The organism is Limosilactobacillus sp. (genome assembly GCF_051873075.1).
Lineage (GTDB): Bacteria > Bacillota > Bacilli > Lactobacillales > Lactobacillaceae > Limosilactobacillus.
The window spans coordinates 2,855-58,960 of the sequence record NZ_JBJEEM010000007.1; the positions used below are offsets into that span (position 1 = coordinate 2,855).

The window sequence follows — 56,106 nt, forward strand, 5'->3', positions numbered from 1 at the left end:
TTGTTCGTCGTGATTCACAAGTAAAAACCTCTTTTCGCAAATTAAGTAATGTGAAAAATATAGTACTATTTAATATCTTTGCCAAATAATTTAACAAAAATCACGGATTAAATGATAATACGCTGTGACACCATTGTCAAATAATTTGACAAGATAAACGAATTAAATGATAATATGTACTGTAAACTATGGAGGAAAGTATATGGATGCACTAGGAAAACAGTTTCGGGAAATCTTTAAGAGCAATGACATCAAGATCGGCATGACGGAGCTTGCCAAGGTAACCGGGGTATCGCCAAGCCAGCTCCGGTATTGGGAACGCAAGGGTTACATTCATTCCCAGCAGGACCAGCAGAACAAAAACCACCACTTTAGCCTGCTGACAGCTTACCAGGTTCGTACCATCAAGTTTTACCTTGATGAGGGCTACACCCTGCAGGTCGCCGTCCAAAAGGAACAACAACGGCGGGCATTGGGAAAGACCTTTCGCCGTTTTATTGAGGAACGGATTGAATCGATTGAACAAGACGACCAAGGGGATGGCCTGGTGCTGCTCGGCCAGCTCGATGATGACCCGACTAAGGAGGTCTACGCCCGAGTCGACCAGGACGGCAAGGCCACCCTTCACCTGCGCGACCGCACCACAGACTAGTTAACCTCAGCGGATTATTGTGGTATGGTGTAATTGAGTTTTTATCTTAATTATGAAAGGGACGAGTTTCGTGAGTGAAGAAGGATTACATTATTCTGACCTGAGTGCTGAAGCCAAGGAGCACGCTTTGAAGTCGTTTATCAACTACTACATCAAGCAGTACCGGCGCGACAGCCTCGAAATCCTGAGTGCCAAGGTTTCTAATGGTGCCATGGGGACGATTAATGAAATACTTAACCTGAATAAGTTTATGGATCACAGTGCGTTAGTTGCCGAAAGCTACCGCCTGTCCAAGAATTCCTATGTTGAAATCATGGAACAGCTCAACGACGTGCTCTACCACGAAGATGGTGAACCGGTCGTGGACTGGGACGTTGCTTGGGAAGACCAGGAAGAGCAATTGCCAAGCGAAGATTAACACTGAAATTTCAAAGACCGCGAAGTTGCTTCGCGGTCTTTTTTACTATACTTGCTTTTGGGACTTGTGGTAAAATAAAAATAGTTTTACGTACGAATAAAATTAACCCAAAATAAGATAACTGAATAGCAATTAGCCGTCCTTGCCAATTCGCAAGCGGTTCTTTTGGTTTACTTATTTTCCGTTAGTATAGTCACGCTAATAAAATAAAAAGGAAAGAAAGGTATTATGGCAAAGTTAAAAATCAAGAATAACGAAGTTGCCTTTTACGCCATGGGGGGCCTTGGCGAAATTGGTAAAAATATGTACTGTGTCCAGTTCCAAGATGAGATCATCATCATCGATTGTGGGGTACTCTTCCCTGAAGATGAGCTGCTGGGGGTTGATTACGTCATCCAGAACTACGACTACCTGATTGAAAACAAGGATAAGATCAAGGGAATCTTCATCACCCACGGGCACGAAGACCACATTGGGGGATTGCCGTTCTTCCTTCAGAAGGTGAACGTTCCGATCTACGCGACCCCATTTGCAATGTCACTGATCAAGGGCAAGCTGGATGAGAAGCACCTCTTGCGCAATGCCGAACTGCACGAGATCGATGAATTTGATGAAGTTCATTTTAAGAAGCTCTGGGTCAGCTTCTTCAGGACGACTCACTCCATCCCTGACACAATTGGGGTAGCGGTTCATACGCCGCAGGGGACGATTGTCCAGACGGGGGACTTCAAGTTTGACCTGACCCCGGTCGGCAACCTTCCCGGCCCGAACCTGCAACAGATGGCTAAGCTGGGGTCTGACGGAGTCTTATTGCTGACCTCCGATAGTACCAATGCCGAGCGGCCACAATTTACCAAGTCTGAGCGCTGGGTTGATATTCACATTCGGCGGATCTTCGAACGGATCAAGGGACGGATCATCTTTGCTTCCTTTGCTTCGAACGTCTACCGGTTGCGGGAAGCCTCCGATGCGGCCATTGCGCAGGGGCGGAAGATTGCGGTCTTCGGTCGGAGCATGGAAAATGCGATTGCCGCGGGACAGGAACTGGGCTACTTGAATATCCCGGAGGATTCGTTGATTGACCAGAATGAGATTAACAATTATCCACCGGAGAAGGTCCTGATCATGTGTACTGGGTCCCAAGGTGAACCGATGGCGGCCTTGAGCCGGATTGCCAACGGTACCCACCGGCAGATCTCAATTCAGCCTGGTGACACGGTGGTCTTCTCTAGTAACCCGATTCCAGGAAACACGACCAGCGTGAACGCGTTGATCAACAAGTTGGAAGAAGACGGAGCCGCGGTTATCCACGGTTACGTCAACAACATCCACACCTCTGGACACGGTGGTCAGATCGACCAGGAATTCATGCTGCGGCTGATGAAGCCAAAGTTCTTCGCGCCGGTTCACGGTGAATACCGGATGCAGAAGATTCATACCAAGCTGGCTCAAATGACGGGCGTGAAGAAGGAAAATTGCTTCATCCTCGAAAACGGGGATGTCCTGGCCCTGACCAAGGATTCTTGCCGGCTGGCAGACCACATCGATAGTGTATCTGACGTCTACATCGATGGTCGTGACGCCGGTGACACGGTCGGCAACCCCGAGATCCGCGAGCGGCGCCTCCTGTCTGAAGAAGGGGTCGTTACTGCCATTGCTGTGGTTGACCTTAAGGACTACCAGATCGTGGCGGGACCAGACATCGTTTCCCGCGGCTTCGTCTACATGCACGAATCTCAGGAACTGATTAAGGCCGCTAACCACGAAGTCTTCTGGGCAATCTTGAACACCTTCAAGAACCATAAGGTAGTCGACCAGCGGGCCTTAAACCGGACGATTGTCAGCCGGTTGCAGAAACTGCTCTTTGACCGGACAGGTCGGAAGCCCGTGATTATTCCGATGATTACCATCTTGAACGGCGATAATCGGGCGGAAAATCATCACTACCGTCATTCCAACCACAAGAACGGGCAGCAAGAAGGCGCAAAGAGTCGTCAGACAAATAACAATGGCGGCAACAAGCAACACCGTTCGAATAACAAGCGCCATCACAGCAAGAAAAATGAAAAAGCACCGGTTGCTAGCAAGTAGCCGATAGCAAAGGGTTTGTGAATGCTAATTTAGCAATCACAAGCCTTTTTTCGTCTTTTCAATTAAATAACCGCCGCTTTTCTGGTATCATCGATGTAGCAATTATTTTGTAACTCAATTTAGAGAGGAAGGAACTCCAGATGTCTGGAAGTGATTACCTAAAAATCTGGTACCGGGTACAGATCGGTGCCACCTTACTAATTCTTGCGATGATGACGATTCGAAACTATGAGTTTGATCGTCATCGGATTGCGGCATTCCTGCTGGTAGCGGTGATTATTCTTACAATTGCCCTGGTGGTTGAACTGTGGGAGCAGCTTCCCCCGATCATCAAACGGCTCAACGCCTGGCTTCAGACCTTGACCCAACCCCTGATCCTGATTCTGGCGTGGGACGTTATTACCCGGGAAATAATTGTGCTTCTGCACCTCCCATCCCGGGGAGTGATAACCTTGATGATCGCCTACTACTTCATCATGTTTGCTCCATTTGCTAGTGTGATTGGTGCTCAACTGACCTTCAGCATTGAGCGATTCATCTTTGCCTTTTGGACCGTGCCGGTGGTCTTTTTACCGCTGATGGCGCTGCCGACTAACTTGATCGACAACCACTTTCTGCTGTTGACCCTGTCGACTGGTGCGGTCGGCACGGTCGCCTACTTTGTCTTGATGACGACGGCCATGCGGGCGTGGAAGCTATCCTGGCCCGGCCTGCGTCCCCACTGGAGCGGCGACTTCAACTGGTGGATTCTGTTGGGGTTGGTGGTAGTTGATCTCGTATTCACCGGGGTCAATATCGGCCAGTGGCCAAATGTGCATTTAATCAGCTGGCAACTGACGATGTCGGCCTTCGAGGCGGGAGTGATGGAGGAAACCCTCTTCCGCTTTGCGATTCTGGGGATTCTCTTCTACGCCTGGCGAAATGTCAAACAGCGCCTGCCGCTGGCAATTGTCACCAGTGCCCTCTTGTTCGGCCTGGCCCACCTGTCAAATGCCATGCTCCAGCACTGGGATATGACGATTCTGCAAGCAATCAGCGCCTTTGCCCTCGGTCTCTTCTTTGCCGTGGTTTATGTTTATACGGGTCAGCTTTGGTTGACCATGGCAATGCACGGCCTCTTAGACTGGACGAGCTTTGTTGTGACCGGTTCCAGCTTAATGAAGGGGACCACTAACTGGACGGACTGGGTTAGTGTGCTCATCGAGCTGGCAGTCTTTGGCGGCATTACCATCTGGATGATGTTTGGCCAGCGCCGCAAGGTAATGGAACGGCACGTTGCCCGGCTCACCGGTGAGGACCAGCACTTTGGCTTTATGATTCAATATTAATAAAAATGCTCCTGATACCGTTCAATTTGAACGGTATCAGGAGCATTTTTTAGTTGGGCTTTAAGCGAGGTGACGGTGCAGGTAGTCTGCCAATAATGATAAGGAGTAGCAGACGATGAAGTAGAGAACCGCCAGAGCAACGAACATCGGGATGATGTAGTTGGTGTTCTGCCCGTAGATGATTTGGGCATGGTACATCAATTCCGGCAGGACGATGATGGTGGCCAGTGAGGTATCCTTGACTAGTGAGATGAATTGACTGACCAAGGCTGGCGTCATGTTCTTAATTGCTTGCGGCAGGACTACGATTCGGAGGGCTTGCCACCGGGTCAGTCCATTGGCCAGCGCGCCCTCAGTTTGTCCCTTATCGATCGAGTTAAGCCCGGAACGGACGATTTCGGCAACCATAGCTGATTCAAAGATTGACATTGCCATGATGGCTGCGGGGATGATCTCCGGCTTGATCCCAATGTTAGGCAGGCCAAAGTAGGTGAAGAAGATGATCAACAAAAGGGGCAGGTTACGGATGATATCGATGATGAAGCCGACAATTGCGGAGAAATACTTGATTTGTTCGTAACGGATGACCCCCAACAGGGTACCAATAATGAAGCTAATTACGATCGAGGCCACGGAGATCTCGATGGTGATCCACAGCCCCTGCAGGAGGAAGCGGATGTTGATCCAGGAATAGGCATCAATAAAGTTTTGCATTAAGGTTCACCTCCTAAGCCAGTTTCTTTTCCAGGTGCCGCATGTAGTAGCTGAGCGGCAGCGTGATGATCAGGTACATGATGCCGACAATGAAATAGGTCGGAATCGTCTGCAGGGTATCGTTGGCAATCAAGTTTCCTTGATACATCAGGTCAAAGCCGGCTACAAAGGCGAGCACGGACGAGTTCTTGACCAAGTTGATGAACTGGTTGCCCAATGGCGGAATGACGACTCGAAAGGCCTGGGGAAGAATAATGTAGCGCATTGCCTGATGGTAGGTCATCCCGTTGGAGAGGGCTCCCTCCAGCTGGCCGCCTTCAACCGAGTTGATTCCGGCCCGGACCGTTTCCGCAATGAAGGCGGAGGTGTAGAGGGTCAATCCGATGGTTCCGGCGGTGAAACCATTGATTTTAGCGATGTACATGGGAACGATCAGAAAGAAGCCCATCGTGATGACCAGCAGGGGAATGTTTCTGAAAACTTCGACGTAGACCCGCCCGATGATCCGCAGGGCGCGGGTCTCAGAGATCTCAAGGAGCGCAAAAAATGTTCCGATGATCAGACTGCCGATGAGGGCGATGATGCTGCAGAGGAGGGTGTTGAGCAGTCCTGTCAACAGCGGGTGCCATTGTGTTGCAATTAGATTAGCCATTAGCGTTTCATCTCCTGATAATTAAAGCCTTTGACGTTACCGAACCACTTGAGAAGGAGGCGGTTATAAGTACCGTCTTTTTCAACTTCCTTTAGGGCCCAGTTAAGTTTCTTGCGGAAGCGGTCCTGGTTTTTGTTGACGGCGATTCCGTAGGGCTCCTTGGTAAAGTTGCCCCCGACAACCTCATAGCCGGGATTTTCGGCGGCCATCCCGTACAGGATCCCGTTATCCGTGGTCAGGGCGTCTCCCTGCTTAGACTTTAGAGCGGTCATCGCTTGAGCGTAATCGGATAGCTGGAGAACCCGGGCTTTAGGAGCGTACTTAGCCACGTTTTTTACCGAGTTGGAACCCGAAACCCCGAGGACGACCTTGCCGGAGTGGTTTAGGTCGTTGATGTTTTTGATCGGGCTGCCCTTCTTGACCAGGAGTGACTGGCCGGCGTCAAAGTAAGAGTGGGTGAAGTCGACCTGTTTTTCCCGCTCCGGGGTGATGGTCATGGTGGCCATGATGGCATCGATGTTACCATTCTTCAAGAGGGGGACCCGGGTCCCGCTGGTCACGGGTACGAAAACACACTTGCCATCTGGCCCGAGGATCTTCTTGGTCATTGCCTTGGCCAGGTCGATCTCAAAGCCCTCCAGGCGGCCGGTCCGGATGTTTTCTAGGCCGAACAGGCGGGTGTCAGACTTAACCCCCCAGGTGATCTGCTTGCTCTGTTCATCTTGTTTCAAGACATCCTGCTTGGCCACGGATTGGCCACAGCCGGAGAGGGTCAGCAGGGTTACTGTCAGTAAGGCGCCTAGTCCCAAAACGTGCCATAATCTTTTCATAATGCGGCCCCCTTACATGATGTGTCCGCTAATCTTACTCATGAACTCCTGCGCCCGCTTAGTGCTGGGGTGGTCACCGAAGAACTTGGCGGTGGTATCGTCTTCTAGGATTTGGCCGTCTGCCATAAAGATAACCCGGTCGGCCACGGCACGGGCAAAGCTCATTTCGTGAGTGACCACCAGCATTGTCATGTTAGAGTTCTCCGCGATGTCCTTCATGACGTCAAGGACATCGTCGATCATCTCGGGATCCAGCGCACTGGTTGGCTCGTCAAAGAGCAGGCACTTCGGCTTCATCGCCAGACTGCGGGCAATGGCGATCCGTTGCTTTTGACCCCCGGACAGCTGGGCGGGCATGTTATCCGCCTTGTTAGCCAGTCCCACCTTTTCCAGTAACTTCATTGCCAATTCCCGATTTTCATCCTCAGGACGCTTAAGGACGATCCGTGGGGCCAGCATGATGTTTTCAAGAACGGACTTGTTGTTGTAGAGGTTAAAGTGTTGGAAGACCATGCCGACTTCCCGCCGGATCTTGTTGATGTTGGTCTTCTTATCCGACAGATCGTAGCCGTTAACGATCAGCTGGCCGGACTGAATCGGGTCCAATCCGTTGATGGTTCGAATCAAGGTACTCTTCCCAGAACCAGATGGCCCAATCAAGACAACGGTTTCCCCGCTGTCAATTGTCAGATTGATATTTTTTAGTGCGTGAAATTTGCCATAATATTTTTCCACATTATGGAATTCGATCATTGACATAGGTATATACTCCCCAATCCACATAAACTTAATTATGACCTTGTAATCGGCACAATCCCCTCAATTATAGTTCGCGTCTTAAAGAGCGTCAAAAGGCAATTTAGCATTCTACTATGGAAAAGTATGATTAATACGACTTTTGTTTTAGGATAGCCAAAATAATTATTTACAAACAGCAGATAAGTAGTAACATAAAGGGTGTAATTTAACGAAGACGAGCGACAAATGCTTTCATCGTTAAATGAGAACATAGAGAGGGGTATACTAATGTTCGAAATTAAACCAAAGAAGTTCAAGCGAATCCTCGTTGGGGTTGATGACGCTCCGGATGCCCGGGCCGCCTTTTCCTATGCGGTTGATAAAGCTAAGCGTGACGGTTCTGAAATCGGGATCGTTTCCATCCTTGAAACGGGACACGTCAGCGTTTACCAAATTTTAGATAAGGACTATGTCCACAGCAGTGAAGATGAACTGCGTAAGCGGATCAACGAATATGTCCAAGCGGCGATTGATTACGGCGTTGATCCAAAGAAGATCACGGCAATCGTTGATCATGGTGAACGGCCGGCTGAACGGATCTGCAACCACGTCATTCCGGCCTTTCAGCCTGATCTGCTGGTTGTCGGTTCAATTGGTAAGTGGGGCAACCGGAAGGCCGTTGGTTCGCAGGCTTCCTACATGACCCGTCATGCGGGAACCTCCGTCTTTGTTATTCGGACGACGGCGGTGCAAACTTACGAATAAAAGCTGGTCCTGATTGGCGCAATGCAAAAGAGGTTGAGTTAGTTCTCAGCCTCTTTTTCCATACAACAATAATTTTGAACATTTCTAAACTGGCTGTATATTTTCAATTGAAATGGTTGTAACTAGCATTTTTAATGTTATAATGATTCTAAACTAGAAAAGAGAAGGCGAGATTATGCCAAAGAAAAAGATGTCATTGGCCCAGAAGGTCAACGTCCTGCGTGCGAGCGTGATGGGGGCCAATGACGGGATTATCTCCGTTGCCGGAATTGTCATTGGGGTGGCTGCGGCAACCAGTAATCCTTATTCAATTTTGATTTCCGGTCTGTCGGGGAGCTTGGCCGGAACGATTTCCATGTGCATGGGTGAATACGTGTCGGTTTCTACCCAGAAGGACTCGCAGAAGATGGCTTTAATTAGTGAGCGTCAGCGCTTGGAAGATCAGTATCAGCAGGAATTTAATTACGTGCAGAAGCAGTACGAGAAACAGGATATCGATCCGAAACTGGCCAAGCAGGCCACGAAGGAATTGATGGATAAAGATGCCCTGTCGACCGTGGTTCAGGAACGCTACGGCTTTAATCCTAAAGAATTTACCAGTCCCTATGCGGCGGCGATTGCCTCTTTCATTTCCTTCCCAACGGGTTCAATCTTACCGATGCTGGCAGTGACGATGGCGCCGGAAAATATCCGGATCTTTGCCACCATGATTGCGGTCCTGATCGCCCTGTTGATTACTGGTTACTTCGCGGCCGTACTGAGCAAGGCTAACCGGGTTAAGTCAATGCTGCGGAACGCTACGGCCGGCCTTTTGACGATGTGCGTGACCTACCTGATTGGTCAATTGTTTGCCCGCTAAAGGAGATGAGTGTTCATGGCTAAAATTAAACGACAGAAACAAACGATGGAAGAAAAGCTGAACACGCTCCGGGCCGGGGTCCTCGGTTCTAACGACGGGATCCTGACGGTTGTCGGGGTGCTGGTCTCCGTGGCGGCGGCTACGTCCAACCGGTTTACGATCTTTATCGCCGGCTTGTCGGACCTGCTGGCCTGTGCCTTTTCGATGGCATGCGGGGAGTACGCCTCCGTTTCTACCCAGCGGGATACCGAGGAGTCCGCGGTCAACACCGAGGAGCGTTTGCTAAAGACGGATTTTGAAGGCGAGCTGGCGACGGTCAAGCAGTACTACGTCAACAAGGGCGTTACCCCGGAGACCTCGTTGGCAATTGCCAAGGACCTCCTGGGCAAGAAACCCCTTGAGACGATGGTCCGGGTCAAGTACGACATTGAGCTGGGCCACTTCCTGAGCCCGTGGGACGCGGCTTTCTCATCCCTCTTCAGTGCAGCCGCTGGTGGGATATTCCCACTGATGGCGATGACCTTTGCGCCGGAAGCCTACAAGTGGTACGCAGTGATTCTGGCGGTCATCCTGACTAGTGCCCTGACCGGGTACATCAGTTCCAAGCTGGGGAACGGCCTGGTCAAGATCGCTGTTATCCGGAATATCATTATTGGACTGATCACGATCACGATCCACTATGGAGTCGGGAAACTGTTCTAGTCTATATATAAATAAGGACCGCGACGGGCAGTAGCCATGTCGCGGTCCTTTTTTAATTTCTGTTGTCAATCTTGGGCTTAGTGCTGGTGCTTCTTGTAGCCGCCATCCTTGATAACCCGTTCTGCATCGACGGGGGTGTTGAAGAGTTCCTCGTCGCGTCCCCGGGAGCATTCCGCTTGCAGTGTGATGTGGCAGATGCCGTACTTTTGGTGGAGAATGTCCTCAACTTGGGAATAGATACCCTCCACCTTGCTGAGGGGCAGGTCCTGACAATTGAGGTGGGCAGAGAAAATGATACGGTGCTCATCGATCATCCAGGCATGGACGTGGTGGACATCCTCGACCCCCTTAACCTGTTTGATGTCCTTGGCAATGCTCTCGTAGTCCAGGTCGGGTGATTCCTGCATCAGGATCTTGATGGTCTGGACAATGATTGGCCAGGATTCGTAGGCAATGTAGAGGGCGACCGCGATGGTCAGTGCCGGGTCGAGCCAGGGAACATTGACGAAGGTCAGAATGAGCCCGCCGATGATCACGGCGACTGAGGAGAGGGCGTCGCTTAGGACGTGGAGGTAGGTGGCCTTCACGTTAAGGCTGTCGTGACTGCCGGAATGCAGCAGCAGGGCTGACGCCAGGTTGGCGACCAACCCGACGATGGCGACAGTCAGCATGATCCCACCGTTGATGTGCTGGGGATGGTCCAGCCGCTGGATCGCCTCCCCAATCAGGAAGATGGCGATAATAATCAGCAGGAGACTGTTGGTGAGGGCCGAGAGAATCTCCGCCCGCCGATAGCCATAGGTTCGCTGCCGGGTTTCCGGCCGGCCGCCGATGTGCTGGGCAAAGTAGCCGAGGACGATCGAGAACGAATCGCCCATGTTGTGGAAGGCGTCGGACAAAAGGGCCAGACTGCCGGAAACCAATCCCCCAATGATTTCAACAATGGTAATTAAAACGTTCAACAGGGTAACCGCTAAGAAACGCTTACCGGTGATTTTTTCTTCCATATTAATGGTCGCTCCTTTAATAGTATATGCGTTGCAATTTTTAATCCCATAGCATTATAATGGCTAAATGTAACTAACCAAAAAGTTAGGGTTTCCAAACTACCCTTTCATGATATGCTATAATATTATTATGTTCAATATTGGATGAGGAGTATATTTTCGTGACCGTTCGAAGGCCGAAATTTTTTCTAGAGGTGAATTGATATTGACTCCAATGAAGGAAGACTACTTAAAAATTATTTTTGAGCTTGGCGGCAGTCACAAAAAGGTATCGAACAAAGAAATTTCATTGGGCCTCGGCATTGCGGCCGGGTCCGTTACCGAGATGATTTCCAAACTGGCGGATGAGGGCCTGGTTGTTCACGAACCGTATGCCGGCATCGCACTGACGGCCAAGGGCCAGCGCTATGCGGCCGAATTGGTCCGTAAGCACCGCCTTTGGGAAACCTTCCTGGTGGACAAACTACACTATAACTTCGCGGATGTTCACCCGGAAGCCGAAGTCCTCGAACACCAGACCAGTGATCGCTTGGCCACGGCCCTCGATGACTTCCTCGGCCATCCGCAAAACTGTCCCCATGGCGGGGTGATTCCCGCTGCCAATGGCCACTTCCCGGACGTCAGTCATCGCTTGCTGGCGGATGCCGAGGATGGTGAAGAAGTTGAGCTGGAGCGGTTCCTAGATAATCATGAGCTGCTGACCTACCTGGAGGAACTCAAGCTGCGGCCGCAGGACAAGGTGAAGGTGGTCCGCCACGAACCATTTGAGGGCCCAATCGTGATTACTAAGGACGGCGATTCCCAGCCAATCAGCGTTTCCTACAAGGCGGCCCACAATATTTTTATCAAGTAGTAGCCACTTCCCGGTTGTGAAGATCTGAAAAGTACTGCTGACAATGTGAATTGTTAGTGGTACTTTTTTATTATAGATCTAACTTTAAAGGAAGTGGGCACATGCTAACGAAGAAACGGCGGCGGTTGGCACTGCGAACATGTTCGCTGGCCGGACGGATCCTGATTGAAAACGGATCAAACATGGAACGGGTCAACGATACCCTGCACCGGATGGCCAAAACGGCGGGTCTCCAAGACTTTCAGGCCTTCACGACGGTGACCGGCATCGTTCTCGGTGCCAATAACCTCCCCAACGCGCTGGTGATGAACATTCGGCGGCGGAAAAACGACCTGAGTAAGGTGACCGCCGTGAACGAAATTTCCCGGGAAATGTCCCGAGGGCTGATCACCCTGCCCGAGGCGTATGCCCAGTTGAAGTGGGTGGATAACCAGGGCCCGTACCGTTACCAGAACCTGGTGGAGGCCCTGGCGGCCGCTGTCTTAAGTATGGCCCTAATGATTGTCTTTACCGGTGATTACCGTGATTCCTGGGCGGGCTTTATTGCTGGCGGGATTGGTTATGCCGTCTTCTCATACGTGATTCGCAAGTTCAAGATCCAGTACCTCGGGGAGTTCTGCTCGTCTTTGGTGATTGGCTTCCTCGCCGTCCTGATGGTCAAACTTGGCTGGGCCCACAACGTCAACGACATCATCATTGGGGCCGTGATGCCGCTGGTTCCGGGAATTCCTCTGACCAACGCCGCCCGTGATCTGGTATCGGGGAACCTGATCAGTGGCCCAACCCGGGGGATTGAGGCGGTCCTGACGGCGGTCTCAATCGGCAGTGCGATCGTGATTGTCTTGCACTTTGCTTAGGGGGTGGGAAAATGCATTATTGGATGAACCTGCTGCTCGAATTTTTCCTCTCCTACATCTCGACGGTCTGCTTCGGGATCCTGCTCCATATCCCGGTGCGAGCCTATAACGTTGCTGGGATCATCGGCGGTGGCGTCTGGGTGATCTACTGGGTGATGTATTATCAGGACGCGGTTGGGCTGGCCTTCAGCAATCTGACGGCGGCCATCCTGATTGCCTTGTGCAGTCGTTGGGCTGCTCAGCACAAGAAGATGCCGACAATCGTCTTTGAAGTTCCGGCCCTGGTGCCCTTTGTTCCCGGCGGGCAGGCCTATAAGATGGTGCGTAACTTCGCCATCGGGAATTACCACCTGGTGACGGTCTACTTCTACCAGGTGGTGGTGATCGTGGGGGCAATTACCTTGGGCTTTGGGCTCGGAGAGTTATTAAACCGGATCATTCACTACCACCACTGGAAAATTGTGAAAAAGGACCGTTGATACTTGGGCAGTGTGGTATACTCAGTTAATGTTAAATAAAAAATAGGAGATTCAATATGTTTATCGAACGTGATCAGCACCGGTGGTGGCGGTTTGCCATTAGTGGCGGTGCTTTTATCATTTTAATGCTGCTTATTAAGTTTAATTCAGCGGTCGCGACCATGATTGATGCCGTCCTGCAGTCGCTGTTTACCGGGCAGCGGATTGAAAGCGTGGGCTGGTTCCACGCCCTGATGACCCTGCTGTCATTCTTGGCGAGCCCCAAGATGGACCTGCTCTGGGTAGTTATCATTGCAGTCGTGTTATGGATCAAACACTATCAGATTCCGGCACTATGGGCGCTTGGAACAATCATCGGCGGTGATGTTCTTGGTGAAATTTTCAAGCACTTTGTTAAGCGGGCCCGGCCGGCACAGCACCTTGCTGCCGACGACGGTTATAGTTTTCCAAGTGGCCATACTCTGGGAATCTTCCTGGTGGCCGCCATTCTGTTGCTGATTGTGATCCCGCTGATCAGGAAGCACTCTACCCGGACGATTTGCCAGTTGCTGATCGTCTTTGCGGTCTTCTTCCTGGCGGTTTCCCGGGTCTACTTATACGCCCACTGGCCATTTGATACGATCAGTGCCATGCTTTTGGCCTATGCCTGGCTTCAGGTAGCGGAGTGGCTCTACGTGGCCTGGGCACCACGGCTACGAGAGATTTCGTTCCTATCAACTTCTGAAATATAACGATTATTGAGACCGGCGAAGAACATGGCTTCCTTACCGGTCTTATTTTATTTAGGGAGGGGATAACAATGACGGAAATTAAAATTAACGTGGCTGTTCCTGAGGACAGTGCGGCCATCGCTCAAATCCTGGCCGACCCGCTCGTCCAGCGCCGGGCCCACCTGATGGTTGTTCCCGACCCCACGGCCGTTGCCATGCTGATGAAGAGTGTCTACCTGCTGACGATCCGTCGTGACCAGCAGGTGGTCGGGGTAATAACCCTTGAACCGGTCGCTGACGAATGCTGGGAGATTGGCTACCTTCTTCGCCACGCCGACTGGGGCCAGGGCATCATGACGGCGGCGGTGGGCCTCCTCTGTGACTGGCTGCATCCCGGGGCGACGCTGCTGGCGACGGTGGATGATGACAACATCGGTTCGCAGCGGGTCCTGATCAAAAATGGCTTCACTAAGGAGACCGATGATGGCGAGCAGGGAAAATGGCTTTTCAAAAAGTCCTTGCACTGATCAAATATTAGAGTATAATTAGAAAACAATGAAGAGGTTGCATCTCTTATCAGTAGTCCGCAACAGGTGAGTAAGCACCGGACGGCGGCTGAAAGGAAGGGATGCCGAAACAGCGGCCGGCTTATTCCGGCATGCTGTTGGGCCATGATTGAAGAAGTCATGGACTGTCGCTTAAAATGCGGGGCGCTTCCAAAAAAGAACTACCGTGGTTATTACCAGGTCTTCTGATGGGTGTCCCGTTGGAAGACTTTTTTATTTACTATTTGGAGGAATGAGTTATATGGCAGAAACAAGTCAAAGTGACCACTCCACCGGCCACATTAAGCGGTCGCTGAAGACGCGTCACCTCTCAATGATCGCCCTCGGGGGGACGATTGGGACCGGACTCTTTATCACCAGTGGTGAAGCGATCTCAACCGCCGGACCTGGTGGGGCCCTCGTTGCCTATATTGTGATGGGGATGATGGTTTACTTCTTGATGACCAGCCTCGGGGAAATGGCGACCTACATGCCGCTGACCGGGTCCTTCTCCGCTTATGCTACTAAGTTTATCGATCCGGCCCTCGGCTTTGCCATGGGGTGGAACTACTGGCTGAACTGGGCCGTTACCATCCCGGTGGAGGCGACGACCGCCGGAATCATTATGAATTACTGGCTGCCGTCGGTTCCCCAGTGGATTTTCAGTGTCACCGTGTTGGCGCTGATCTTCTTGATCAACTACCTCTCCGTTCGTTCATATGGTGAAACGGAGTACTGGCTGGCCCTGGTCAAGATCGTAACCGTGATTGTTTTCCTGGTTGTCGGGGTGGCGATCATCTTTGGAATCATGGGTGGTCATGCCGTGGGAGTCAGCAACTTCCACTACAAGAAGGCACCGTTTGTCGGTGGGATTCCAGCCATCATTAGCGTCTTCCTGATCGCCGGTTTCAGTTTCCAGGGGACAGAATTGGTTGGGATCACTGCTGGTGAAGCGGCTACTCCAGAAGTTTCGGTTTCCAAGGCTATTCACTCAACCTTCTGGCGGATCCTGATCTTCTATATCTGCACGATCTTTGTGATTGCATGTATCTTACCGTACACGGATAAGAACTTGCTGAACCAGAACGTCTCTAACATTACGATGAGTCCGTTCACGATTGTCTTCAAGCGGGCTGGGCTGGCCGTTGCCGCAAGTGTCATGAACGCGGTTATCCTGACGGCGGTGGTTTCCTCTGCCAATTCCGGGCTCTACGCCTCAACACGGATGCTCTTCTCCCAGGCTCGTGAAGGGTACGCATGGCGCTTCTTTGGCTACGTCAACAAGCGGGGGATTCCGATTTACGCCCTGCTCGGGACGATGCTGGTTTCGACTTTGATTTACCTGACCCAATTTATTGGTCCTCAGGCCTACAACTACCTGATCAACGCCTCTGGATTGTGTGGATTTATTGCCTGGTTGGGAATTGCCTCCTCGCACTGGCGGTTCCGCCGGGCCTACCTTGCCCAGGGCCGCGACCTGAACGACCTGAAGTACCGGTCATCCTTCTTCCCATTTGGGCCAATCTTCGCCTTCGTCCTCTGCTTCATTGTGATTTGTGGACAAAACGTGGATGCCTTCATCAAGTTGGACTGGCAAAACATTGCTATTTCATACATGAGTGTGCCGATCTTCTTGATCCTGTTCATCTACTACAAGGTTCGTTACCGGACCCACATCATTCCATTGGATGAGGTGGACCTGTCACGGAGCACCAAGGGTGAAAAGTACGTAGCACCAGATGATGAGGATAAATAATTATTAACCACAAAATATGGTCACTTTCGGGTGGCCATTTTCTTTTTTAGTGTTAAAATTGTATTCGTGTGTTTTTAAAGACTCTAACTATGAAGGGGAAAATGATTAATGATTGCTTTAGCCGGAACAATTGGTGCTGGGAAGACCAGCTTGACGCAACTCTTAGCTAACCATCTGCACAGCCAGGCATTTTACGAATCCGTTGAGGGAAACAAGATCCTGCCGCTTTTCTACAAGGACCCGAAGAAGTACGGCTTTTTGCTACAGATCTACTTTTTGAACAAGCGCCTAGACGAGATCAAGTCTTCATACAGTAACGACTTAAACGTCTTGGACCGGTCGATCTTCGAGGATGCACTCCTGTTTAAGCTGAACGCTGACATGGGCCGGGCCACGGAGACTGAGTCCGATATCTACTCATCATTGTTGGACAACATGATGGAGGAGTTGCCGGATCAAGTTCACCAGAAGGCACCGAACCTTTTGATTACCATCCAGGTTTCGTTTGACACCATGTTGAAGCGGATTAAGAAGCGCGGCCGTTCATATGAACAGATTGCTAACGATCCGTCGCTGTACAACTACTACAAGAACCTGAACGAACGTTACGTTGACTGGTACAAACAGTACGACGAGAGTCCAAAGATGCTGATCGACGGCGATAAGTATGACTTTGTCGAAGATCCGCAGGCGGCTAAGCAGGTTTTGGCAATGATTGATCAAAAATTGGAAGAATTAAATCTTAAATAGTGGTTGACGGGAAATCAAAATAATGCTATATTAATTAAGCTGATTTGTTTCAGTTTAATTAATTCTTTCGGAGGATTAGCTCAGTTGGGAGAGCATCTGCCTTACAAGCAGAGGGTCACAGGTTCGAGCCCTGTATCCTCCATATGCGGATGTGGCGGAATTGGCAGACGCGCAAGATTTAGGATCTTGTATCTTTTGATGTAAGGGTTCAAGTCCCTTCATCCGCATTCAGCTTTTGAAATTAATCAAAAAAAGCTGTTGACAAATTTCGCTTGATCGTGTATCATTTATAACTGTTGATACGAAATGTGTCAAGAACCTAATATGCGGAAGTAGTTCAGTGGTAGAACATCACCTTGCCATGGTGGGGGTCGCGGGTTCGAATCCCGTCTTCCGCTCTTATGCACCCATAGCGCAATTGGATAGAGTGTCTGACTACGAATCAGAAGGTTGAAGGTTCGACTCCTTCTGGGTGCATCATTAAAGCGTGACAGTTATCTCGTTGAGATGGGTGTGGCGCTTATTTTTTTCGGAAATTAGCTCAGCTTGGTAGAGCGCTGCGTTCGGGACGCAGAGGTCGCAAGTTCGAATCTTGTATTTCCGATACTATTAAGCCGTTTTGACAGCACTGGTTGTTGTCAAAACGGCTTTTTGTGTTGTTGCTATGCTTTGTGAAATTTATAAATATAAAAAATTTTTTCACAAAGAAACTAATACTTTCCAAGCTTTGATACATGTGTATGATTGAACGTTGATATAAAACACTTGTGAAATTGCGGGAAACGCTTACAATGTGAAATAAGATATACTAGCAAGGAAATAGGAAAGGTGATTGTAAAATGGCTTATAAGACAGTTAATCCGTATACGAATGAAATTGAACACGAATATCCGCAAACGACAAATGAAGAGGTGGAAAAGACCCTCGCAGCGGCCTATGAGCTCTACCTGCGCTGGCGCAACGGCGATGAACTGGAAGCACGCAAACAGATCATCACTCGGCTGGGAGAATTGCTGCGGGCAAAGAAGCATGAGATGGGGGCTTTGATCACCCACGACATGGGGAAGCTGATCGGCGAGGCGGAAGGTGAAGTCGAACTCTGTGCCTCGTTTTGTGACTATTACGTCCAAAGGGCAGACGAGTTCTTAGCACCGACCCCGATCTATACTGCGTCCGGGAATGCCTATGTTTTGCACCAGGCGACCGGGGTCCTGATGGCTGTTGAACCGTGGAACTTCCCATTCTACCAAATTGCCCGGGTCTTCATCCCGAACTTCTTAGCGGGAAATCCGATGGTGCTAAAGGATGCCTCCAACTGTCCAACATCGGCGCAGACATTTGCTGATTTGGTGAGTGAGGCTGGCGCCCCCACAGGTAGTTTAACCAACCTGTTTGTGGATTATGATCAGGTCGGGCAGATTATTGCCGACAAGCGGGTCCAAGGGGTTTGCCTTACCGGATCCGAACGTGGTGGCCGGTCAGTGGCGACGGAGGCCGCTAAGAGCCTGAAGAAGAGCACGATGGAACTGGGTGGCAACGATGCCTTTATCGTCCTGCCTGATGCAGACATTGACCAATTGACGGATGTTATTTTTGCGGCCCGGCTGTACAATGCCGGTCAGGTATGCACCTCATCGAAACGCTTCATCATTCCGGACAACCTCTATGATGAATTCTTGAAGCGGGCTAAGGAAATCTTTAGCAACGTAAAGATGGGGGACCCGATGGATCCAAGCACCACCCTGGCACCAATGAACTCTAAGAAGGCCAAGGAAAAGCTGCAAAAGCAGGTTGACCTGGCGATTGAAAATGGGGCGACGGTCGTTTACGGTAATCAGCCGGTGAAGGGGCTGGCTGGCCAGTTCTTCATGCCGACCATTCTAACGGATATTGACCGGGACAACCCGATTTTTGACCAGGAGATGTTTGGCCCTGTAATGGCCGTTTACAAGTACCATGATGTAAAAGAGGCGATTGCGCTGGCCAACGATTCGAGCTACGGCTTAGGAAGCACGGTCTTTGGTACCGACATTGCCCGTGCCCGGCAGGTTGCCGCCCAAATTGACACCGGGATGACCTGGATCAATTCCGGCTGGGCATCGCTTCCTGAGTTGCCGTTTGGCGGGGTCAAGCATTCCGGATACGGTCGTGAGCTGGCTGAACAGGGCTTCAAGTCATTCGTTAACGACCACCTGGTATACGAGCCGGAATAATGATCATTACTGACAATGTATCATGTCACGTTAAATAAAAAAGGCCATCCAGAATTAGCCGAAGTTCTGGATGGCCTTTTGAGCTTGTAAGTAATAATTTGAATGGTGAACTAACCCCGGACGGACTGTCCGCCGTCGACGATCAGTTCGGCTCCGTTGACGTACTTGGCCTCATCACTGGCTAAGAAGAGAACCGGGTAGGCGACGTCCTCGGGATCGCCGAGGTGGCCGAGCGGAATTCCAGCAATCAGCGAGTCGAGAAGAGCCTTGTTGAGTGTGAAGGCTTGCATCATCGGGGTCACGATCCAGCCGGGCAGGACAGAGTTAACCCGGATGTTGTACTTGCCGAGGTCCCGCGCGGCTCCCTTGGTGAACGCCCGTGAGGCCCCCTTGGAGGCGGTGTAAGGTGATGCCCCGGCGATCCCTTGGACACTAGCCAAGGATGAGATATTGATGATTGAACCGCCGCCAATCTTCTTCATTTCAGGAACAACGTGCTTCATTCCCAAGAAATGACCCATGGCATTGGTATCCATGAAGAGGTGCCAGTCCTCAACCGTTGAGTCGGTGAGTCCGGAAGTGTTATCGGTGATTCCAATCCCGGCGTTGTTCACCAGGATGTCGATCTTCTTAAACTTCTTGAGTCCCTGGGCAACGGCCTCAACCCAGTCTTCTTCTTTTTTAACATCCAGCTTTAGTGGCAGGACGACATCGCCGTATTCCTTAGTTAAGTCAGCGACGTGTTGGTTGAGGAGTTTGGTGTTGACATCGGTGGCAATCACCTTGGCTCCTTCCTTAACAAAGAGGGCCAGTTCAGCTGCACCCTGACCGCTCGCCGCACCGGTGATCAGTGCTACTTTATCATTAAGACGCTTTGACATAGGTTGAATCTCCCTTTTGTTATATTTGTATAAAGAATGTTGTTTCTATAATATCAATAAAGGCTGCATTAGAGCAATTAAAATTAAGTTACCGAAAGATTAAAAAATGTTACAACGAGTTTGGTCAGCCATAATTGTTGATCACAGGCTCGAAATGGCTCATCATTGGTGGCAACTACATAGTAGAGAAGGGGAAATCGTGAAACGTCTTTTATTGCTGTTCAGCATTGCGATAGTCAGTTTAGGGATGGGGATACCGGTGCATGCCGACCAACCTTCTCCAATCGGCCAGCCATCAGCCTTCAGTGCGGATACCCAGTCAACGGGGGACAACTCTGCCCAAACGCTTCGTGCGGGTGAAAGGACGCTCCGCATTCCGTCCAGCACCCCGCTCCCGATCGAAGGTTACCGCTGGCCGACGAGAAAGTTGAAAATTTACATGAAAACTCAGGACAAGGCGCTGCAAATCGCCTTCAGGAATGCAGTGAAGGCTTGGAACAAAACCGGAGCGGTGCACATTAGCTGGTGCCAAGACGAAGAACAAGCGGACATCATTGCTCAGGATGGTTCATTGACTGCTTCGGCCCCGACGGCCACGGTGGGTTATGTGTCATCCCAGCTTGGGTCGACCAGTACCGAATATAATCCAGATACCCATGCAATGATCCGGGCACGCTCAACCCTGGATGCGGGGCAGCTGGACTACACCAGCCGGACCTTTAGAACAGAGGTGGCTGAACACGAGCTGGGACATGCCCTTGGTTTGGCTCATGCTCCAGAATACGTGCACAGTGTGATGATTCCCCGCAATATCAAGACTGGAATCACCAAAAACGACCGAGCGACGGTCCGTATCTTGTACGGTTTGCCCCAATAATTATTGTGATTGCTTCACAATCTTATTACTTTTAGTTAGTGAGATAATTTAATCTTTATAATTGGTTTGTATTGGTCCAATCCAGTAGTAGCGCTATCATTGCCGATTTAATAGCAAATGGTTTATTAGCTGTGACAAAAAACTTAGAAAATAGCCTTTAAAAACGAAGGGGGTTCTGCTATTATAATAATTGTGAAAAGTAGAACATGTCTTTGAGAAGGAGATTTTACCTTATGAAAGCTGCTGTTATTAATGATCCAGTAGATGGATACGTTACTGTTAAGGACGTTAAGCTTCGTGACCTCAAGCCAGGTGAAGCTTTAGTTGATATGGAATACTGTGGTCTTTGCCACACCGACCTACACTGTGCCGCCGGTGACTTCGGTAAGAAGCCAGGCCGGATTATCGGTCACGAAGGTGTTGGCCGTGTATCCAAGGTTGCCCCTGGTGTTACCTCTCTGAAGGTCGGGGACCGGGTATCAATCGCTTGGTTCTTCAAGGGCTGTGGCCACTGTGAATACTGCCTGACTGGCCGTGAAACTCTTTGCCGGAACGTCTTGAACGCCGGTTACACCGCTGATGGTGCTATGGCACAACAATGCATCGTTCCAGCTGACTACGCTGTTAAGGTTCCAGAAGGCCTTGACCCAGTTGAAGCTACTTCACTGACTTGTGCCGGTGTTACGATGTACAAGGCACTGAAGGTTGCCGACATCAAGCCTGGTCAATGGGTATCAATCGTTGGTGCTGGTGGTCTTGGTAACCTTGGTATCCAATTTGCTCACAACGTCTTCGGTGCTCACGTTATCGCCGTTGATGGTAACGAAGACAAGCTGAAGGCTGCTAAGGAAAACGGTGCTGAAATCTGCATCAACCGTCATGATAACAATGTTGATGAACAGATCCAAGAAAAGGTTGGCGGTGTTCACGCCGCAGTTGTTACTGCCGTTACGACCGCTGCCTTTGACCAAGCCGTTAACTCCCTTCGTCCAGATGGCCGTTTAGTTGCCGTTGCCCTTCCACAAGGTGACATGAAGCTGAACATCGCCAAGACGGTTCTTGATGGGATCATCGTTGCCGGTTCATTGGTTGGTACTCGTCAAGACCTGGCAGAATGCTTCCAATTCGGTGCTGAAGGTAAGGTTCACCCAATCGTTAAGACCCGGAAGCTTTCAGAAATCAATGACATGATCCAAGAACTGAAGGATAACAAGGTTGTTGGTCGGAACGTTGTTGACTTCAGCCTTGAAGACTAGTTGAATTCGCGTTAATAAATTGTGAGCTGTAGGAAATATTAAACTTTCCTATGGCTCTTTTTGTATTCAGGGTGTCTGACGGGCAGAAAATAGGAAAATATGATAAAATGATGGTCAAGATTAGTCAGATGATGGGGGCGATGAAATGGAAAACCGAAGTATTTCGGATATAATTGAAGCATATCTCAAGGAAATATTTGGTGACGACACCCAGATCGAAATTCGTCGTTCTGAAATTGCTGATCATTTTAACGTTGTTCCATCACAAATCAACTATGTGATTAAAACCCGATTCACCATTCAAAACGGCTACCTCGTCCAGAGTAAACGAGGTGGTGGGGGTTACATCCGCATCGAGCGAGTTAATTTACTTGGCGACGTAGATGTGCTAAACTCACTGGTCCAAGCAATTGGCGAGTCAATTCGTGAACGGGATGCGTTTGCAATTATTCAAACGCTCTACAACGAGAAAGTGATTTCACAACGCGAGGGCGATCTGATGCTGGTGGCACTATCGAAGCAGACTTTAGCAGTTGATGATACCAATATGGAGAACAAACTCCGTGCACGGATTTTAGTTTCGTTTCTTAATCGATTACGGTATGAAAGTTAGAGGATGATTGCAGATGGATAACATGTTTACACCTAGCGCTAAGCACGTTTTAGCAATTGCTCATGAACAGGCAAAATACTTTAAGCACCAAGCGGTGGGGACTGAGCACCTGCTGTTGGCCCTGTCGATGGACAAAGACGGGATCGCCAATAAGATTTTTGAACAGTTCTCAATTACAAGTGACGATATTCGCGAAGAGATCGAGCGCCTGATTGGCTACGGGACAATGGATGACCTGGGGCCCGCCGACTACCTGCCGTACTCACCAAAGGCTAAGCAGGTCCTGGCACTGGCCGGGCGTGAAGCCCAACAGATGCATGCCCTGAAGATCGGGACCGAGCACCTGTTGTTGGCCTTAATTGCGGATGAAGGCGTCCTTTCGTCACGGATCCTGTACAGCTTAGATGTCTTGCCGCGACAGGTACGCAAAGTGACCCTGCGGCGGTTAGGAATTTCCGAAAGTCAAGTACGGCGCCGGGCCAGCCAAGACAACAATAACCAGTCGGCTGGGACCCCAACCTTGGACAAGCTGGCTCGTGACATGACCCAACTGGCCCGGACTAAACGCTTGGATCCGGTGGTTGGCCGGGACAAGGAAATTAAGCGGGTCATTCAGATTCTGAGTCGGCGGACAAAGAACAACCCGGTCCTGATTGGGGAACCAGGGGTCGGTAAGACAGCGATCGTCGAGGGCTTGGCCCAGCGGATGGTTGAGGGAACAGTTCCCGAAGAGCTAGCTGACAAACGGTTAATGGTCCTCGACATGGGGTCACTGGTTGCCGGCACCAAGTATCGTGGTGAGTTTGAAAACCGATTGAAGAAAGTCATCGAGGAGATTCAAAATGACGGGCACGTCATCCTCTTTATCGATGAATTGCACACCCTGATTGGTGCTGGTGGTGCCGAGGGGGCCATCGATGCTTCCAACATTCTGAAGCCGGCACTGGCCCGTGGTGAATTGCAAACAATTGGGGCCACGACCTTGGACGAATACCAGAAACACATTGAATCAGATGCAGCCCTGGAACGGCGGTTTGCGACCGTGCAGGTGGATGAACCAACACCAGAAGTGGCCCTCCATATTCTGAAGGGCTTACGGCCAAAGTACGAGGAACACCACCACGTTAAAATTACGGATGATGCTCTGGAACAAGCGGTTAAGCTGTCTTCACGTTACATTTCCGACCGCTTCCTGCCTGACAAGGCCATCGACTTAATGGATGAATCGGCTGCCATGGTTCGGATCGACGCGGAAGAGAAGCGAGACCAGCAGCCATCCCTTGAGAGCAAGTTGGACGACCTGCGTTCTGCCAAAGAAACGGCGATTGAGAACCAAAACTTCGACAAGGCTGCCCAGCTGCGGCAGGACGAATTGACGCTGAAGGCCGAGTTGGAACGGCAAAAGCGGAAGTTGGAACAGCGGTCGGCGGAGAAGGATGGTTACCGCTTGAAAGTTACCGGCGAAGATGTCGCCAAGGTTGTTGCTGAATGGACCGGGGTGCCATTGACCCAGTTGAAGAAGAGCGAGAGTGAACGATTGGTTAATCTGGAACGGGTTCTCCACCGGCGGGTGATCGGCCAGGAAGAGGCCGTTAGTGCCGTGGCTAAGGCCATTCGGCGGGCCCGCAGCGGCCTCAAAGATCCGAACCGGCCGATTGGTTCCTTCATGTTCCTCGGCCCAACCGGGGTCGGTAAGACTGAGTTGGCTAAGGCCCTTGCCGAGGCGATGTTTGGTTCTGAGGACAACATGATCCGGATCGACATGTCCGAGTACATGGAGAAGTACAGCACCAGCCGCCTGATCGGTGCGGCACCGGGCTACGTGGGCTACGACGAGGGGGGCCAGTTGACTGAGAAGGTTCGCCAGCACCCGTACTCCGTTGTTCTTCTGGATGAAGCAGAGAAGGCTCACCCGGACGTCTTCAACCTCTTGCTGCAGGTCTTAGATGACGGTTACCTGACTGATTCCAAGGGACGTAAAGTCGACTTCCGCAACACGATCATCATCATGACCTCCAACCTAGGTGCAACTCAGCTGCAAGACGAGAAGGAGGTCGGCTTCGGCGCCAAGGACATGAGCCAGGATTACAATGCCATGGCGGCGGCGATCAAGCAACAGTTGAAGTTGCATTTCCGCCCAGAGTTCCTTAACCGGATTGATGAAACGATCATCTTCCATTCACTTAATAAGAAGGAATTGCACCAGATTGTTAAGCTGATGGCCAAGTCCTTGACCTCCCGGATCGCTGAGCAGGGGGTTAACTTGAAGCTTACCCCGGCGGCAATTGACGAGATTGCTAAGGTTGGGTACGATCCAGCTTATGGGGCCCGGCCACTGCGGCGGGCACTTCAGGACTACGTTGAGGATAGCCTGAGTACCGCTCTGCTGGATGGGCAGATCAAGGTTGGTGATGACGTTACGATTGGCGCTCACCAGGGCCAATTGACGATGAAGATCAAGAACTCTGGTACCGCTAAGCCAGTCTTGGTTAAGATGAATAAATAGTTAAAGTTGAAAAGCATTAGCGCGCTTCTGATGGCTAAATACAGTCACCTGGAGCGCGTTCTTTTTTGTTCGGCCGATTTGTGAGATCATTGTCAAAAAACGTTAACTGGTAATATAATGTGGATAAACGTTTTTTTAGGGGGCAATTAAATGAAACGAACGGAGCAGTTGGAAAAAACGCGCCGGGCAATTTTGCAAACGGCAACGCGCCTTTTTTTACAAAAGGGCTTTGCTCAAACATCGACGCGGGACATCGCCAAGGAAATCGGGATTACTCAACCGGCCTTGTATCACCACTTCAGTGACAAGGAGGTTCTATTCTTAAGCGTGATGACCGAATTCTCACAGAAAGTTCACCAAGACATTAATAAGGTCCTGCGTAAACATAAGCTGGACCCGGAAGAACAGCTTTTTGAAATCGTGAAGGTTTTGAAAAAGCACCACTCGATCAGTATCTATGATCAGTATAATCAGGCGATCCAGCTACTCTCGAAGAGTGCCCAGCAGAAGTACAATATGATCTTTGTAATGGATTATCTGGTACCGATTGGTGAATACTTCAAGCAGCCTGAGGTGGGCTTACGGGCAGATCTTTTGCCGCGAGAAGCCGCCGAACTTTTCTTGGCCAGCCTGACGCCGGTATTTGGGACCTATCAAGCAATCGGTGGGCATGCGATTAGCAGTGACCAGCGGACCAAACTGATCATTGACTGCATTATCAATGGCCTGAAGCGGACCCCTAAACAAAATTAATATAATCCTTGACAACTTAAATGTGAACACATATAATTTAGTAGTATGTAATTTGTGAGTTCATTTGGGCCCGGTGATCTATTGTCCATCGGGTTCTGCAATAAAACCAAAGACAGTCCTTAACTGTTTTTGGATTTTTTTTGCCCAAAAGTTGCTTTTTGAGGTAATTGTAACCAAATTGTAACATTGGCGAGTGACTCACCCAACAAATTAGAGAGGTGAACAGTTTGGCCGGACATTTAGTAAAATACGGTAAGCACCGTACCCGTCGTAGTTACTCCCGGATTAAAGAAGTTCTCGAGTTGCCTAACCTGATTGAGATCCAGACCAATTCCTACGATTGGTTTATGGATAAAGGGCTGCGGGAAATGTTTGATGACATTATGCCAATTGATGATTTCCAAGGTAAGCTTTCCCTGGAATTTGTCGACTATCAACTATTAGAACCTAAGTACACTGTTGATGAAGCACGTGAACACGATGCTAACTATTCAGCACCACTGCACGTTACTTTACGGTTGACCAACCACGAAACTGGTGAAATCAAGTCTCAGGATGTTTTCTTCGGTGACTTCCCACTGATGACTGATCAAGGGACCTTCATTATCAACGGGGCAGAGCGGGTTATTGTTTCTCAATTAGTTCGTTCCCCTGGTGTCTACTACAGTGAAGAAAACGATAAGAATGGCCGGACAAACTACGGTGCTACCTTCATTCCTAACCGTGGTGCCTGGTTGGAATACGAAACCGACGCTAAGAACGTTTCCTACGTCCGGATTGACCGGACGCGGAAGCTGCCAATGACGGAATTAGTCCGGGCATTGGGCTTCGGTTCCGATGACGAAATCATTGATATGTTCGGTGGCGACAGTGAGACCCTGTCATTGACTCTGGACAAGGATGTCCACAAGAATGCTGAAGACTCCCGTGTCGAAGAGGCATTGAAGGACATCTACGAACGGCTGCGTCCAGGTGAACCAAAGACTGCTGATTCAGCACGTAACCTGCTGACCGCTCGCTTCTTCGATCCAAAGCGTTACGATATGGCACCGGTTGGTCGTTACAAGACTAATAAGAAGCTGATGCTCAAGTACCGCCTGCTCGGTGAAACCTTAGCTGAAACTTTGGCTGACCCTGATACTGGTGAAGTATTGGCTCAGAAGGGCGACACGGTTACCAAGGAAGTTCTTAAAAAGCTGGAACCTTACCTTGATCGTGATGACTTCAAGATGGTTACCTACACGCCATCCGACGAAGCCGTCGTTACGGAACCAGTTAAGCTGCAGAAGATCCTGGTTTACTCCAAGACCGACCCAGAACGGGTTGTGCCAATCATCGGTAATGGCCACATTCCGTTGGAATACAAGCACATCGAACCAGCCGACATTCTTGCTTCTTTGAACTACTTCTTCAACCTGCAAGAAGGCATCGGCTCAACCGATGACATCGACCACTTGGGTAACCGGCGGATTCGTTCCGTTGGTGAACTGCTGCAAAACCAATTCCGGATCGGGCTTGCCCGGATGGAACGGGTTGTTCGCGAACGGATGTCAATTCAAGATCCTGACACTGTGACGCCGCAACAGCTGATCAACATTCGGCCGGTAGTTGCTTCCATCAAGGAATTCTTCGGTTCATCCCAGCTGTCACAATTCATGGATCAAACTAACCCACTGGGTGAATTGACCCACAAGCGGCGTCTGTCCGCCCTTGGTCCTGGTGGTTTGACTCGTGACCGGGCCGGTTATGAAGTCCGGGACGTGCACTACACCCACTATGGCCGGATGTGCCCAATCGAAACTCCTGAAGGACCTAACATTGGTCTGATTAACAGTCTGTCTTCCTACGCCCGGGTTAACAAGTATGGCTTCATCGAAACGCCATACCGCCGTGTTTCTTGGAAGACCCACAAGGTTACTGACAAGATCGACTACCTGACTGCCGACGAAGAAGATAACTTTGTGATTGCCCAAGCCAACTCACCATTGAATGACGATGGTTCATTCGTTGATGATGAGGTTATGGCTCGTGACAAGGATGAATACGTTGAAACTAGTGTTGAGAACGTCGACTACATGGACGTTTCTCCAAAGCAAGTTGTCTCCGTCGCTTCCGCATGTATTCCATTCCTTGAAAACGATGACTCCAACCGTGCCCTGATGGGTGCCAACATGCAACGGCAAGCTGTTCCGTTGCTCAACCCACACGCACCATTGGTAAGTACCGGGATCGACTACAAGGCCGCCCATGACTCTGGGGTAGCCATGATCGCCAAGAAGGCCGGGACCGTGGAATACGTCGATGCACGTGAAGTTCGGGTTCGTGAAGATGACGGTACGCTTGACACTTACAAGCTGATGAAGTTCCGTCGTTCTAACGGTGGTAAGAACTACAACCAACGGCCAATCGTTAAGGTCGGCGAACACGTTGACGCTGACGATGTCTTAGCCGATGGTCCATCAATGGAACAAGGTGAATTGGCCCTTGGTCAAAACCCGCTGATCGCCTTCATGACTTGGCAGGGTTACAACTTCGAAGATGCCATTGCCATCAACGAACGTCTGGTTAAGGACGATGTCTACACTTCCATTCACATCGAATCTTATGAATCTGAAGCTCGGGAAACCAAGCTTGGACCAGAAGAAATGACGCGGGAAATTCCTAACGTCGGTGACGATGCCTTGAAGGATCTTGACGAAAACGGGATCGTTCGGGTCGGTGCCGAAGTTCACGATGGCGACATCTTGGTTGGTAAGGTTACGCCAAAGGGAATGACTGAATTGTCTGCCGAAGAACGGCTCCTGCACGCCATCTTCGGTGAAAAGTCCCGTGAAGTTCGTGATACCTCATTGCGGGTACCTCACGGCGGTGGCGGTATTATTCAGGACGTTAAGGTCTTCACCCGTGAAAACGGGGATGAATTGTCACCAGGTGTTAACACTATGGTTCGGGTCTACATCGCCCAAAAGCGGAAGATCCAAGTCGGTGACAAGATGTCTGGTCGTCACGGTAACAAGGGTACTGTTTCCATTGTTATCCCTGAAGAAGATATGCCATACATGCCAGATGGAACCCCAATCGACATCATGCTGAGTCCAATGGGTGTGCCAAGTCGTATGAACATCGGTCAGCTGCTTGAATTGCACCTGGGGATGGCTGCTAAGCGGCTTGGTATCCACATGGCAACGCCTGTCTTTGATGGGGCTTCCGATAAGGACGTTTGGGACGCTGTTCGTGAATCAGGCTTCCCTGAAGACGGTAAGACGATCCTCTATGATGGTCGGACCGGTGAACCATTCGAAAACCGGGTTGCCGTTGGTTCCATGCACTACCTGAAGCTGGCTCACATGGTTGACGATAAGATCCACGCACGGTCAACTGGTCCTTACTCACTGGTTACCCAACAGCCACTGGGTGGTAAAGCCCAATTCGGTGGTCAGCGGTTTGGTGAAATGGAAGTTTGGGCCCTCGAAGCTTACGGTGCGGCCTACACTCTGCAAGAAATCTTGACCTACAAGTCAGATGATACTGTTGGTCGTGTGCGGACTTACGACGCCATCATTAACGGTCAGCCGATTCCAAAGCCAGGTGTTCCAGAATCATTCCGGGTACTGGTTAAGGAACTCCAAGCACTGGGTCTTGATATGAAGGTCTTGGATGGCAACCACCAGGAAGTTCAATTAAAGAACATGGATGAAGATGACTCCGAAGTTGTCAGTGTTGACGCCTTGGCTAAGTACGCTGAGCAGCACAACGCCGATAATGATAAGAAGAAAGAATCTGCTTCGAAGACTCCATCTGCATCAACGACTGAAGATAAAACCAAGCAAGATTAATCGTTCTTCAACTGAGATTTACTGAAATAAGGAGGAACATCCTTTGATTGATGTCAATAAATTTGAAAGCATGCAGATCGGTCTGGCATCTCCAGACAAGATCCGTAGCTGGTCTTATGGTGAAGTAAAGAAGCCGGAGACCATCAACTACCGGACCTTGAAGCCGGAGAAGCAGGGTCTGTTTGACGAACGAATCTTTGGCCCAACTAAGGACTACGAGTGTGCTTGTGGTAAGTACAAGCGGATTCGTTACAAGGGTCGGATTTGTGACCGTTGTGGAGTCGAGGTTACCAGTTCCAAGGTTCGTCGTGAACGGATGGGCCACATCGAACTGGCTGCCCCAGTTTCCCACATCTGGTACTTTAAGGGAATCCCAAGCCGGATGGGTCTTGTCTTGGACATGAGCCCACGTTCCCTGGAAGAAGTTATCTACTTCGCTTCCTACGTGGTTCTTGATCCAGGTGACACTCCACTGGAAAAGAAGCAATTGCTCTCTGAAGCCGAATACCGGGACAAGAAGGCCGAATTCGGCAACCGGTTCACTGCTGAAATGGGTGCGGCAGCCATCAAGAAGCTGCTGGCTGACGTGGACCTGCAAAAGGAAGCCAACGAACTGAAGGAAGAATTGAAGGAAGCTACTGGTCAAAAGCGGACCCGGGCCATCCGGCGTCTGGACATCCTGGAAGCCTTCCTCAAGTCTGGCAACAAGCCAGAATGGATGGTGATGGATGTTATTCCAGTTATGCCGCCTGACCTTCGTCCAATGGTTCAGCTTGAAGGTGGCCGGTTCGCTACCTCTGACTTGAACGACCTTTACCGGCGGGTTATCAACCGTAACAACCGGCTGAAGCGTCTGCTCAAGTTGCAAGCACCAGGAATCATCGTTCAAAACGAAAAGCGGATGTTGCAAGAAGCCGTTGATGCCTTGATCGATAACGGTCGGCGGGGACGTCCGGTTGCCGGTCCAGGTAACCGTCCGCTGAAGTCCTTGTCTCACCTGCTGAAGGGTAAGCAAGGCCGGTTCCGTCAGAACCTGCTTGGTAAGCGTGTCGACTACTCTGGTCGTTCCGTTATTGATGTTGGTCCATCCCTGAAGATGAACCAAATGGGTCTGCCAGTACCAATGGCGCTTGAATTGTTCAAGCCATTCATCATGCATGAACTGGTTAAGCGGGGCCTGTCCGCCAACGTTAAGGCTGCTAAGCGGAAGATCGACCGCCGGGACGACGATGTCTTCGACGTATTGGAAGACGTTATCAAGGAACACCCAGTACTTTTGAACCGGGCACCTACCCTGCACCGGCTTGGTATCCAGGCCTTTGAACCAATCCTGGTTTCTGGGAAGTCCATGCGGTTGCACCCACTGGTATGTACCGCCTACAACGCCGACTTCGATGGTGACCAGATGGCCATCCACGTGCCGCTGTCTGATGAAGCTCAGGCCGAAGCACGGTTGCTGATGCTGGCTGCTCACCACATCCTGAGTCCTCGTGACGGTGAACCAATTGTGTCACCATCACAGGATATGGTTATCGGTAACTACTACATGACCACTGAAGATAAGGGTCGTGAAGGCGAAGGGATGATTTTCAAGGACACTGACGAAGCCGAAATGGCCTACCGGAACGGTTACGTTTCCTTGCAGACCCGGGTTGGTGTTCAAGTATCTTCATTCCCTGACAAGCCATTCACTGACGAACAACGGAACCAGATCATGGTAACCTCCGTTGGTAAGCTCCTCTTCAACCGGATCATGCCAAAGGACTTTGCCTACGTCAATGAACCAACTGATGCCAACATCCACGAAGGAGTGGACGAGAAGTTCTTCCTCAAGCCGGGCGAAGACATCCATGACTACCTGGAGAATGCACCACTGGTTCCACCATTCAAGAAGGGCTTCTTGTCTGACCTGATTGCCGAAGTTTACAAGCAATACAAGGTTACCAAGACTTCCCAATTCCTTGACCGGATCAAGGACCTTGGTTACTACGAATCAACGATTTCTGGTCTGACGACTGCCATGTCCGATATTCATGACCTTCCTGAAAAGCCAGAGATCATCAAGAACGCTCGTAAGCAAGTGGCCCTGATCACTAAGCAGTTCCGTCGTGGTCTGATTACGGACGACGAACGGTACGAACGGGTTATCGCTGCTTGGAACGACGCCAAGGATGAAGTTCAAAACAAGCTGATTGAGCACATGGATATCCACAACCCAATCAACATGATGTCTGACTCTGGTGCGCGTGGTAACATTTCTAACTTCACTCAGCTGGCCGGGATGCGTGGTTTGATGGCCTCACCAAACGGCAAGATCATGGAACTGCCTGTTCTGTCTAACTTCTACGAAGGGCTGTCTGTCCTGGAAATGTTCCTGTCCTCACACGGTGCTCGTAAGGGGATGACTGATACCGCCCTGAAGACTGCCAACTCAGGTTACCTGACTCGGCGGCTGGTTGATGTTGCCCAAGACGTGGTTGTTCGTGAAAAGGACTGTGGCACTGACCGTGGTCTTGAAGTTACTGCGATCACCAACGGTAACGAAATGATCGAACCACTCTACGACCGGATCATGGGTCGTTACACGATGAAGTCCGTCTTTGATCCAAAGACTGGCGAAAAGATCGTTGGCAAGAACGTTCTCATTGATGAAGACATGGCGCAAAAGATCGTTGACGCCGGTGTTAAGAAGGTTACGATTCGTTCTGCCTTTACTTGCAACACTGAACATGGTGTCTGCGAACGCTGCTACGGTCGGAACGCCGCTACCGGTGACCGGGTAGAAGCTGGTGAAGCTGTTGGTACTGTTGCCGCTCAGTCAATCGGTGAACCAGGTACCCAGCTGACGTTGCGGAACTTCCACACTGGTGGTGTTGCCGGCAACGACGATATCACCCAAGGGCTTCCTCGTGTGCAAGAAATTGTTGAAGCGCGGAACCCTAAAGGTCGGGCAACGATCACTGAAGTTACCGGTGAAGTTGTTTCGATCGAAGAAAACCCAGCTGAACGAACCAAGGACGTTACCGTTAAGGGTGAAACCGACACCCGGACCTACACCCTGCCAATCACGGCACGGATGCGGGTTGCGGAAGGCGACTTCATTCACCGTGGTACGGCCCTCAACGAAGGTTCAATCGATCCTAAGGAACTGATTCGGGTTCGCGACGTGCTGTCCACTGAAACCTACCTGTTGGCTCAAGTTCAGGGTGTTTACCGGATGCAGGGTATCGACCTGCTCGATAAGCACGTTGAAATCATGATTCGGCAGATGATGCGTAAGGTTCGGGTCATGGATCCAGGTGATACCGACCTCCTGCCAGGTCAACTGTTAGACATCGGCCAATTCCGTGATGCCAATAAGCCAACGCTGTACGCTGGTGGTATTCCGGCAACTGCTCGTCCAGTTATCCTCGGAATCACCAAGGCGGCCCTCGAAACCAACAGTTTCCTGTCCGCTGCTTCATTCCAGGAAACTACCCGGGTACTTACCGACGCTGCTATTCGTGGTAAGAACGACCCACTGGTTGGTTTGAAGGAAAATGTTATCATTGGTAAGATCATTCCAGCTGGTACTGGGATGCCAACCTACCGGAACATTAAGCCAAAGGAAGTTAGTGTTGCTGCTTACTCCATCAAGGACCTTGAGGCCAAGATGAAAGAGGAAGACAAGCAAAACTAAGCTTGTGGATAAGTAAAAAAAAGAGGCTGGTAAAGATTACCAGCCTCTTTTTTGTTGCAAACGAGGTGTTTACTTGACCAAAAAATATCAAATTGAAATTCCAGAAGCCGCCCTTGACCAGACCGACTTTCAACCGGGTGATCGACTCGCGCTGAGTGTTAATCATAAGCAGATCGACGTTCGCCCCTCGCGAGTGATCGACCAGCTGCCGCAGATTGCCTTCTGGTGGTATGCGTTGCCCGCCGCCGTGGCGACCCTGGTCTTCTATGCCTTCTTTCGGGAACGAAATACGGTCCGGCCAATTCCGCTGACGGGGAGTGATTACTCTTTGGCAAACGGGGCGATGATCCTGGGCGTGATCTCCGGGCTGGTCCTCTTTATCACCACCTTCATTGTGGAAAAGATCCGGAAAACCGGACCAACAAAAGATTTTTATTGGCGGAGTCTGCCACCGCTGGCGATTGCCTGTGGATTAATCATGACCTTTTCCTTTTCGGCAATCTTCTGGCTGCTTGGCCAGATGTTCACCAACGCCAGCTTTGACCTCTACACGACAACCGTCTTTGCCTTTGTGATTATTGCAGCCGTCAACTATGTGATGATCAACCTGGCGATGACGCTGACGTCGGGGGTGGTCACCAACCTATTGACGATTATGATTATCGGGGGGATGCTCTTCTCGATGCTGACCAACTCATCGCGGGACTGGTGGAGGCACAACTTCAGCTTTCTTGGAACCGCGGAGAACTCCGCCAGCTTCCAGTTCAACGTCACCCTGATCTTCTCGGGGCTGCTGATGATGACGCTGGTGGATTACCTGTTTGTTAACCTCCAACGACGGTATCGGGGACGACGGGTCCTGACTTTGCGGCTGCTCTTGTACATGCTATCGGCCTGTATTGCCTCGATCGGGATTTTCCCTAATGACCCCGAGTTCCACGTACTGCACGACCGGGTATCGATGTGGCTGGTCTACATCATGCTGATCCTGATTGTGCTGATCCGCTGGATTCTCCCCGAGGTGACCCGGCAGTTCCTGATTCTTTCATATGTTATGGGCGGCTTGATGGGGCTGGAATACATTGTCTTCAAGCTCAGCGACTACCTGTCACTCACCGCCTTTGAATTGCTGGAGTTCGGCTTGGCCTTTTCCTGGCTGTTGTTGTTGTTGCAAAACATTGAGAATCTGGCCCGCTTTGGGCAGAACCTCTTCTTGGTAAAGATTACCCCCGTCCCGGATGGGGATAAGTAGTGAATAAGTCACGGTTGATTGCCGTGGCTTTTTTATTTATGCACAGACAAAAGTTAAACCAGCGAGGGTAGCCAAGCACAGGGCTGGCAAGAAGGGGAGCCGCTTTTGTGGTTGGAAAAAGAAGCAGGGGAACGTGATCAGGCAGGCACAGAGAATGATAGCCGCTGCTGCTTCGGGACCAAAGGCCGGCAAGAGGATGGCAATGAACATGACATCCCCGCCGCCCAGCCAGTGCAGCCAAGCGGCCATGAATGTGAGGGTGATAAGCAGGATCACGATGAAAATCACGGCTGCCGTGGTGGACGACGCCGGGTGGGGGATGATCAGGAAAAGGGGAAAAAGGCCGCTCAGGCTGACCGGGTAGAGGCACTGGTAGTAATAATCACAGCTGCAAATGAAAAGGAGGGTCTGGATGATCATGATTATTAAGAAGCTGTGGAAAAGCGAGGGGCTGGCAAGCACGTAGGCAAAAAATCCACAAATTAATTCACAGGCGGGATCATAGACCGGGATCCGCTGCCGGCAGAAGTGACAGGAGCCACCCTGAATGGCGAAGCCGAAGACGGGGACCAGCTGCCACCAACTGAGGGGATGGCGACAGTGTGGACAATAGGACCGCGGCGGGAACCAGGGGGATTGGCCCCTTCCCAGGCGGTAAGCGCACAGGTTGGTGAATGAGGAAAGGCAAGCGGCAACGACGGCAGTGAATAGCTTGGCAAACATATAAAAACCTCCTATAATAAATAAACGGGTTTTATGCTGGTACTCGCCAAAATAAATCTAGTGATCGCGTTGACATTCATTTGGGGACGTGATAGTCTATTTAAGGTGCTTTTTTAGCAACGGAGTGTCTGTCGTTGGGCAGACTTTTGCGTCAACGAAGGCACAACAATCTAATAACCGTCCAGCAATTTTTTTATTCTTCAAAAAGAACCGCCTGGATGTGTGGACTTAAAACAAGGAAGGGGAAAAATTATGCCAACCATTAACCAATTGGTACGTAAAGGCCGTAAGAGCCACAAGGGCAAGTCAAAGTCACCAGCTCTTGGCTATGTTTACAACACTTTTAAGAAGGAAGAAGTTAAGGTTCCAGCTCCACAAAAGCGTGGGGTCGCTACCCGTGTCGGTACCATGACTCCTAAGAAGCCTAACTCAGCTCTGCGGAAGTACGCCCGTGTACGTCTTTCCAACTTGATTGAAGTTACTGCTTACATTCCTGGTATTGGTCACAACCTCCAAGAACACTCAGTTGTTTTGATTCGTGGTGGTCGTGTTAAGGACTTGCCAGGGGTTCGTTACCACATCATCCGTGGTACCCTCGATACTGCCGGTGTTGAAGGCCGTATGCAATCACGGTCCAAGTACGGTACTAAGAAGCCTAAGAAGTAATTTTTAAGGAGGAGTTAAGTAATGCCACGTAAAGGACATGTACAAAAGCGTGAAATTTTACCAGATCCAGTGTACAACTCAAAGCTGGTTACGAGCTTAATCGACCGTCTGATGGTTGATGGTAAGCGTGGAACTGCTACGAAGATTTTATACGCAGCGTTCGACCAAATTAAGGAAGAAACTGGTAACGATCCAGTTGAAGTTTTCGAACAAGCTATGGAAAACGTTATGCCGGTTCTTGAAGTTAAGGCTCGTCGTGTTGGTGGTTCTAACTACCAAGTTCCGATCGAAGTTCGTCCAGAACGGCGGACCACTTTAGGTCTTCGTTGGATTGTTCAATACGCACGGCTTCGTGGTGAACACACCATGGTTGAACGGCTTTCCCGTGAAATCATCGATGCTTCTAACAACACCGGTGCTTCCGTTAAGAAGCGTGAAGACACTCACCGGATGGCAGAAGCCAACCGTGCCTTTGCACACTACCGCTGGTAATCATCGGCAATTGAAACCAGTTGCCTGACTGGTTACAATAAAGGGGTGACGTAGTTGATTGATAACCGTCATCCCTTTTTCTAAAAAATGACGATAAAATATTATCTTTCGGAAGGAGATACACTTTAAGATGGCTAACAAACGTGAATATCCACTTGCTAAGACTCGTAACATCGGTATCATGGCCCACATCGATGCCGGTAAGACGACTGCCACTGAGCGGATTCTTTACTACACCGGTAAGATTCACAAGATTGGTGAAACTCACGATGGTGCTTCACAAATGGACTGGATGGATGAAGAAAAGGAACGTGGTATCACTATCACGTCCGCTGCCACTACGGCCGTTTGGAAGGACTACCGGATCAACATCATCGATACCCCAGGACACGTGGACTTCACTGTCGAAGTTGAACGTGCGCTCCGTGTGCTTGATGGTGCCGTAACCGTTCTGGATGCTCAAGCCGGTGTTGAGCCACAGACTGAAACTGTTTGGCGTCAAGCCGACCAGTTCAACGTTCCGCGGATCGTCTTTGCTAACAAGATGGACAAGGTTGGTGCCAACTTTGACTACTCTGTTCAAACGATCAAGGACCGTCTGAACGTTACCCCACTGCCAATTCAAATGCCAATTGGTGCCGAAGATACGTTCTCTGGTGTTGTTGACCTGGTTAAGATGGTTGCCTACGTTTACGACGAAGACAAGCTGGGTACTAACTGGGACACTGTTGATATTCCAGACGACATGAAGGAAGAAGCCCAAAAGCGTCACGATGCAATGATCGAAACGCTGGCTGACATTGATGACAACATCATGGAAAAGTACCTTGAAGGGGAAGAAATTTCCGTTGACGAAATCAAGGCTGCTATCCGTAAGGGTACCCTGGAAGAAAAGCTCTTCCCTGTATTAGCTGGTTCAGCTTACAAGGATAAGGGTATTCAGATGATGCTTGATGCCGTTATCGACTACCTGCCATCACCACTTGATGTTAAGCCATTCGTTGCTCACGATGCTGATGGTAACGAAGTTGAATTGACTGCCGGTGACGACAAGCCATTCGCTGCCTTGGCCTTCAAGATTGCTACTGACCCATTCGTTGGTCGTCTGACCTTCTTACGTGTTTACACTGGTTCACTGCAATCCGGTTCTTACGTTCTGAACGCTACCAAGGACAAGCGTGAACGGATCGGTCGTCTGCTGCAAATGCACTCTAACCAACAACACGAAATCCCAGAAGTATTCTCTGGTGATATCGCCGCTGCGATCGGTCTGAAGAACACCACTACTGGTGACTCCCTGACTGATCCTGATCACCCACTGCAACTTGAATCAATGGACTTCCCTGAACCAGTTATTCAGGTTTCCGTTGAACCAAAGTCAAAGGCTGACCAAGACAAGATGGACAAGGGTCTGCAAAAGCTTGCTGAAGAAGATCCAACGTTCAAGGCTGAAACTAACCCTGAAACTGGTGAAACTCTGATCGCCGGGATGGGTGAATTGCACCTGGACATCATTGTTGAACGTCTGCGTCGTGAATTCCACGCCGAAGTTAAGGTTGGTAAGCCACAAGTATCTTACCGTGAAGCATTCACCAAGAAGGCTAGCGCACAAGGTAAGTTCGTTCGTCAGTCTGGTGGTAAGGGTCAATACGGTGATGTATGGATCGAATTTACGCCACTTGAAGAAGGTAAGGGCTTCGAATTCGAAGATGCCATTGTCGGTGGGGTTGTTCCTCGTGAATTCATCCCTGCTGTTGAACAAGGTTTGAAGGAAGCTATGCAAAACGGTGTTCTTGCCGGCTACCCACTTGTTGACATGCACGCTAAGCTCTACGATGGTAGTTACCACGAAGTCGACTCTAGTGAAGCGGCCTTCAAGGTTGCTGCATCCCTCGCCCTGAAGAATGCTGCTAAGAAGGCTGATCCAGTTATCCTTGAACCAATCATGAAGGTTGACATCGTTGTTCCTCAAGACAACATGGGTGACGTTATGGGTCAAGTAACTGCTCGTCGTGGTACGATCGACGGGATGGAAGAACGTGGTAACGCTCAATTGATCCACTCATTCGTTCCGCTGTCAGAAATGTTCGGTTACGCTACTGCCCTGCGTTCTGCTACCCAGGGTCGTGGTACCTTCACGATGACCTTCGACCACTACTCAGCTGTTCCTAAGTCAGTTCAAGAAGACATCATCAAGAAGAGCGGTAAGGGTAACGACTAATTTGTTATCATAACCAGATTAAAAAGATCGGTATTTTGCCGGTCTTTTTTATTTTTAAATTAATTTCTTCGGCTTATGAAAGCGTTGAACGAATGATGATACCAGCTTTCAGAACTTTTATAGGTGTTAATACGAATTATATAATCTATTGAAAAAGATAATATTCGTGATACACTAATGATACCGAATGATTAGGAGGATTACTTGTGGAATCGTTAGTGATTCGCGGCAATGCGTTTACCGCGCAGGATGAATATCATGTTCAGGCTTTAGAAGATTGCCTAGTCTGCATCGACGCTGATGGTTGGGTGGACCGGGTCCTCTCACCGGACGATGAGGACTACGCGTCCGTACTTGCCAACAGTCGGCAACACCATCAGTTACGGGAACTGGCTGCGGGGGAATACCTCTTACCTGGCTTTATTGATCTGCATGTCCATGCACCGCAGTGGCCGCAGGCAGGGTTAGCCCTTGACCGGCCTTTGGCAGACTGGCTGAACGTGTATACCTTCCCGCTAGAGGCGCAGTTTAGCGATCAAACCTTTGCCCGCAAGGTATACCGGGACTTTGTTAAGACACTGCTGGCGCACGGGACGACCGCGGCCATGATGTTTGGCACGATTCACGTTGATGCCAACCTGGTACTGGCAGATGAGTGCCGTCGCCAAGGCTTGCGGGGTTACGTTGGTCAGGTAACGATGGATAATCCAGACCAGGCACCGGACTACTACCGGGATCATTCCACGGCGGCGGCCCTGGCAGCGAGTGAGCAGTTTATCCAACGGGTTCAGGAAACTGTCGACCCGGACCGGCTGGTCACCCCAGTAATCACGCCACGCTTTGTGCCGTCGTGCACCGATGCGGCGTTGGCCGGGTTGGGGAACTTAGCGGCCAAGTACGACCTGCCGATCCAATCCCACGTCAGCGAGAGCAACTGGGAGAGCCAATACGCGATTGACCGGTTTGGAATGCATGATGCCGCGGTGCTGGACCACTTTAGCCTGCTAACATCGCAATCGGTGCTGGCCCACGGTACCCAGTTGACGACTGGGGACATGCAACTGCTCAAGCAACGGCAGACGGCGATTGCCCATTGCCCAATCTCAAACGTCTACTTTGGCAACGGGGTCTTGCCGGTTCACCGTTTGTTGGCACTGGGGAACCAGGTTGGCCTGGGGTCTGACATTTCGGGTGGCTATACCCCGAGCCTGTACCACAATATCCGCCAGGCGGTGAAGTCGTCACGGATGTTGACGGACGGAGTTAATAGCCAACTTCCCGCCCAGCACCGCGGGGTGGCTGATTCCCAAATTACCGCAGCAACTGCCTTTTACCTGGCAACAGCCGGGGGAGCTGAGGCGTTGAACCTAGCGGCTGGACGAATCGCTGCCGGCTGTCGAGCGGACCTGCAGGTTGTGCGGGCACACCGGTTGTGGGGCAATGAGACCACTGCCGATGTCTTTGAGCGCCTGATGTATCAGACGGAAGCAGCCGACGTCAAGAATGTTTACGTCAATGGTCGCCTGGTATATGAGAACTAACTTTGATGGTAGGAGGAAGAAGAAAGTAATGGATGAGAAAGCACAATTATTGATTGGTCCGGATGAAAAGGTGCCAACCGGAGAAGCGGTCCTGCTGGGGCTGCAACACGTCCTCGCAATGGATGTTTACGTGCCGCCAATCATTTTAGCGGGACTGCTGGCGATGGGGGCGACGGATTCGACCGGCCTCTTACAAGCAACCTTCCTGGCGGCTGGCATTGGCACGATCCTGCAGACTGCCTGGTTCATGAAGATGCCCGTTTCCCAGGGGCCATCCTTCGTCCCGCTGACCGCAGCGGCCGGGGTAGTTATGGCCAGCGGCGGCGTTCACGGCGGTGGGATGGCTACCCTGATGGGCGCACTGCTCGTCGGGGCCATCCTATTAATCCTGCTCGGATTAAGTGGGGTCTTCCAGAAAATCATCAACCATTTGGTACCGGCGGTGGTCGGGGGCACCATTATTACCTGTGTGGGCCTGTCCCTGATTCCGTCTGCCTTGAACGACAATATCTTTGAGGCCAAGGGGAATGTCTACCAGAACATGGAATTGGCAACGGTGACTGCCTTGATCCTGCTGGTCTGCGTGGCCATTAGCATTCGCTTCCCTCGGGTCCAGAAATTGTTTAAGACCGGTTCGATCGTGATTGCTCTGCTGGTCGGGACCGCGCTGAGTGCGACTATGGGACGCTTCGATGCCTCATCAGTGGCGGCAGCACCATGGCTTAGTCTGCCACAGCGGACTGTTTTCCACTGGGGGATGCATTTTAACATGACGGCGATCCTGACCTTCATCATTATTTACGCCATCCTGACGACGGAAACCACCGGGACCTGGTTCGCAATGGGGGCCGTTACCAATCACACCATCACGAAGAAGCAGTGGAACCACGGGATCATCGGTGAGGGATTGAGCTGTCTGGTAGCCACGATCACTGGGACTACGCCGGTAACCGGGTATTCGACCAACGCCGGGATCATCTCAATCACTGGGGTTGCCAGTAAGCGGGTCTTCATTGCTGCTGGGGGTTGGTTCATCATCTTGGGATTTTGTACTAAACTCTCGGCCTTCCTGGCAGCGATCCCAGCACCAGTTATTGGCGGGGTGTTTGCGATCATCACGGTAACGATCATGCTGAACGGGCTAAACGTCATTCGGAGCCTGAAGACGGATGAGAGTGACCTCTACATCATCGGGTTGCCGATCGTAATTACGATTGCTCTGGTCTTGATCCCAAAGAAAATCGTGAGTGCCGCTCCGCAAATGGTTCAATACCTGCTGGGCTCGCCAATCGCAATTGCGGCCCTGCTGGCAATCATCCTCAACCTCTTGATGCCAAAACGCGATCGACTATAATCTATAGAAGAAAAAATCGTTAGCAATGGATTTGTCTCATTGTTAGCGATTTTTTAAATTTTTACAGTAAAATATCGCAGTGCATGAAAACGATTTTACTTTACAAAAAAATTTCAATTCAAATTAATTGCTTTAAACACTTGATATAGCAACGATTCTTTAGTATTATGGATAGGTGCTTGAGCGTTGGCGGGTAGATTTGCCCTACCCCCATAGAAGTTTAAGCTGCGAAGCGTTGATGCGGAAGGTTGCGACACACCCGGCCGCTTTGCCACAGGATGTGGCGGTAATTTCCGCGGAGCTAGTCAAATTTTAAATCTGACGAAGGAGGGAACATAATGGCAAAACAAAAGATTCGTATTCGGTTAAAGGCTTATGAACACCGTATTCTCGACCAATCTGCTGACAAGATTGTTGATACCGCTAAGCGGACAGGTGCTCAAATCTCAGGTCCTATCCCGTTACCAACTGAACGGACTATCTACACGGTTATCCGTTCACCACACAAGTTCAAGAAGTCTCGGGAACAATTTGAAATGCGGACCCACAAGCGTTTGATCGACATTATTGATCCAACACCTAAGACGGTTGACTCATTAATGAAGCTTGATCTGCCAAGTGGTGTTGACATCGAAATCAAATTGTAATTATTTCTTACTTATTAAAAACGAAAAACATTAAATTGGAGGTGTACTCATGGCCAAAGGAATCTTAGGTAAAAAGGTTGGTATGACTCAAGTCTTCACTGACAACGGTGAATTGGTACCAGTTACTGTTATCGACGTAACTCCAAACGTTGTTATGCAAATCAAGACCGTTGAAAACGATGGTTACAACGCTGTTCAACTTGGTTTTGACGACAAGCGCGAAATCTTGAGCAACAAGCCTGAACAAGGTCATGCAGCAAAAGCAAATACGACCCCTAAGCGCTTCATCGGTGAAATCCGTGACGCTGAATTAGGGGATGACATCAAGGTTGGAGACGAAGTTAAGGCTGATGTCTTCACTGAAGGTGAAACTGTCGACGTTACGGGTGTTACCAAGGGTCATGGTTACCAAGGTAACATTCACAAGGACAACCAATCACGTGGTCCTATGGCTCACGGTTCTCGTTACCACCGTCGTCCAGGTTCTCTGGGTGCTATCATTAACCGGGTATTCAAGGGTATGAAGCTCCCAGGCCGGATGGGTAACAAGACTGTTACTATGCAACACTTACAGGTTGTTAAGGTCGACCTCGACAACAACGTATTACTGATCAAGGGTAACGTTCCTGGTGCTAACAAGTCATACGTTACTATTAAGAACTCTGTGAAGGCTAACACTAAGAAGAGCCTGAGCAAGCAACACAACAAATAATAAGAAAGGAGGAAGTAAATAATGACTAGCGTTAATTTGTACAAGCAAGATGGTAGCCAAAACGGCACCATTGAACTGAACGCAGCGGTATTTGGTGTTGAACCAAACCAAAACGCTGAATTTGATGCTATCCTGCGTCAACGTGCTTCACTGCGTCAAGGTACTCATGCTGTTAAGAATCGTTCAGCTGTTAGCGGTGGTGGTAAGAAGCCATGGCGTCAAAAGGGTACTGGTCGTGCTCGTCAAGGATCAATTCGTGCACCACAATTCCGTGGCGGTGGTATTGTCTTTGGCCCTACTCCACGTTCCTACAAGTACAGCCTTCCTCGTAAGGTTCGTCAACTGGCTATCAAGTCAGCCCTTTCTCAAAAGGTTCTGGACGACAGCTTAGTAGTTGTTGACTCACTGAACTTTGATGCACCTAAGACGAAGGACTTTGCAGCTGCTTTAGGTAACTTAAAGGTTGCCGAAAAGGCACTGATCGTTGTTACTGACGATGACAAGAATGCTGCTTTATCTGCTCGCAACTTGGCTAACGTATCCGTTGTTACGCCAGCCGGTGTTAACATCTTAAACGTTGTTGATGCTCAAAAGGTTGTCATCACTAAGTCAGCTCTTTCTCAAGTAGAGGAGGTGCTCGCATAATGGAAGCACGCGATATCATTTTACGTCCAGTTGTCACTGAAGCTTCAATGGCCGGCATGGACGACAAGCGTTACACATTCGATGTTGATTTACGAGCAACCAAGACGCAAGTTAAGAACGCTGTTGAAGAAATCTTCGGTGTTAAGGTTGTTAAGGTAAACATCATGAATGTTAAGGGCAAGCAAAAACGTCAAGGCCGTTACGTTGGCTACACTAAGCGTCGTCGTAAGGCAATCGTTACGCTCTCTGCCGATTCTGATGAAATCAAGCTGTTCAACGACAACAGTGAAAACTAATCATTAAAAAAAGGAGGAAAACACAGTGGGAATTCGTAAGTACAAACCTACTACTAACGGTCGCCGGAACATGAACGGTTACGACTTCGCGGAAATCACGAAGAGTACCCCTGAAAAGTCATTACTGGCACCATTGAAGAGTACTGCTGGTCGTAACAGCTACGGTCACATTACTGTTCGTCACCGTGGTGGTGGTGTTAAGCGTCAATACCGGATCATTGACTTCAAGCGGATCAAGGATGATGTTCCAGCAACTGTTAAGGCTATCGAATACGATCCTAACCGTACTGCTAACATCGCTCTGCTTGGTTACGCTGATGGTACCAAGTCATACATCATTGCTCCTAAGGGCTTGAAGGTTGGTATGACTGTTCAATCTGGTCCAGATGCTGATATCAAGGTTGGTAATGCTCTTCCATTAAAGAACATTCCAGTTGGTACTGTTATTCACAACATTGAATTAAAGCCAGGTAAGGGTGGCCAACTTGCTCGTTCAGCTGGTGCATCTGCTCAATTACTTGGTAAGGAAGAAAAGTACGTCTTGGTTCGTCTTTCATCCGGTGAAGTTCGGATGGTCCTTGCTACTTGCCGTGCCACTATCGGTACTGTTGGTAACGACGAACATGCCCTGTTAATCAAGGGTAAGGCTGGTCGTACTCGTTACGCAGGTCAGCGTCCACACGTTCGTGGTTCTGTAATGAACCCTAATGATCACCCACATGGTGGTGGTGAAGGTAAGCAACCAGTTGGTTTACCATCACCTCTGTCTCCATGGGGTAAGAAGACCGTTGGTAAGAAGACCCGTTCACACAAGGCTCGTTCAAACAAGTTCATTGTTCGTGGTCGGAAGCGCGGTCCACATACTCGTTAATTTACGTTTTAATACCCGAGAGGAGGTACACTAAATGGGTCGTAGTTTGAAGAAGGGACCTTTCGCTGACGCTTCATTATTGAAGAAGGTCGAAGCTCAAAAAGATTCCGAAAAGAAGACTGTCATCAAGACATGGTCACGTCGTTCCACCATTTTCCCAAGTTTCATTGGCTACACGTTTGCTGTTTACGATGGTCGGAAGCACGTACCAGTTTACGTTCAAGAAGACATGGTTGGCCACAAGTTAGGTGAATTCGTACCAACACGGACTTTCCATGGTCACGCCAGTGATGACAAGAAGACAGGTAAGTAAGGAGGGTGAATTAAGAAATGGCTGAAAACATTACATCCGCTAAGGCAACTGCCAAGATGGTTCGGGTTGCTCCTCGCAAGGCTCGTCTTGTTTTAGATGCAATTCGCGGTAAGAGTGTTGCTGAAGCATTTGCTATTCTGAAGTTCACCAGCCGTGGTGCCGCTTCAGATGTTGAAAAAGTATTAAATTCTGCTGTTGCAAACGCTGAAAACAACTTTGACTTAGATCGTGCTTCATTGGTTGTTAGCGAAGCTTATGCGAACGAAGGACCAACCTTAAAGCGGTTCCGTCCACGTGCAAAGGGTTCTGCTTCACCAATCAACAAGCGGACTAGTCACATCACAGTGGTTGTTACAGAACGATAGGAGGAATGAATAGTGGGTCAAAAGATCAATCCTAATGGTTTTCGTGTCGGAGTCATTCGTGATTGGACCGCAAAGTGGTACGCTGACAAGAACTTTGCCGACTATCTGAACGAAGACCTTCGGATCCGTAAGTACATTGAAAAGCGACTTGCTGATGCCTCTGTATCAACCGTTGAAATTGAACGTGCCGCTAACCGCGTCAATGTTTCAATTCACACTGCCAAGCCTGGTATGGTAATTGGTAAGGGTGGTTCAGAAGTTGAAGCACTTCGTAAGGAATTAAACAAGTTAACTGGCAAGCGTGTCCACATCAACATTGTGGAAATTAAGAAGCCAGACTTGGATGCACACCTTGTTGGTGAAAGCATTGCTCGTCAACTGGAAGCTCGTATCGCTTTCCGTCGTGCAATGCGTGGAGCAATGCAACGTGCAATGCGTGCCGGTGCTAAGGGTATCAAGACTCAAGTTGCTGGTCGTTTGAACGGTGCTGACATGTCTCGGGTTGAATCATACTCAGACGGTACTGTTCCGCTTCACACACTCCGTGCAGACATTGATTACTCTTGGGATGAAGCTAACACTACTTACGGTGTTCTCGGTGTTAAGACCTGGATCTACCGTGGTGAAGTTCTTCCTGCCAAGAAGAATGCTAATGATGATGAACAAGGAGGGAAGTAAAACATGCTAGTACCAAAGCGAGTAAAGCACCGTAAGGTTCAACGTGGTCACATGCGTGGTGAAGCTAAGGGTGGCAAGACTGTTACCTTTGGTGAATTCGGTTTGCAAGCCCTTGATTCTCATTGGATCAGCAACCGTCAAATCGAAGCTGCCCGTATTGCTATGACTCGTTACATGAAGCGTGGTGGGAAGGTTTGGATTAAGATCTTCCCTCAACTTTCCTACACCAGCAAAGGTGTTGGTGTCCGGATGGGTAATGGTAAAGGTGCTCCAGAAGGCTGGGTTGCTCCAGTTAAGCGCGGCAAGGTTATGTTCGAAGTAGGGGGCGTTTCTGAAGAAGTCGCTCGTGAAGCTTTGCGTCTTGCCGGTCACAAGTTGCCAGTTCGCACTAAGATCGTACAACGTGAGGAAGTAGGTGGACAATCTAATGAAAAGTAAAGATTACGTACAAGAACTGAATGGATTAACCACTGACAAGCTACTTGACCGTGAGAAGGAATTGAAGGAACAATTGTTTAACTTACGTTTCCAATTAGCAACCGGCCAATTGGAAAACACTGCAAGTCTGAAGCAAGTACGTAAGGACATTGCACGGGTTAAGACAGTTCTTCGTCAACAACAATTAAACAAATAAGAATACGAAAAGGAGGATTAGCGCATGAGTGAAGAACGTAATGCACGTAAGGTTTACCAAGGCCGCGTTGTTTCTGACAAGATGGACAAGACCATTACTGTCGTAGTCGACACTTACAAGAGTGCCCCTGTTTACGGCAAGCGTGTACGTTACTCAAAGAAGTACTACGCACATGACGAAAACAACGAAGCTAAGACCGGCGACACTGTACAAATCATGGAAACTCGGCCACTGTCAGCCAAGAAGCGTTTCCGTCTTGTAAAGATTGTCGAAAAGGCTGCTACCCTTTAATTAGCAGATAACTCTTAAATTCGTATTCTAATTCTTATTTGTAAATGGAAGGAGGACCTAACCGTGATTCAACAGGAAAGTCGGTTGAAAGTCGCTGATAACTCCGGTGCGCGTGAAATCTTAGTTATCAAGATTTTGGGTGGTTCCCGAGTTAAGACTGGTAATATTGGTGACATTATTGTTGCTACTGTAAAGCAGGCAACACCAGGTGGCGTTGTTAAGAAGGGTGACGTTGTTAAGGCCGTCGTTGTACGGACTAAGCATGGTTTGCACCGTAAGGATGGTTCATACATCAAGTTTGATGAAAACGCCGCTGTTTTGATTAACAATGACAAGAGCCCTAAGGGTACCCGTATTTTTGGCCCAATCGCTCGTGAGCTCCGTGGTGATGACTTCATGAAGATCGTCTCACTTGCTCCAGAAGTTCTGTAAGATTTAACCAAAAATAAGGAGGTGCACAATCAACATGTTCATTAAGACAGGTGACAAAGTTCGCGTTATCGCCGGTAAGGACAAGGGCAAGGAAGGTAGCGTTAAGAAGATCTTAGCTGCTGAAAACCGCGTCGTTGTTGAAGGCATTAACAAGATCAAGAAACATCAAAAGCCAAACAACGCAAACCCAAACGGTGGTGTTATTGACACTGAAGCACCAATCAACGCTTCAAACGTAATGCTGATTGATCCTTCAACTAACGAACCAACCCGTGTCGGTTACAAGTTCGTTGATGGTAAGAAGGTTCGTTTTGCCAAGAAATCTGGCAAGACTATCGACTAAAATTAATTACGAAAGGAGGAATAACTTCCAATGGAAAATCGTTTGAAAGCTAAGTACGAAAGTGAAATCCGTCCAGCATTGATTGAAAAGTTTAACTATTCATCAATCATGCAAGCACCTAAGATTGACAAGATTGTCTTAAACATGGGTGTTGGTGATGCTACTACCAACTCAAAGAACCTGGATGAAGCTGTTGAAGAACTTGGCCTTATCGCTGGTCAAAAGCCACTGATTACCAAGGCTAAGAAGTCTATCGCCGGCTTCCGTCTTCGTGAAGGTATGGCAATTGGTGCCAAGGTTACCCTGCGTGGTGAACGGATGTACGATTTCTTGGACAAGTTAATCAACGTTGCTCTGCCACGGGTTCGTGACTTCCACGGTGTAAGCAACAAGGCCTTCGATGGTCGCGGTAACTACACTCTTGGTATTCGTGAACAATTAATTTTCCCTGAAATTGATTACGACAAGGTAAATCGTGTTCGTGGTTTGGATGTTGTAATCGTAACGACTGCTCAAAGTGATGAAGAATCACACGAATTACTTGCCAAGCTCGGCATGCCATTTGCTAAATAAAGGAGGTTCCACAAATTGGCTAAAAAATCAATGATTGCTAAGTGCAACCGTCCCGCTAAGTTCTCAAGTCGTGAATACACACGTTGTGCTCGTTGTGGACGTCCGCACTCAGTTTACCGTAAATTCCACTTATGCCGGATTTGCTTACGAGAACTTGCCCACAAGGGACAAATTCCTGGTTTGAAGAAGGCTAGCTGGTAAACAAATCACTGACAAAAGGAGGAAAACATCGATGTCTATGAGTGATCCAATTGCAGATTTCTTAACTCGGATTCGTAACGCTAACATGGCTCAACACGAATCAGTTGAGGTTCCTGCATCAAAGATGAAGAAGGACATCGCTGAAATCTTGAAGAACGAAGGTTTCATTCGCGATGTTGAATATGTTGACGATAACAAGCAAGGCATCATCCGCGTATTCTTGAAGTACGGACAAGACGGCCAACGGGTTATTTCCGGCTTGAAGCGGATCTCAAAGCCTGGTTTACGCTCATACGTTAAGGCTGACGCTGTGCCAAAGGTTCTTAACGGTTTAGGTATTGCCATTATCTCAACATCTGAGGGTGTTGTGACTGACAAGGTTGCTCGCGCCAAAAAAATTGGTGGCGAAGTTATCGCCTACGTTTGGTAATATATAATAATTAGTTAGGAGGTGTACGCATGAGTCGTATTGGTTACAAGGAAATTGACCTGCCAAAGGATGTTGAAGTATCACAAGATGGTAACGTGGTAACTGTTAAGGGTCCTAAGGGTACTTTATCTCGTGAAATCTCACCATTGATCAAGATGACCGTTGCCGACAACGTTGTTAAGTTTGATCGTGATGGCGATTCCAACAAGTTAAAGATGATCCACGGAACTACCCGTGCCAACGTTAACAACATGGTTGAAGGTGTTACTGACGGTTACAAGAAGGTTCTGAAGCTCGTCGGTGTTGGTTACCGTGCTCAATTCAAGGGCAACAAGCTGATCTTAACTGTTGGTTACTCCAACCCAGTTGAAATTGACAAGCCTGAAGATGTTGACATCAAGGTGCCTGACAACACCACCATCGAATTAAGCTCAATCAACAAGGAACACCTTGGTGATTTTGCTGCGCAAGTTCGTGCCGTTCGTTCACCTGAACCATACAAGGGTAAGGGTATTCGTTACGAAAACGAACACATCATCCGTAAGGAAGGTAAGACTGGTAAGTAATCTGATTAGGTTATTCTATCAGCAATTCATAATTAACATAAAATATTCAATAAGAGGTGACTATTGTGATTTCTAAACCAGATAAGAACAAGATCCGTCAACGCCGTCACATGCGCGTTCGCGGCAAGATTTCTGGTACTGCGGAGCGCCCACGCTTAAGTGTTTACCGTTCAAACAAAAACATTTACGCTCAATTAATTGATGACGTAAAGGGTGTGACGCTCGCTAGTGCCTCCACAATGGACAGTGAAGTTAGTGGAAAGACTAAGACTGAGCAAGCTAGCGGTGTTGGTGCATTGATCGCCAAGCGTGCTGCTGCTAAGAACATCACTGATGTTGTATTTGACCGTGGTGGATACCTTTACCATGGTCGTGTCGAAGCCTTAGCTGACGCTGCCCGTGAAAACGGACTTAAATTCTAAAAAGAAGGAGGAATAACCTGCAATGACATCATCAGAATTCATTGATCCAGCAAAGTTGGACTTAGACGATCAAGTTGTTGCCATCAACCGGATTACCAAGGTTGTTAAGGGTGGTCGCCGGATGCGGTTTGCTGCCTTAGTAATCGTTGGTGATCGTAAGGGTCACGTTGGTTTCGGTACTGGTAAGGCTCAAGAAGTTCCAGAAGCTATCCGGAAGGCTCAAGCCGCTGCTGAAAAGAACTTGATTACTGTGCCAATCGTTGGTACGACCATTCCACACGAAGTTATCGGTGTATACGGCGGTGGAAAGATCATGTTGAAGCCAGCCGTTGAAGGTTCCGGGGTTGCTGCCGGTGGTGCGGTACGTAACGTTATGGACCTCGCTGGTGTCGCTGATGTTACTTCCAAGCGTCTTGGTTCCAACACTCCTGTTAACGTTGTTCGTGCAACGTTTGAAGGTTTGAAGCAATTGAAGAGTGCTGAAGAAGTTGCCAAGCTTCGTGGCGTTTCAGTTGACCACTTGGCAGAATAAGGAGGGCACTAATTATGGCTAAAGTTAAAGTTACCTTAATCCACAGTGTTGCCCACCGCGAACCAACCCAACGTAAGACCGTTAAGGCATTGGGCCTGGGCAAGATCGGCAGTTCTAACATCCTGCCAGACAACGCTGCAACACGTGGTCAAATTTTCAAGGTTGCACACTTAGTTTCAATCGAAGAAGTTAAGTAATTACAATTAAATAATAAGGAGGTGCCTACTAAATGAAGTTAAATGAATTGAAGCCTGCAGAAGGTTCTCGTTCAAAGCGTCTTCGTAAGGGTCGTGGCCTTTCATCTGGTCATGGTTTTACTTCCGGACGTGGTACGAAGGGTCAAAAGGCTCATGGTAAGACTCGTCTGGGCTTTGAAGGGGGCCAAATGCCACTCTACCGGCAAATTCCAAAGCGTGGTTTCACCAACATTAACCGCAAGGAATACGCTATTGTTAACTTGACTGCATTGAACAAGTTTGATGACGGTACTGAAGTTACTCCACAAGTTTTGATGGAAAGTGGCTTAGTCAAGAACTTGAAGAGCGGTATCAAGGTTCTTGGTAGTGGTAAGCTTGAGAAGAAGTTAACTGTTAAGGCTAACAAGTTTTCCGCTTCTGCAGTTTCAGCTATTGAAGCTGCCGGCGGTAAAACTGAGGTGATGTAATTTGTTCAAAGCCGTCAAGAATGCGCTCAAGGTTAAGGATATTCGTAAGAAGATCCTGTTTACCTTGTTCGTATTGATTGTTTACCGAATTGGGGCGGCTATCACTGTTCCTGGAGTTAACGCTGCTGCATTGCAGGAGATTTCCTCGACCGGGTTAGCATCGATCCTCAATACATTTAGTGGTGGTGGCCTGGAGAACTACTCATTGTTCGCAATGGGGGTTTCTCCTTACATCACTGCTCAAATTGTTGTTCAACTGCTGCAGATGGACATTGTCCCGCGGTTTGTTGAATGGAGTAAGCAGGGTGAAGTTGGACGGCGAAAATTGAATCAAGCAACTCGGTGGCTGACGATTGTACTGGGCTTTATCCAGTCAATCGGGATTACGGCCGGGTTTAACGCCTTGAGTTCAATCCACTTGGTTGATCACCCCGGGGTTCAGACATACCTGACCATCGGGTTGATTTTAACCGCTGGTACAATGTTTGCTACTTGGATGGGTGATATGATCACGGAACGCGGCCTCGGTAATGGGGTTTCCGTGATCATCTTTGCCGGGATTGTTGCACAGATGCCGGGTGGAATTCGGCAACTCTGGGATGATCAAATTGCTGGTGAATCCGGTTCCGCACTTTGGATGGGGATCGGCTTCATCGCCTTAGTAGTTATTGCATTAATTGTTATTGTGGCATTTGTCACTTGGGTTCAACAAGCCGAGCGGCGGCTGCCAATTCAATATACTCGTCGGACAACCACTTCACCATCAAGTAGTTATCTACCATTAAAGATTAACGTCTCTGGAGTTATTCCAGTTATCTTCGCCGGATCCTTTATCTCGACGCCACAGACGATCTTGATGGCGTTCCAGCAGAATCATGGTGGAGATACCTGGTATCAAGTTTTGTCAACGATCTTTAACATGCAGTCTGGTCCAGGGATTACCCTCTACATTCTGCTGATTGTTGTCTTTACCTTTTTCTACGCCTTTGTTCAGGTTAATCCCGAAAAGCTTGCCGAAAACTTGCAGAAGCAAGGCAGTTATATTTCAGGTGTTCGTCCTGGAAAGGGAACGCAGGATTATGTTTCGGCACTGTTAATGCGTTTGAGCACGGTTGGTTCACTGTTCTTGGGACTGATTTCATTGATCCCATTGGTTGCAAGTAATGTTTGGAACCTCAGCCAATCGATCGGTCTTGGTGGTACTAGTTTACTGATCATTGTCCAAATTGCATTGGATCTGGTTCGGCAATTAAACGGTTTAACAATGAAACGCGAATACATTGGATTTATTCGTGAACCCGAAGGAGGAAATGGTAAATGAGTATGAATCTTGTTTTAATGGGTTTGCCTGGTGCTGGTAAGGGTACCCAAGCTCAGAAGATTGTGGAAGACTTCGATATTCCTCACATCTCAACCGGTGATATTTTCCGGGCGGCGATCAAAAATGAGACGCCGATGGGGCTCGAAGCTAAGAAGTACATCGATAAGGGTGAACTTGTTCCGGACGAAGTCACTAATGGTATCGTTAAGGAACGGTTAGCTCAAGACGACACCAAGAACGGCTTCATGCTTGATGGTTTTCCTCGTAATCTTAACCAAGCAGCTGCTTTGGATAAGATGTTAGCTGAGAGTGACCGTCACTTAGATGCAGTCATCAACATCCACGTTGAACCGGATGTATTGGTTGAACGTCTGAGTGGCCGGTTCATCTGTCGCAACTGTGGTGCAACTTACCACAAGATCTACAACCCGACTAAGGTCGAAGGAACTTGTGATGTTTGTGGCGGCCACGAATTCTACCAACGTGACGATGACAAGCCGGCAACGGTTAAGAATCGTCTTGATGTTAACATCAAATTGAATACACCACTGGTAGATTACTACCAAAAGCAAGGCGTTTTGCACACGATCGATGGTCAACAGGACATCGACAAGGTTTATGACGACGTCAAGAAAGTGCTTGATAACCTTTAATTAGGGATATGCCTTGCGAAGTATGGTTAGTTATGCTAAACTAGGCAAGGTTTATCTAGCTGACAGTGGGAAGTTCATATGCTTTCCACCGTTTTTACGTAATTTTCTTGATTAGGCAAGGAGGAACCATTCCGTGGCAAAAGCCGATGTGATTGAAGTAGAAGGTAAAGTTACCGAGACTTTGCCTAATGCGATGTTTAAAGTTGAACTGGAAAATGGAGCTGAGATCTTGGCCCACGTTTCCGGTAAGATTCGGATGCACTACATCAAGATCTTACCTGGTGACCGGGTTAAGGTTGAAATGTCCCCTTATGATCTGACTAAGGGTCGGATCACGTTCCGGTTTAAGTAGTAGTTAACAGGAACTCTCTAGGAGGATTTAATAATGAAAGTAAGACCATCAGTCAAGCGGATGTGCGAGCACTGCAAGATCGTTAAGCGTCATGGACGTGTTATGGTTATCTGCTCTGCTAACCCTAAGCACAAACAGCGTCAAGGTAAGTAATAAAATTAATTAAGAACGGAGGTGCAATAAATGGCTCGTATTGCAGGTGTCGATTTACCTCGTGACAAGCGTATCGTAATCGGCTTAACTTATATTTACGGTATTGGTGATTCTCGTGCAAAGAAGATCCTTGAAAATGCCGGTGTTTCAGAAGACATTCGTGTTCGTGATCTGACTCCAGACCAAGAAGAAAAGATTCGTGCACAAGTCGACCAAATCCAAGTGGAAGGTGACTTGCGTCGTGAAGTTTCTATGAACATCAAGCGGCTCCAAGAAATTGGTTCATACCGTGGTATGCGTCACCGTCGCGGTTTGCCTGTTCGTGGTCAACACACGAAGAACAACGCCCGGACTCGTAAGGGTAAGGCCGTTACCATCGCAAACAAGAAGAAGTAATTAGATTTTATTAAAAAAGGAGGTTAGTACTAGATATGGCAACCAAAAAAGGTACGCGTAAGCGTCGTGCAAAGAAGAATGTTGAAACTGGTGTTGCCCACATTCACTCAACATTCAACAACACTTTGATCATGATCACTGATGTTCAAGGTAACGCTGTTGCTTGGTCATCTGCTGGTGTTTTAGGCTTCAAGGGTAGTCGTAAGTCAACCCCATTCGCTGCACAAATGGCATCAGAAGCTGCTGCTAAGCAAGCAATGGAACACGGTATGAAGACCGTTGAAGTTGAAGTTAAGGGTCCAGGTTCTGGTCGTGAATCTGCTATCCGTGCTCTTCAAGCAACTGGTTTGGAAGTTACTGCTATTCGTGACGTAACTCCAGTTCCACATAATGGTTCTCGTCCTCCAAAGCGTCGTCGTGTTTAATTGACATTGTTGGTATTTGCCAGCGATTGCCTTTTCGTCTCAAATGCGAACCACGTTTTGAAAGGGGTACAGGGATAGAATGATCGAATTTGAAAAGCCAAACATTCACAAAGTTGAAGAGACTGATAACTACGGCAAGTTTGTTGTAGAACCACTTGAACGCGGTTATGGAACTACTCTTGGTAATTCATTAAGACGTGTACTGCTGGCTTCACTTCCGGGTGCAGCTATTACCAGTATGCAAATTAATGGGGTCTTACATGAATTCAGCACCGTTGAGGGTGTCACTGAAGATGTAACCCAAATTATCTTAAATCTTAAGAAGGTTTCCTTGAAGATCAACTCCGAAGATCAAAAAGATCTTGAGCTTGATGTTAAGGGACCTGCTGAAGTAACTGCTGCAGATATTCAGGGTGATGGTGAAGTTACTGTCTTGAACCCAGACCTGCACATTGCAACTGTTGCTGATGGTGCGGAATTACACATTAAGATGACAGCTGATAAGGGTCGCGGTTACCTTTCTGCTAATGATAATAAGGCCCGGATGGAAGATCTTGCCATCGGTGTATTACCAATTGACTCCATCTATACCCCAATTGAACGTGTAAACTACACTGTCGAAAATGCACGGGTTGGTCAACGCAACGACTACGATAAGTTAACTTTGGATGTTTGGACTGACGGTTCATTAACACCAACCGAAGCGGTTAGCCTGGGGGCCAAGATTTTGACTGAACACCTGGCAATGTTTGTGGATCTTACTGAAGAAGCACAAAATGCCCAAGTGATGGTTGAAAAGGAAGAAACCCACAAGGAAAAGATGCTTGAAATGACGATTGAGGAACTTGACCTTTCTGTACGGTCATACAACTGCCTCAAGCGTGCCGGCATCAACACCGTTAAGGAATTGACTGATCGGACGGTTTCGGACATGATGAAGGTTCGGAACTTAGGACAGAAGTCATTAGAAGAAATTAAGCTTAAGTTAAATGATCTCGGTGTTTCATTCCGCCAAGATGATTAATTAACACCAATTGCAAAGGAGGGAACCACTTCATGAGTTACCGTAAATTAGGACGTACAAGTTCACAACGTAAAGCTTTATTACGTGATTTAACTACTGATTTAATTGTTAATGGTCAAATTACCACTACCGAAGCACGGGCCAAGGAAGTTCGTAAGACTGCTGATAAGATGATCACGCTTGCTAAGCATGGTGATCTTGCATCCCGGCGTAAGGCTGCTGCCTACATCCGTAACGTCGTTGCTGACGTTAAGGAAGACGGCGACAACATTCGGATTCAATCTGCTCTTCAACACCTGTTTGAAGAACTTGCTCCAAAGTATGCTGACCGTCAAGGTGGTTACACGCGGATTCTGAAGACGATGCCTCGTCGTGGTGACGGCGCACCAATGGTTATTTTGGAATTCGTTGACTAATCTTGTCGACCAATAACTAAATACGTAATAAAGAATCACTATCATCGGTGGTATAGAGCGTTACGATGGTGGGAATACTCCCTAGTCTAGCTCGAATGCGGAAACCCCGCGCACCCCGGTGGTAAGTGATTTTTTAGTTTAAATGACTTTTGGAGATGCCAGTTCACTGTTAAAATAATACT

The 56,106-nt window shown here is 49.0% G+C and carries 64 protein-coding genes, 5 tRNA genes and 1 riboswitch; of the genes, 62 read left to right on the forward strand and 7 right to left on the reverse strand.

Annotation, left to right across the window (positions count from 1 at the left end; genetic code table 11):
* The first annotated feature begins 202 nt into the window (after positions 1–202).
* From ACI31J_RS01400 to ACI31J_RS01415, 4 genes are all read left to right on the forward strand, one after another.
* Positions 203–652: a MerR family transcriptional regulator gene (locus tag ACI31J_RS01400; protein ID WP_439772687.1), complete on the forward strand. Its 450-nt coding sequence runs from the start codon at positions 203–205 to the stop codon at positions 650–652.
* A gap of 70 nt (positions 653–722) precedes the next feature.
* Positions 723–1,070: a DUF3368 domain-containing protein gene (locus ACI31J_RS01405; protein WP_439772688.1), complete on the forward strand. Its 348-nt coding sequence runs from the start codon at positions 723–725 to the stop codon at positions 1,068–1,070.
* Between the two features lie 228 nt (positions 1,071–1,298).
* Positions 1,299–3,161, forward strand: a complete 1,863-nt coding sequence (rnjA, locus tag ACI31J_RS01410; protein WP_439772689.1) for a ribonuclease J1 — start codon at positions 1,299–1,301, stop codon at positions 3,159–3,161.
* Between the two features lie 140 nt (positions 3,162–3,301).
* Positions 3,302–4,489 (forward strand): lysostaphin resistance A-like protein, encoded by a 1,188-nt coding sequence (locus ACI31J_RS01415; protein WP_439772690.1) that lies wholly within the window; start codon positions 3,302–3,304, stop codon positions 4,487–4,489.
* A 60-nt stretch (positions 4,490–4,549) separates the two neighbouring features.
* On the opposite strand, the gene ACI31J_RS01420 is transcribed toward ACI31J_RS01415, so the two are convergent.
* From ACI31J_RS01420 to ACI31J_RS01435, 4 genes are read right to left on the reverse strand one after another with little or no spacing between them, the layout of a single operon-like run.
* On the reverse strand, positions 4,550–5,203 hold the full coding sequence (locus ACI31J_RS01420; protein ID WP_439772691.1) for an amino acid ABC transporter permease: 654 nt from the start codon (positions 5,201–5,203) through the stop codon (positions 4,550–4,552).
* Between the two features lie 13 nt (positions 5,204–5,216).
* Positions 5,217–5,855 (reverse strand): amino acid ABC transporter permease, encoded by a 639-nt coding sequence (locus ACI31J_RS01425; protein WP_439772692.1) that lies wholly within the window; start codon positions 5,853–5,855, stop codon positions 5,217–5,219.
* Positions 5,855–6,685 (reverse strand): transporter substrate-binding domain-containing protein, encoded by an 831-nt coding sequence (locus ACI31J_RS01430; RefSeq protein ID WP_439772693.1) that lies wholly within the window; start codon positions 6,683–6,685, stop codon positions 5,855–5,857. The genes ACI31J_RS01425 and ACI31J_RS01430 overlap by 1 nt, the downstream gene beginning before the upstream one ends.
* Positions 6,686–6,697: 12 nt before the next feature.
* A complete protein-coding gene (locus ACI31J_RS01435; protein ID WP_439772694.1) occupies positions 6,698–7,444 on the reverse strand; it encodes an amino acid ABC transporter ATP-binding protein in 747 nt (248 codons plus the stop codon).
* A 267-nt stretch (positions 7,445–7,711) separates the two neighbouring features.
* Here ACI31J_RS01435 and ACI31J_RS01440 point away from each other — a divergent pair, with 267 nt between their 5' ends.
* The 3 genes from ACI31J_RS01440 to ACI31J_RS01450 all read left to right on the forward strand — a co-directional run bounded on the left by ACI31J_RS01440 (position 7,712) and on the right by ACI31J_RS01450 (position 9,749).
* Complete coding sequence (locus ACI31J_RS01440; RefSeq protein ID WP_283594810.1) at positions 7,712–8,188, forward strand: universal stress protein; 477 nt, start codon at positions 7,712–7,714, stop codon at positions 8,186–8,188.
* 175 nt (positions 8,189–8,363) lie between these two features.
* A complete protein-coding gene (locus ACI31J_RS01445) occupies positions 8,364–9,047 on the forward strand; it encodes a VIT1/CCC1 transporter family protein (RefSeq protein ID WP_439772695.1) in 684 nt (227 codons plus the stop codon).
* A gap of 15 nt (positions 9,048–9,062) precedes the next feature.
* Positions 9,063–9,749 (forward strand): VIT1/CCC1 transporter family protein, encoded by a 687-nt coding sequence (locus ACI31J_RS01450; protein ID WP_439772696.1) that lies wholly within the window; start codon positions 9,063–9,065, stop codon positions 9,747–9,749.
* A gap of 77 nt (positions 9,750–9,826) precedes the next feature.
* Here the strand turns inward: ACI31J_RS01450 and ACI31J_RS01455 are convergent, their stop codons facing one another.
* Positions 9,827–10,756, reverse strand: coding sequence for a cation diffusion facilitator family transporter (locus tag ACI31J_RS01455; RefSeq protein ID WP_439772697.1), 930 nt, complete (start codon positions 10,754–10,756; stop codon positions 9,827–9,829).
* A 205-nt stretch (positions 10,757–10,961) separates the two neighbouring features.
* Here ACI31J_RS01455 and ACI31J_RS01460 point away from each other — a divergent pair, with 205 nt between their 5' ends.
* The 13 genes from ACI31J_RS01460 to ACI31J_RS01520 all read left to right on the forward strand — a co-directional run bounded on the left by ACI31J_RS01460 (position 10,962) and on the right by ACI31J_RS01520 (position 18,919).
* Complete coding sequence (locus ACI31J_RS01460) at positions 10,962–11,609, forward strand: metal-dependent transcriptional regulator (protein ID WP_439772698.1); 648 nt, start codon at positions 10,962–10,964, stop codon at positions 11,607–11,609.
* A gap of 101 nt (positions 11,610–11,710) precedes the next feature.
* The gene (locus tag ACI31J_RS01465; protein ID WP_439772699.1) at positions 11,711–12,466 is read left to right on the forward strand and encodes a threonine/serine exporter family protein; all 756 of its coding nucleotides are present in this window, start codon (positions 11,711–11,713) and stop codon (positions 12,464–12,466) included.
* A gap of 11 nt (positions 12,467–12,477) precedes the next feature.
* Positions 12,478–12,945 (forward strand): threonine/serine exporter family protein, encoded by a 468-nt coding sequence (locus tag ACI31J_RS01470; protein WP_439772700.1) that lies wholly within the window; start codon positions 12,478–12,480, stop codon positions 12,943–12,945.
* A 56-nt stretch (positions 12,946–13,001) separates the two neighbouring features.
* A complete protein-coding gene (locus ACI31J_RS01475) occupies positions 13,002–13,676 on the forward strand; it encodes a phosphatase PAP2 family protein (protein ID WP_439772701.1) in 675 nt (224 codons plus the stop codon).
* 68 nt (positions 13,677–13,744) lie between these two features.
* Positions 13,745–14,182 carry a GNAT family N-acetyltransferase gene (locus tag ACI31J_RS01480; protein ID WP_439772702.1) on the forward strand — a complete coding sequence of 146 codons (438 nt, stop codon included), beginning with the start codon at positions 13,745–13,747 and terminating at the stop codon, positions 14,180–14,182.
* 23 nt (positions 14,183–14,205) lie between these two features.
* Positions 14,206–14,379: riboswitch (Lysine riboswitch) on the forward strand.
* An 83-nt stretch (positions 14,380–14,462) separates the two neighbouring features.
* The gene (locus tag ACI31J_RS01485; RefSeq protein WP_439772703.1) at positions 14,463–15,956 is read left to right on the forward strand and encodes an amino acid permease; all 1,494 of its coding nucleotides are present in this window, start codon (positions 14,463–14,465) and stop codon (positions 15,954–15,956) included.
* A 108-nt stretch (positions 15,957–16,064) separates the two neighbouring features.
* Positions 16,065–16,706 (forward strand): deoxynucleoside kinase, encoded by a 642-nt coding sequence (locus ACI31J_RS01490; RefSeq protein ID WP_439772704.1) that lies wholly within the window; start codon positions 16,065–16,067, stop codon positions 16,704–16,706.
* A 69-nt stretch (positions 16,707–16,775) separates the two neighbouring features.
* A tRNA-Val gene (locus ACI31J_RS01495) sits at positions 16,776–16,848 on the forward strand.
* A 3-nt stretch (positions 16,849–16,851) separates the two neighbouring features.
* Positions 16,852–16,933 (forward strand) — tRNA-Leu (locus tag ACI31J_RS01500).
* A 99-nt stretch (positions 16,934–17,032) separates the two neighbouring features.
* Positions 17,033–17,104 (forward strand) — tRNA-Gly (locus ACI31J_RS01505).
* Between the two features lie 5 nt (positions 17,105–17,109).
* A tRNA-Arg gene (locus ACI31J_RS01510) sits at positions 17,110–17,183 on the forward strand.
* A 53-nt stretch (positions 17,184–17,236) separates the two neighbouring features.
* Positions 17,237–17,310: transfer RNA gene (locus ACI31J_RS01515), tRNA-Pro, on the forward strand.
* Between the two features lie 235 nt (positions 17,311–17,545).
* A complete protein-coding gene (locus ACI31J_RS01520) occupies positions 17,546–18,919 on the forward strand; it encodes an NAD-dependent succinate-semialdehyde dehydrogenase (protein WP_439772705.1) in 1,374 nt (457 codons plus the stop codon).
* Between the two features lie 110 nt (positions 18,920–19,029).
* Here ACI31J_RS01520 and ACI31J_RS01525 read toward each other — a convergent pair whose 3' ends face one another.
* Positions 19,030–19,800, reverse strand: a complete 771-nt coding sequence (locus ACI31J_RS01525; RefSeq protein WP_439772706.1) for an SDR family NAD(P)-dependent oxidoreductase — start codon at positions 19,798–19,800, stop codon at positions 19,030–19,032.
* A gap of 199 nt (positions 19,801–19,999) precedes the next feature.
* Between ACI31J_RS01525 and ACI31J_RS01530 the strand changes: the two genes are divergently transcribed.
* The 8 genes from ACI31J_RS01530 to ACI31J_RS01565 all read left to right on the forward strand — a co-directional run bounded on the left by ACI31J_RS01530 (position 20,000) and on the right by ACI31J_RS01565 (position 34,572).
* Positions 20,000–20,677, forward strand: a complete 678-nt coding sequence (locus ACI31J_RS01530; protein ID WP_439772707.1) for a matrixin family metalloprotease — start codon at positions 20,000–20,002, stop codon at positions 20,675–20,677.
* 233 nt (positions 20,678–20,910) lie between these two features.
* The gene (adhP, locus tag ACI31J_RS01535) at positions 20,911–21,933 is read left to right on the forward strand and encodes an alcohol dehydrogenase AdhP (RefSeq protein ID WP_439772708.1); all 1,023 of its coding nucleotides are present in this window, start codon (positions 20,911–20,913) and stop codon (positions 21,931–21,933) included.
* 145 nt (positions 21,934–22,078) lie between these two features.
* Entirely contained in the window at positions 22,079–22,546 is a 468-nt protein-coding gene (locus tag ACI31J_RS01540; protein WP_439772709.1) for a CtsR family transcriptional regulator, read from the forward strand.
* A gap of 13 nt (positions 22,547–22,559) precedes the next feature.
* Positions 22,560–25,052, forward strand: a complete 2,493-nt coding sequence (locus tag ACI31J_RS01545; protein WP_439772710.1) for an ATP-dependent Clp protease ATP-binding subunit — start codon at positions 22,560–22,562, stop codon at positions 25,050–25,052.
* Positions 25,053–25,202: 150 nt separating this feature from the next.
* A complete protein-coding gene (locus ACI31J_RS01550) occupies positions 25,203–25,805 on the forward strand; it encodes a TetR/AcrR family transcriptional regulator (protein WP_439772711.1) in 603 nt (200 codons plus the stop codon).
* Positions 25,806–26,023: 218 nt separating this feature from the next.
* Positions 26,024–29,641 (forward strand): DNA-directed RNA polymerase subunit beta, encoded by a 3,618-nt coding sequence (rpoB, locus tag ACI31J_RS01555; RefSeq protein ID WP_439772712.1) that lies wholly within the window; start codon positions 26,024–26,026, stop codon positions 29,639–29,641.
* 43 nt (positions 29,642–29,684) lie between these two features.
* Positions 29,685–33,320 (forward strand): DNA-directed RNA polymerase subunit beta', encoded by a 3,636-nt coding sequence (gene rpoC / locus ACI31J_RS01560; protein ID WP_439772713.1) that lies wholly within the window; start codon positions 29,685–29,687, stop codon positions 33,318–33,320.
* A 73-nt stretch (positions 33,321–33,393) separates the two neighbouring features.
* The gene (locus tag ACI31J_RS01565; RefSeq protein WP_439772714.1) at positions 33,394–34,572 is read left to right on the forward strand and encodes a DUF998 domain-containing protein; all 1,179 of its coding nucleotides are present in this window, start codon (positions 33,394–33,396) and stop codon (positions 34,570–34,572) included.
* Between the two features lie 36 nt (positions 34,573–34,608).
* Here the strand turns inward: ACI31J_RS01565 and ACI31J_RS01570 are convergent, their stop codons facing one another.
* Positions 34,609–35,295, reverse strand: a complete 687-nt coding sequence (locus ACI31J_RS01570; protein WP_439772715.1) for a prepilin peptidase — start codon at positions 35,293–35,295, stop codon at positions 34,609–34,611.
* Between the two features lie 252 nt (positions 35,296–35,547).
* On the opposite strand from ACI31J_RS01570, the gene rpsL reads away from it, so the two are divergent.
* From rpsL to rplQ, 34 genes are all read left to right on the forward strand, one after another.
* Positions 35,548–35,961 (forward strand): 30S ribosomal protein S12, encoded by a 414-nt coding sequence (gene rpsL, locus ACI31J_RS01575; protein ID WP_057805858.1) that lies wholly within the window; start codon positions 35,548–35,550, stop codon positions 35,959–35,961.
* 21 nt (positions 35,962–35,982) lie between these two features.
* Positions 35,983–36,453 (forward strand): 30S ribosomal protein S7, encoded by a 471-nt coding sequence (gene rpsG, locus ACI31J_RS01580; RefSeq protein ID WP_439772716.1) that lies wholly within the window; start codon positions 35,983–35,985, stop codon positions 36,451–36,453.
* A gap of 130 nt (positions 36,454–36,583) precedes the next feature.
* Complete coding sequence (gene fusA / locus ACI31J_RS01585; protein ID WP_439772717.1) at positions 36,584–38,674, forward strand: elongation factor G; 2,091 nt, start codon at positions 36,584–36,586, stop codon at positions 38,672–38,674.
* Positions 38,675–38,880: 206 nt separating this feature from the next.
* Positions 38,881–40,215, forward strand: a complete 1,335-nt coding sequence (gene guaD, locus ACI31J_RS01590; protein ID WP_439772718.1) for a guanine deaminase — start codon at positions 38,881–38,883, stop codon at positions 40,213–40,215.
* A gap of 28 nt (positions 40,216–40,243) precedes the next feature.
* Positions 40,244–41,569, forward strand: coding sequence for a uracil-xanthine permease family protein (locus ACI31J_RS01595; RefSeq protein ID WP_439772719.1), 1,326 nt, complete (start codon positions 40,244–40,246; stop codon positions 41,567–41,569).
* A gap of 338 nt (positions 41,570–41,907) precedes the next feature.
* Entirely contained in the window at positions 41,908–42,216 is a 309-nt protein-coding gene (gene rpsJ, locus ACI31J_RS01600; RefSeq protein WP_057805852.1) for a 30S ribosomal protein S10, read from the forward strand.
* A gap of 49 nt (positions 42,217–42,265) precedes the next feature.
* On the forward strand, positions 42,266–42,928 hold the full coding sequence (gene rplC, locus ACI31J_RS01605; RefSeq protein WP_439772720.1) for a 50S ribosomal protein L3: 663 nt from the start codon (positions 42,266–42,268) through the stop codon (positions 42,926–42,928).
* 21 nt (positions 42,929–42,949) lie between these two features.
* Positions 42,950–43,573, forward strand: a complete 624-nt coding sequence (rplD, locus tag ACI31J_RS01610) for a 50S ribosomal protein L4 (RefSeq protein WP_439772721.1) — start codon at positions 42,950–42,952, stop codon at positions 43,571–43,573.
* The gene (gene rplW, locus ACI31J_RS01615; RefSeq protein ID WP_439772722.1) at positions 43,573–43,869 is read left to right on the forward strand and encodes a 50S ribosomal protein L23; all 297 of its coding nucleotides are present in this window, start codon (positions 43,573–43,575) and stop codon (positions 43,867–43,869) included. The genes rplD and rplW overlap by 1 nt, the downstream gene beginning before the upstream one ends.
* 25 nt (positions 43,870–43,894) lie before the next feature.
* Positions 43,895–44,740 carry a 50S ribosomal protein L2 gene (gene rplB, locus ACI31J_RS01620; RefSeq protein WP_439772723.1) on the forward strand — a complete coding sequence of 282 codons (846 nt, stop codon included), beginning with the start codon at positions 43,895–43,897 and terminating at the stop codon, positions 44,738–44,740.
* A 34-nt stretch (positions 44,741–44,774) separates the two neighbouring features.
* The gene (gene rpsS / locus ACI31J_RS01625; RefSeq protein WP_283593123.1) at positions 44,775–45,053 is read left to right on the forward strand and encodes a 30S ribosomal protein S19; all 279 of its coding nucleotides are present in this window, start codon (positions 44,775–44,777) and stop codon (positions 45,051–45,053) included.
* 17 nt (positions 45,054–45,070) lie between these two features.
* Positions 45,071–45,418: a 50S ribosomal protein L22 gene (rplV, locus tag ACI31J_RS01630; protein WP_104688569.1), complete on the forward strand. Its 348-nt coding sequence runs from the start codon at positions 45,071–45,073 to the stop codon at positions 45,416–45,418.
* A 12-nt stretch (positions 45,419–45,430) separates the two neighbouring features.
* On the forward strand, positions 45,431–46,096 hold the full coding sequence (rpsC, locus tag ACI31J_RS01635; RefSeq protein WP_439772724.1) for a 30S ribosomal protein S3: 666 nt from the start codon (positions 45,431–45,433) through the stop codon (positions 46,094–46,096).
* 3 nt (positions 46,097–46,099) lie between these two features.
* Positions 46,100–46,534 carry a 50S ribosomal protein L16 gene (gene rplP, locus ACI31J_RS01640; protein WP_003664555.1) on the forward strand — a complete coding sequence of 145 codons (435 nt, stop codon included), beginning with the start codon at positions 46,100–46,102 and terminating at the stop codon, positions 46,532–46,534.
* The gene (gene rpmC / locus ACI31J_RS01645) at positions 46,524–46,730 is read left to right on the forward strand and encodes a 50S ribosomal protein L29 (RefSeq protein ID WP_057805829.1); all 207 of its coding nucleotides are present in this window, start codon (positions 46,524–46,526) and stop codon (positions 46,728–46,730) included. Before rplP ends, rpmC begins: the two co-directional genes overlap by 11 nt.
* Before the next feature lie 24 nt (positions 46,731–46,754).
* A complete protein-coding gene (gene rpsQ, locus ACI31J_RS01650) occupies positions 46,755–47,021 on the forward strand; it encodes a 30S ribosomal protein S17 (RefSeq protein WP_057805827.1) in 267 nt (88 codons plus the stop codon).
* A 63-nt stretch (positions 47,022–47,084) separates the two neighbouring features.
* Positions 47,085–47,453 (forward strand): 50S ribosomal protein L14, encoded by a 369-nt coding sequence (rplN, locus tag ACI31J_RS01655; protein WP_003714461.1) that lies wholly within the window; start codon positions 47,085–47,087, stop codon positions 47,451–47,453.
* A 34-nt stretch (positions 47,454–47,487) separates the two neighbouring features.
* Positions 47,488–47,796 carry a 50S ribosomal protein L24 gene (gene rplX, locus ACI31J_RS01660; protein ID WP_439772725.1) on the forward strand — a complete coding sequence of 103 codons (309 nt, stop codon included), beginning with the start codon at positions 47,488–47,490 and terminating at the stop codon, positions 47,794–47,796.
* A 30-nt stretch (positions 47,797–47,826) separates the two neighbouring features.
* Positions 47,827–48,369 (forward strand): 50S ribosomal protein L5, encoded by a 543-nt coding sequence (gene rplE, locus ACI31J_RS01665; RefSeq protein WP_439772726.1) that lies wholly within the window; start codon positions 47,827–47,829, stop codon positions 48,367–48,369.
* A gap of 15 nt (positions 48,370–48,384) precedes the next feature.
* Positions 48,385–48,570 carry a type Z 30S ribosomal protein S14 gene (locus ACI31J_RS01670; protein WP_003664547.1) on the forward strand — a complete coding sequence of 62 codons (186 nt, stop codon included), beginning with the start codon at positions 48,385–48,387 and terminating at the stop codon, positions 48,568–48,570.
* Between the two features lie 31 nt (positions 48,571–48,601).
* Positions 48,602–49,000, forward strand: coding sequence for a 30S ribosomal protein S8 (gene rpsH, locus ACI31J_RS01675; protein WP_439772727.1), 399 nt, complete (start codon positions 48,602–48,604; stop codon positions 48,998–49,000).
* 29 nt (positions 49,001–49,029) lie between these two features.
* Positions 49,030–49,566, forward strand: coding sequence for a 50S ribosomal protein L6 (gene rplF, locus ACI31J_RS01680; protein ID WP_439772728.1), 537 nt, complete (start codon positions 49,030–49,032; stop codon positions 49,564–49,566).
* A 65-nt stretch (positions 49,567–49,631) separates the two neighbouring features.
* Positions 49,632–49,988, forward strand: coding sequence for a 50S ribosomal protein L18 (gene rplR, locus ACI31J_RS01685; RefSeq protein ID WP_439772729.1), 357 nt, complete (start codon positions 49,632–49,634; stop codon positions 49,986–49,988).
* Between the two features lie 22 nt (positions 49,989–50,010).
* Complete coding sequence (gene rpsE / locus ACI31J_RS01690) at positions 50,011–50,520, forward strand: 30S ribosomal protein S5 (RefSeq protein ID WP_104688574.1); 510 nt, start codon at positions 50,011–50,013, stop codon at positions 50,518–50,520.
* A 14-nt stretch (positions 50,521–50,534) separates the two neighbouring features.
* Positions 50,535–50,717 carry a 50S ribosomal protein L30 gene (gene rpmD / locus ACI31J_RS01695; protein WP_047767366.1) on the forward strand — a complete coding sequence of 61 codons (183 nt, stop codon included), beginning with the start codon at positions 50,535–50,537 and terminating at the stop codon, positions 50,715–50,717.
* A 32-nt stretch (positions 50,718–50,749) separates the two neighbouring features.
* On the forward strand, positions 50,750–51,184 hold the full coding sequence (gene rplO, locus ACI31J_RS01700) for a 50S ribosomal protein L15 (protein ID WP_439772730.1): 435 nt from the start codon (positions 50,750–50,752) through the stop codon (positions 51,182–51,184).
* 1 nt (position 51,185) lies between these two features.
* Complete coding sequence (gene secY, locus ACI31J_RS01705; protein ID WP_439772731.1) at positions 51,186–52,505, forward strand: preprotein translocase subunit SecY; 1,320 nt, start codon at positions 51,186–51,188, stop codon at positions 52,503–52,505.
* Positions 52,502–53,158, forward strand: coding sequence for an adenylate kinase (locus tag ACI31J_RS01710; protein ID WP_439772732.1), 657 nt, complete (start codon positions 52,502–52,504; stop codon positions 53,156–53,158). Before secY ends, ACI31J_RS01710 begins: the two co-directional genes overlap by 4 nt.
* A gap of 133 nt (positions 53,159–53,291) precedes the next feature.
* Positions 53,292–53,510 (forward strand): translation initiation factor IF-1, encoded by a 219-nt coding sequence (infA, locus tag ACI31J_RS01715; protein WP_003664537.1) that lies wholly within the window; start codon positions 53,292–53,294, stop codon positions 53,508–53,510.
* Positions 53,511–53,543: 33 nt separating this feature from the next.
* Positions 53,544–53,663 (forward strand): 50S ribosomal protein L36, encoded by a 120-nt coding sequence (gene rpmJ, locus ACI31J_RS01720; RefSeq protein WP_003714521.1) that lies wholly within the window; start codon positions 53,544–53,546, stop codon positions 53,661–53,663.
* Positions 53,664–53,693: 30 nt separating this feature from the next.
* Positions 53,694–54,059: a 30S ribosomal protein S13 gene (gene rpsM / locus ACI31J_RS01725; protein WP_057805809.1), complete on the forward strand. Its 366-nt coding sequence runs from the start codon at positions 53,694–53,696 to the stop codon at positions 54,057–54,059.
* 35 nt (positions 54,060–54,094) lie between these two features.
* Positions 54,095–54,484 (forward strand): 30S ribosomal protein S11, encoded by a 390-nt coding sequence (gene rpsK, locus ACI31J_RS01730; RefSeq protein ID WP_003716676.1) that lies wholly within the window; start codon positions 54,095–54,097, stop codon positions 54,482–54,484.
* A gap of 79 nt (positions 54,485–54,563) precedes the next feature.
* Positions 54,564–55,508, forward strand: a complete 945-nt coding sequence (locus tag ACI31J_RS01735; RefSeq protein ID WP_439772733.1) for a DNA-directed RNA polymerase subunit alpha — start codon at positions 54,564–54,566, stop codon at positions 55,506–55,508.
* A 32-nt stretch (positions 55,509–55,540) separates the two neighbouring features.
* A complete protein-coding gene (rplQ, locus tag ACI31J_RS01740; protein WP_283593101.1) occupies positions 55,541–55,924 on the forward strand; it encodes a 50S ribosomal protein L17 in 384 nt (127 codons plus the stop codon).
* The last annotated feature ends 182 nt before the right edge of the window (positions 55,925–56,106 follow it).

Coding starts and splice junctions, on each gene's coding strand:
- ACI31J_RS01400 (WP_439772687.1), top strand. CDS start 203: ATGGATGCACTAGGAAAACAGTTTCGGGAAATCTTTAAGAGCAATGAC.
- rnjA (WP_439772689.1), top strand. CDS start 1,299: ATGGCAAAGTTAAAAATCAAGAATAACGAAGTTGCCTTTTACGCCATG.
- ACI31J_RS01415 (WP_439772690.1), top strand. CDS start 3,302: ATGTCTGGAAGTGATTACCTAAAAATCTGGTACCGGGTACAGATCGGT.
- ACI31J_RS01420 (WP_439772691.1), bottom strand. CDS start 5,203: ATGCAAAACTTTATTGATGCCTATTCCTGGATCAACATCCGCTTCCTC.
- ACI31J_RS01425 (WP_439772692.1), bottom strand. CDS start 5,855: ATGGCTAATCTAATTGCAACACAATGGCACCCGCTGTTGACAGGACTG.
- ACI31J_RS01430 (WP_439772693.1), bottom strand. CDS start 6,685: ATGAAAAGATTATGGCACGTTTTGGGACTAGGCGCCTTACTGACAGTA.
- ACI31J_RS01435 (WP_439772694.1), bottom strand. CDS start 7,444: ATGTCAATGATCGAATTCCATAATGTGGAAAAATATTATGGCAAATTT.
- ACI31J_RS01440 (WP_283594810.1), top strand. CDS start 7,712: ATGTTCGAAATTAAACCAAAGAAGTTCAAGCGAATCCTCGTTGGGGTT.
- ACI31J_RS01445 (WP_439772695.1), top strand. CDS start 8,364: ATGCCAAAGAAAAAGATGTCATTGGCCCAGAAGGTCAACGTCCTGCGT.
- ACI31J_RS01450 (WP_439772696.1), top strand. CDS start 9,063: ATGGCTAAAATTAAACGACAGAAACAAACGATGGAAGAAAAGCTGAAC.
- ACI31J_RS01455 (WP_439772697.1), bottom strand. CDS start 10,756: ATGGAAGAAAAAATCACCGGTAAGCGTTTCTTAGCGGTTACCCTGTTG.
- ACI31J_RS01465 (WP_439772699.1), top strand. CDS start 11,711: ATGCTAACGAAGAAACGGCGGCGGTTGGCACTGCGAACATGTTCGCTG.
- ACI31J_RS01470 (WP_439772700.1), top strand. CDS start 12,478: ATGCATTATTGGATGAACCTGCTGCTCGAATTTTTCCTCTCCTACATC.
- ACI31J_RS01475 (WP_439772701.1), top strand. CDS start 13,002: ATGTTTATCGAACGTGATCAGCACCGGTGGTGGCGGTTTGCCATTAGT.
- ACI31J_RS01480 (WP_439772702.1), top strand. CDS start 13,745: ATGACGGAAATTAAAATTAACGTGGCTGTTCCTGAGGACAGTGCGGCC.
- ACI31J_RS01485 (WP_439772703.1), top strand. CDS start 14,463: ATGGCAGAAACAAGTCAAAGTGACCACTCCACCGGCCACATTAAGCGG.
- ACI31J_RS01490 (WP_439772704.1), top strand. CDS start 16,065: ATGATTGCTTTAGCCGGAACAATTGGTGCTGGGAAGACCAGCTTGACG.
- ACI31J_RS01520 (WP_439772705.1), top strand. CDS start 17,546: ATGGCTTATAAGACAGTTAATCCGTATACGAATGAAATTGAACACGAA.
- ACI31J_RS01525 (WP_439772706.1), bottom strand. CDS start 19,800: ATGTCAAAGCGTCTTAATGATAAAGTAGCACTGATCACCGGTGCGGCG.
- adhP (WP_439772708.1), top strand. CDS start 20,911: ATGAAAGCTGCTGTTATTAATGATCCAGTAGATGGATACGTTACTGTT.
- ACI31J_RS01540 (WP_439772709.1), top strand. CDS start 22,079: ATGGAAAACCGAAGTATTTCGGATATAATTGAAGCATATCTCAAGGAA.
- ACI31J_RS01545 (WP_439772710.1), top strand. CDS start 22,560: ATGGATAACATGTTTACACCTAGCGCTAAGCACGTTTTAGCAATTGCT.
- ACI31J_RS01550 (WP_439772711.1), top strand. CDS start 25,203: ATGAAACGAACGGAGCAGTTGGAAAAAACGCGCCGGGCAATTTTGCAA.
- ACI31J_RS01570 (WP_439772715.1), bottom strand. CDS start 35,295: ATGTTTGCCAAGCTATTCACTGCCGTCGTTGCCGCTTGCCTTTCCTCA.
- rpsL (WP_057805858.1), top strand. CDS start 35,548: ATGCCAACCATTAACCAATTGGTACGTAAAGGCCGTAAGAGCCACAAG.
- rpsG (WP_439772716.1), top strand. CDS start 35,983: ATGCCACGTAAAGGACATGTACAAAAGCGTGAAATTTTACCAGATCCA.
- fusA (WP_439772717.1), top strand. CDS start 36,584: ATGGCTAACAAACGTGAATATCCACTTGCTAAGACTCGTAACATCGGT.
- ACI31J_RS01595 (WP_439772719.1), top strand. CDS start 40,244: ATGGATGAGAAAGCACAATTATTGATTGGTCCGGATGAAAAGGTGCCA.
- rpsJ (WP_057805852.1), top strand. CDS start 41,908: ATGGCAAAACAAAAGATTCGTATTCGGTTAAAGGCTTATGAACACCGT.
- rplC (WP_439772720.1), top strand. CDS start 42,266: ATGGCCAAAGGAATCTTAGGTAAAAAGGTTGGTATGACTCAAGTCTTC.
- rplD (WP_439772721.1), top strand. CDS start 42,950: ATGACTAGCGTTAATTTGTACAAGCAAGATGGTAGCCAAAACGGCACC.
- rplW (WP_439772722.1), top strand. CDS start 43,573: ATGGAAGCACGCGATATCATTTTACGTCCAGTTGTCACTGAAGCTTCA.
- rpsS (WP_283593123.1), top strand. CDS start 44,775: ATGGGTCGTAGTTTGAAGAAGGGACCTTTCGCTGACGCTTCATTATTG.
- rplV (WP_104688569.1), top strand. CDS start 45,071: ATGGCTGAAAACATTACATCCGCTAAGGCAACTGCCAAGATGGTTCGG.
- rplP (WP_003664555.1), top strand. CDS start 46,100: ATGCTAGTACCAAAGCGAGTAAAGCACCGTAAGGTTCAACGTGGTCAC.
- rpmC (WP_057805829.1), top strand. CDS start 46,524: ATGAAAAGTAAAGATTACGTACAAGAACTGAATGGATTAACCACTGAC.
- rpsQ (WP_057805827.1), top strand. CDS start 46,755: ATGAGTGAAGAACGTAATGCACGTAAGGTTTACCAAGGCCGCGTTGTT.
- rplX (WP_439772725.1), top strand. CDS start 47,488: ATGTTCATTAAGACAGGTGACAAAGTTCGCGTTATCGCCGGTAAGGAC.
- rplE (WP_439772726.1), top strand. CDS start 47,827: ATGGAAAATCGTTTGAAAGCTAAGTACGAAAGTGAAATCCGTCCAGCA.
- rpsH (WP_439772727.1), top strand. CDS start 48,602: ATGTCTATGAGTGATCCAATTGCAGATTTCTTAACTCGGATTCGTAAC.
- rplF (WP_439772728.1), top strand. CDS start 49,030: ATGAGTCGTATTGGTTACAAGGAAATTGACCTGCCAAAGGATGTTGAA.
- rpsE (WP_104688574.1), top strand. CDS start 50,011: ATGACATCATCAGAATTCATTGATCCAGCAAAGTTGGACTTAGACGAT.
- rpmD (WP_047767366.1), top strand. CDS start 50,535: ATGGCTAAAGTTAAAGTTACCTTAATCCACAGTGTTGCCCACCGCGAA.
- rplO (WP_439772730.1), top strand. CDS start 50,750: ATGAAGTTAAATGAATTGAAGCCTGCAGAAGGTTCTCGTTCAAAGCGT.
- ACI31J_RS01710 (WP_439772732.1), top strand. CDS start 52,502: ATGAGTATGAATCTTGTTTTAATGGGTTTGCCTGGTGCTGGTAAGGGT.
- rpmJ (WP_003714521.1), top strand. CDS start 53,544: ATGAAAGTAAGACCATCAGTCAAGCGGATGTGCGAGCACTGCAAGATC.
- rpsM (WP_057805809.1), top strand. CDS start 53,694: ATGGCTCGTATTGCAGGTGTCGATTTACCTCGTGACAAGCGTATCGTA.
- rpsK (WP_003716676.1), top strand. CDS start 54,095: ATGGCAACCAAAAAAGGTACGCGTAAGCGTCGTGCAAAGAAGAATGTT.
- ACI31J_RS01735 (WP_439772733.1), top strand. CDS start 54,564: ATGATCGAATTTGAAAAGCCAAACATTCACAAAGTTGAAGAGACTGAT.
- rplQ (WP_283593101.1), top strand. CDS start 55,541: ATGAGTTACCGTAAATTAGGACGTACAAGTTCACAACGTAAAGCTTTA.